This window comes from Bacillus sp. LQ16, from assembly GCF_057784645.1.
In genome coordinates this window covers 4,797,169-4,851,318 of record NZ_CM173491.1, presented here as the reverse complement: position 1 = coordinate 4,851,318, position 54,150 = coordinate 4,797,169, and the positions used below count along the sequence as shown (strand labels likewise).

Annotated in this window: 68 protein-coding genes, 2 pseudogenes and 1 riboswitch (2 of these 71 cut by a window edge); of the genes and pseudogenes, 45 read left to right on the top strand and 25 right to left on the bottom strand. The window is 36.2% G+C overall.

What is annotated here, in order from left to right; genetic code table 11:
• The 17 genes from AC3EMB_RS24690 to yunB all read left to right on the top strand — a co-directional run.
• A protein-coding gene (locus tag AC3EMB_RS24690; protein WP_000218968.1) for an arsenate reductase family protein crosses the window boundary here: on the top strand, nt 1-351 show its 3' portion. The gene continues 15 nt to the left of window position 1, outside the view; 351 of the gene's 366 nt are visible here — the last part of the coding sequence; its start codon lies off the left edge, out of view; its stop codon occupies nt 349-351.
• Nucleotides 352-392: 41 nt separating this feature from the next.
• On the top strand, nt 393-776 hold the full coding sequence (gene gcvH, locus AC3EMB_RS24685; protein WP_000026896.1) for a glycine cleavage system protein GcvH: 384 nt from the start codon (nt 393-395) through the stop codon (nt 774-776).
• A 490-nt stretch (nt 777-1,266) separates the two neighbouring features.
• Entirely contained in the window at nt 1,267-1,611 is a 345-nt protein-coding gene (locus tag AC3EMB_RS24680) for a toprim domain-containing protein (protein WP_000640870.1), read from the top strand.
• Nucleotides 1,612-1,614: 3 nt separating this feature from the next.
• Nucleotides 1,615-1,923, top strand: a complete 309-nt coding sequence (locus AC3EMB_RS24675) for a thioredoxin family protein (RefSeq protein WP_002025020.1) — start codon at nt 1,615-1,617, stop codon at nt 1,921-1,923.
• Nucleotides 1,924-2,075: 152 nt separating this feature from the next.
• Nucleotides 2,076-2,420, top strand: a complete 345-nt coding sequence (locus AC3EMB_RS24670) for a hypothetical protein (RefSeq protein ID WP_001242140.1) — start codon at nt 2,076-2,078, stop codon at nt 2,418-2,420.
• Nucleotides 2,421-2,545: 125 nt separating this feature from the next.
• Nucleotides 2,546-2,653, top strand: a riboswitch (SAM riboswitch).
• 178 nt (nt 2,654-2,831) lie between these two features.
• A complete protein-coding gene (locus tag AC3EMB_RS24665; RefSeq protein WP_000601791.1) occupies nt 2,832-3,857 on the top strand; it encodes a methionine ABC transporter ATP-binding protein in 1,026 nt (341 codons plus the stop codon).
• Nucleotides 3,850-4,515: a methionine ABC transporter permease gene (locus tag AC3EMB_RS24660; protein ID WP_000359401.1), complete on the top strand. Its 666-nt coding sequence runs from the start codon at nt 3,850-3,852 to the stop codon at nt 4,513-4,515. Before AC3EMB_RS24665 ends, AC3EMB_RS24660 begins: the two co-directional genes overlap by 8 nt.
• 23 nt (nt 4,516-4,538) lie before the next feature.
• Nucleotides 4,539-5,351, top strand: coding sequence for a methionine ABC transporter substrate-binding lipoprotein MetQ (metQ, locus tag AC3EMB_RS24655; RefSeq protein ID WP_053563423.1), 813 nt, complete (start codon nt 4,539-4,541; stop codon nt 5,349-5,351).
• 73 nt (nt 5,352-5,424) lie between these two features.
• On the top strand, nt 5,425-6,231 hold the full coding sequence (metQ, locus tag AC3EMB_RS24650; RefSeq protein ID WP_000722397.1) for a methionine ABC transporter substrate-binding lipoprotein MetQ: 807 nt from the start codon (nt 5,425-5,427) through the stop codon (nt 6,229-6,231).
• Between the two features lie 238 nt (nt 6,232-6,469).
• Nucleotides 6,470-7,255, top strand: a complete 786-nt coding sequence (gene sufC, locus AC3EMB_RS24645) for a Fe-S cluster assembly ATPase SufC (protein WP_000929163.1) — start codon at nt 6,470-6,472, stop codon at nt 7,253-7,255.
• Between the two features lie 15 nt (nt 7,256-7,270).
• Nucleotides 7,271-8,563, top strand: a complete 1,293-nt coding sequence (gene sufD / locus AC3EMB_RS24640) for a Fe-S cluster assembly protein SufD (protein WP_053563424.1) — start codon at nt 7,271-7,273, stop codon at nt 8,561-8,563.
• A complete protein-coding gene (gene sufS, locus AC3EMB_RS24635) occupies nt 8,563-9,783 on the top strand; it encodes a cysteine desulfurase SufS (protein WP_001020767.1) in 1,221 nt (406 codons plus the stop codon). Before sufD ends, sufS begins: the two co-directional genes overlap by 1 nt.
• Nucleotides 9,773-10,204, top strand: a complete 432-nt coding sequence (sufU, locus tag AC3EMB_RS24630; RefSeq protein ID WP_000009523.1) for a Fe-S cluster assembly sulfur transfer protein SufU — start codon at nt 9,773-9,775, stop codon at nt 10,202-10,204. The genes sufS and sufU overlap by 11 nt, the downstream gene beginning before the upstream one ends.
• Nucleotides 10,205-10,252: 48 nt before the next feature.
• Nucleotides 10,253-11,650 carry a Fe-S cluster assembly protein SufB gene (gene sufB, locus AC3EMB_RS24625; protein WP_001118824.1) on the top strand — a complete coding sequence of 466 codons (1,398 nt, stop codon included), beginning with the start codon at nt 10,253-10,255 and terminating at the stop codon, nt 11,648-11,650.
• Between the two features lie 525 nt (nt 11,651-12,175).
• A complete protein-coding gene (locus AC3EMB_RS24620) occupies nt 12,176-13,591 on the top strand; it encodes a bifunctional metallophosphatase/5'-nucleotidase (protein ID WP_206705040.1) in 1,416 nt (471 codons plus the stop codon).
• A 65-nt stretch (nt 13,592-13,656) separates the two neighbouring features.
• The gene (locus AC3EMB_RS24615; RefSeq protein ID WP_000248467.1) at nt 13,657-13,959 is read left to right on the top strand and encodes a YunC family protein; all 303 of its coding nucleotides are present in this window, start codon (nt 13,657-13,659) and stop codon (nt 13,957-13,959) included.
• A 54-nt stretch (nt 13,960-14,013) separates the two neighbouring features.
• Nucleotides 14,014-14,745: a sporulation protein YunB gene (gene yunB, locus AC3EMB_RS24610; RefSeq protein ID WP_089171937.1), complete on the top strand. Its 732-nt coding sequence runs from the start codon at nt 14,014-14,016 to the stop codon at nt 14,743-14,745.
• Nucleotides 14,746-14,818: 73 nt separating this feature from the next.
• Here yunB and AC3EMB_RS24605 read toward each other — a convergent pair whose 3' ends face one another.
• A complete protein-coding gene (locus AC3EMB_RS24605) occupies nt 14,819-15,802 on the bottom strand; it encodes a M23 family metallopeptidase (RefSeq protein ID WP_000944681.1) in 984 nt (327 codons plus the stop codon).
• A gap of 189 nt (nt 15,803-15,991) precedes the next feature.
• On the opposite strand from AC3EMB_RS24605, the gene lipA reads away from it, so the two are divergent.
• Entirely contained in the window at nt 15,992-16,888 is an 897-nt protein-coding gene (gene lipA, locus AC3EMB_RS24600; protein WP_000166367.1) for a lipoyl synthase, read from the top strand.
• 20 nt (nt 16,889-16,908) lie between these two features.
• Here the strand turns inward: lipA and AC3EMB_RS24595 are convergent, their stop codons facing one another.
• Together AC3EMB_RS24595 and AC3EMB_RS24590 are read right to left on the bottom strand one after the other, a co-directional pair.
• On the bottom strand, nt 16,909-17,388 hold the full coding sequence (locus tag AC3EMB_RS24595) for a YbaK/EbsC family protein (RefSeq protein WP_000272751.1): 480 nt from the start codon (nt 17,386-17,388) through the stop codon (nt 16,909-16,911).
• 74 nt (nt 17,389-17,462) lie between these two features.
• Nucleotides 17,463-18,017: a histidine phosphatase family protein gene (locus AC3EMB_RS24590; RefSeq protein WP_088022016.1), complete on the bottom strand. Its 555-nt coding sequence runs from the start codon at nt 18,015-18,017 to the stop codon at nt 17,463-17,465.
• A gap of 133 nt (nt 18,018-18,150) precedes the next feature.
• On the opposite strand from AC3EMB_RS24590, the gene AC3EMB_RS24585 reads away from it, so the two are divergent.
• On the top strand, nt 18,151-18,582 hold the full coding sequence (locus AC3EMB_RS24585) for a hypothetical protein (RefSeq protein ID WP_078401284.1): 432 nt from the start codon (nt 18,151-18,153) through the stop codon (nt 18,580-18,582).
• Nucleotides 18,583-18,607: 25 nt separating this feature from the next.
• Here AC3EMB_RS24585 and AC3EMB_RS24580 read toward each other — a convergent pair whose 3' ends face one another.
• Entirely contained in the window at nt 18,608-19,423 is an 816-nt protein-coding gene (locus tag AC3EMB_RS24580; RefSeq protein WP_016079840.1) for a YhfC family intramembrane metalloprotease, read from the bottom strand.
• Between the two features lie 100 nt (nt 19,424-19,523).
• On the opposite strand from AC3EMB_RS24580, the gene AC3EMB_RS24575 reads away from it, so the two are divergent.
• Complete coding sequence (locus AC3EMB_RS24575; protein ID WP_000178775.1) at nt 19,524-20,258, top strand: MerR family transcriptional regulator; 735 nt, start codon at nt 19,524-19,526, stop codon at nt 20,256-20,258.
• A gap of 34 nt (nt 20,259-20,292) precedes the next feature.
• Here the strand turns inward: AC3EMB_RS24575 and AC3EMB_RS24570 are convergent, their stop codons facing one another.
• Nucleotides 20,293-20,871, bottom strand: coding sequence for a YhcN/YlaJ family sporulation lipoprotein (locus AC3EMB_RS24570; RefSeq protein WP_016079842.1), 579 nt, complete (start codon nt 20,869-20,871; stop codon nt 20,293-20,295).
• Between the two features lie 115 nt (nt 20,872-20,986).
• On the opposite strand from AC3EMB_RS24570, the gene AC3EMB_RS24565 reads away from it, so the two are divergent.
• A complete protein-coding gene (locus AC3EMB_RS24565) occupies nt 20,987-21,298 on the top strand; it encodes a YutD family protein (RefSeq protein WP_000970508.1) in 312 nt (103 codons plus the stop codon).
• Nucleotides 21,299-21,343: 45 nt separating this feature from the next.
• Here the strand turns inward: AC3EMB_RS24565 and AC3EMB_RS24560 are convergent, their stop codons facing one another.
• The 3 genes from AC3EMB_RS24560 to glpX form a co-directional block, all read right to left on the bottom strand.
• Nucleotides 21,344-21,841 (bottom strand): hypothetical protein, encoded by a 498-nt coding sequence (locus AC3EMB_RS24560; RefSeq protein WP_001174588.1) that lies wholly within the window; start codon nt 21,839-21,841, stop codon nt 21,344-21,346.
• 373 nt (nt 21,842-22,214) lie between these two features.
• Nucleotides 22,215-22,481, bottom strand: a complete 267-nt coding sequence (locus AC3EMB_RS24555) for a DUF3055 domain-containing protein (RefSeq protein WP_000392611.1) — start codon at nt 22,479-22,481, stop codon at nt 22,215-22,217.
• Between the two features lie 16 nt (nt 22,482-22,497).
• Nucleotides 22,498-23,469, bottom strand: coding sequence for a class II fructose-bisphosphatase (glpX, locus tag AC3EMB_RS24550; RefSeq protein WP_000439090.1), 972 nt, complete (start codon nt 23,467-23,469; stop codon nt 22,498-22,500).
• A 147-nt stretch (nt 23,470-23,616) separates the two neighbouring features.
• On the opposite strand from glpX, the gene AC3EMB_RS24545 reads away from it, so the two are divergent.
• The 3 genes from AC3EMB_RS24545 to AC3EMB_RS24535 all read left to right on the top strand — a co-directional run bounded on the left by AC3EMB_RS24545 (nt 23,617) and on the right by AC3EMB_RS24535 (nt 25,642).
• Entirely contained in the window at nt 23,617-24,057 is a 441-nt protein-coding gene (locus tag AC3EMB_RS24545) for a DUF86 domain-containing protein (protein ID WP_423116929.1), read from the top strand.
• An 80-nt stretch (nt 24,058-24,137) separates the two neighbouring features.
• Nucleotides 24,138-24,770 carry a helix-turn-helix transcriptional regulator gene (locus AC3EMB_RS24540; protein WP_000503349.1) on the top strand — a complete coding sequence of 211 codons (633 nt, stop codon included), beginning with the start codon at nt 24,138-24,140 and terminating at the stop codon, nt 24,768-24,770.
• Between the two features lie 107 nt (nt 24,771-24,877).
• Nucleotides 24,878-25,642 (top strand): TIGR01457 family HAD-type hydrolase, encoded by a 765-nt coding sequence (locus AC3EMB_RS24535; protein WP_000276470.1) that lies wholly within the window; start codon nt 24,878-24,880, stop codon nt 25,640-25,642.
• A 188-nt stretch (nt 25,643-25,830) separates the two neighbouring features.
• Here AC3EMB_RS24535 and AC3EMB_RS24530 read toward each other — a convergent pair whose 3' ends face one another.
• The 5 genes from AC3EMB_RS24530 to AC3EMB_RS24510 form a co-directional block, all read right to left on the bottom strand.
• Nucleotides 25,831-26,412, bottom strand: coding sequence for an NAD(P)H-dependent oxidoreductase (locus AC3EMB_RS24530; RefSeq protein ID WP_340720279.1), 582 nt, complete (start codon nt 26,410-26,412; stop codon nt 25,831-25,833).
• Nucleotides 26,413-26,967: 555 nt separating this feature from the next.
• Nucleotides 26,968-27,783 (bottom strand): HAD family hydrolase, encoded by an 816-nt coding sequence (locus tag AC3EMB_RS24525; protein WP_000575380.1) that lies wholly within the window; start codon nt 27,781-27,783, stop codon nt 26,968-26,970.
• Nucleotides 27,780-28,892: a cysteine protease StiP family protein gene (locus AC3EMB_RS24520; RefSeq protein ID WP_098125866.1), complete on the bottom strand. Its 1,113-nt coding sequence runs from the start codon at nt 28,890-28,892 to the stop codon at nt 27,780-27,782. Before AC3EMB_RS24520 ends, AC3EMB_RS24525 begins: the two co-directional genes overlap by 4 nt.
• Before the next feature lie 5 nt (nt 28,893-28,897).
• Complete coding sequence (locus AC3EMB_RS24515; protein WP_340720278.1) at nt 28,898-30,244, bottom strand: phosphoribosyltransferase family protein; 1,347 nt, start codon at nt 30,242-30,244, stop codon at nt 28,898-28,900.
• Nucleotides 30,189-31,292 carry an HpcH/HpaI aldolase/citrate lyase family protein gene (locus AC3EMB_RS24510; protein ID WP_078401278.1) on the bottom strand — a complete coding sequence of 368 codons (1,104 nt, stop codon included), beginning with the start codon at nt 31,290-31,292 and terminating at the stop codon, nt 30,189-30,191. The genes AC3EMB_RS24515 and AC3EMB_RS24510 overlap by 56 nt, the downstream gene beginning before the upstream one ends.
• Before the next feature lie 162 nt (nt 31,293-31,454).
• On the opposite strand from AC3EMB_RS24510, the gene AC3EMB_RS24505 reads away from it, so the two are divergent.
• Nucleotides 31,455-31,934, top strand: a complete 480-nt coding sequence (locus AC3EMB_RS24505; protein WP_088025373.1) for a GNAT family N-acetyltransferase — start codon at nt 31,455-31,457, stop codon at nt 31,932-31,934.
• A 23-nt stretch (nt 31,935-31,957) separates the two neighbouring features.
• Here AC3EMB_RS24505 and AC3EMB_RS24500 read toward each other — a convergent pair whose 3' ends face one another.
• A complete protein-coding gene (locus AC3EMB_RS24500; RefSeq protein ID WP_000665102.1) occupies nt 31,958-32,449 on the bottom strand; it encodes a phosphatidylglycerophosphatase A family protein in 492 nt (163 codons plus the stop codon).
• Between the two features lie 120 nt (nt 32,450-32,569).
• Between AC3EMB_RS24500 and yutH the strand changes: the two genes are divergently transcribed.
• Nucleotides 32,570-33,571 (top strand): spore coat putative kinase YutH, encoded by a 1,002-nt coding sequence (gene yutH, locus AC3EMB_RS24495; protein WP_488517321.1) that lies wholly within the window; start codon nt 32,570-32,572, stop codon nt 33,569-33,571.
• Nucleotides 33,572-33,632: 61 nt separating this feature from the next.
• Here the strand turns inward: yutH and AC3EMB_RS24490 are convergent, their stop codons facing one another.
• Both AC3EMB_RS24490 and AC3EMB_RS24485 read right to left on the bottom strand, forming a co-directional pair.
• A complete protein-coding gene (locus tag AC3EMB_RS24490; protein WP_001125507.1) occupies nt 33,633-33,848 on the bottom strand; it encodes a hypothetical protein in 216 nt (71 codons plus the stop codon).
• A 319-nt stretch (nt 33,849-34,167) separates the two neighbouring features.
• Nucleotides 34,168-34,404: a NifU family protein gene (locus AC3EMB_RS24485; protein WP_000431159.1), complete on the bottom strand. Its 237-nt coding sequence runs from the start codon at nt 34,402-34,404 to the stop codon at nt 34,168-34,170.
• A gap of 195 nt (nt 34,405-34,599) precedes the next feature.
• Between AC3EMB_RS24485 and AC3EMB_RS24480 the strand changes: the two genes are divergently transcribed.
• The 4 genes from AC3EMB_RS24480 to AC3EMB_RS24465 all read left to right on the top strand — a co-directional run bounded on the left by AC3EMB_RS24480 (nt 34,600) and on the right by AC3EMB_RS24465 (nt 37,313).
• Complete coding sequence (locus AC3EMB_RS24480; RefSeq protein ID WP_000248588.1) at nt 34,600-34,908, top strand: YuzD family protein; 309 nt, start codon at nt 34,600-34,602, stop codon at nt 34,906-34,908.
• Nucleotides 34,909-34,960: 52 nt separating this feature from the next.
• Nucleotides 34,961-35,755, top strand: coding sequence for a nucleotidyltransferase domain-containing protein (locus AC3EMB_RS24475; protein ID WP_488517320.1), 795 nt, complete (start codon nt 34,961-34,963; stop codon nt 35,753-35,755).
• Between the two features lie 98 nt (nt 35,756-35,853).
• Complete coding sequence (locus tag AC3EMB_RS24470; protein WP_065229511.1) at nt 35,854-36,531, top strand: CPBP family intramembrane glutamic endopeptidase; 678 nt, start codon at nt 35,854-35,856, stop codon at nt 36,529-36,531.
• A 113-nt stretch (nt 36,532-36,644) separates the two neighbouring features.
• Nucleotides 36,645-37,313, top strand: coding sequence for a hypothetical protein (locus tag AC3EMB_RS24465; RefSeq protein ID WP_053563437.1), 669 nt, complete (start codon nt 36,645-36,647; stop codon nt 37,311-37,313).
• A gap of 75 nt (nt 37,314-37,388) precedes the next feature.
• Here the strand turns inward: AC3EMB_RS24465 and AC3EMB_RS24460 are convergent, their stop codons facing one another.
• Together AC3EMB_RS24460 and AC3EMB_RS24455 are read right to left on the bottom strand one after the other, a co-directional pair.
• On the bottom strand, nt 37,389-38,027 hold the full coding sequence (locus tag AC3EMB_RS24460; RefSeq protein WP_141241130.1) for a DUF4304 domain-containing protein: 639 nt from the start codon (nt 38,025-38,027) through the stop codon (nt 37,389-37,391).
• Nucleotides 38,014-38,484 (bottom strand): SMI1/KNR4 family protein, encoded by a 471-nt coding sequence (locus tag AC3EMB_RS24455; protein ID WP_053563438.1) that lies wholly within the window; start codon nt 38,482-38,484, stop codon nt 38,014-38,016. Before AC3EMB_RS24455 ends, AC3EMB_RS24460 begins: the two co-directional genes overlap by 14 nt.
• An 89-nt stretch (nt 38,485-38,573) precedes the next feature.
• On the opposite strand from AC3EMB_RS24455, the gene AC3EMB_RS24450 reads away from it, so the two are divergent.
• From AC3EMB_RS24450 to phnA, 6 genes are all read left to right on the top strand, one after another.
• Nucleotides 38,574-38,828 carry a DUF7660 family protein gene (locus tag AC3EMB_RS24450; RefSeq protein ID WP_095690049.1) on the top strand — a complete coding sequence of 85 codons (255 nt, stop codon included), beginning with the start codon at nt 38,574-38,576 and terminating at the stop codon, nt 38,826-38,828.
• 36 nt (nt 38,829-38,864) lie between these two features.
• Nucleotides 38,865-39,248, top strand: a complete 384-nt coding sequence (locus tag AC3EMB_RS24445) for a hypothetical protein (protein WP_488517319.1) — start codon at nt 38,865-38,867, stop codon at nt 39,246-39,248.
• Nucleotides 39,249-39,278: 30 nt separating this feature from the next.
• Nucleotides 39,279-40,937 (top strand): outer membrane protein assembly factor BamB family protein, encoded by a 1,659-nt coding sequence (locus AC3EMB_RS24440; RefSeq protein WP_095690050.1) that lies wholly within the window; start codon nt 39,279-39,281, stop codon nt 40,935-40,937.
• 299 nt (nt 40,938-41,236) lie between these two features.
• Entirely contained in the window at nt 41,237-42,034 is a 798-nt protein-coding gene (locus tag AC3EMB_RS24435; protein WP_072940842.1) for a DUF2628 domain-containing protein, read from the top strand.
• A 69-nt stretch (nt 42,035-42,103) separates the two neighbouring features.
• Entirely contained in the window at nt 42,104-42,385 is a 282-nt protein-coding gene (locus tag AC3EMB_RS24430; protein ID WP_065229545.1) for a hypothetical protein, read from the top strand.
• 159 nt (nt 42,386-42,544) lie between these two features.
• Entirely contained in the window at nt 42,545-42,886 is a 342-nt protein-coding gene (gene phnA, locus AC3EMB_RS24425) for an alkylphosphonate utilization operon protein PhnA (RefSeq protein ID WP_000212737.1), read from the top strand.
• 200 nt (nt 42,887-43,086) lie between these two features.
• Here phnA and AC3EMB_RS24420 read toward each other — a convergent pair whose 3' ends face one another.
• The 4 genes from AC3EMB_RS24420 to AC3EMB_RS24405 all read right to left on the bottom strand — a co-directional run bounded on the left by AC3EMB_RS24420 (nt 43,087) and on the right by AC3EMB_RS24405 (nt 46,060).
• Entirely contained in the window at nt 43,087-43,884 is a 798-nt protein-coding gene (locus AC3EMB_RS24420) for an ABC transporter permease (RefSeq protein WP_000679257.1), read from the bottom strand.
• Nucleotides 43,868-44,527, bottom strand: coding sequence for an ABC transporter ATP-binding protein (locus AC3EMB_RS24415; protein ID WP_000470263.1), 660 nt, complete (start codon nt 44,525-44,527; stop codon nt 43,868-43,870). The genes AC3EMB_RS24420 and AC3EMB_RS24415 overlap by 17 nt, the downstream gene beginning before the upstream one ends.
• Nucleotides 44,528-44,582: 55 nt before the next feature.
• Complete coding sequence (locus AC3EMB_RS24410; RefSeq protein ID WP_001054089.1) at nt 44,583-44,756, bottom strand: aspartyl-phosphate phosphatase Spo0E family protein; 174 nt, start codon at nt 44,754-44,756, stop codon at nt 44,583-44,585.
• A 233-nt stretch (nt 44,757-44,989) separates the two neighbouring features.
• Nucleotides 44,990-46,060 carry an NAD(P)/FAD-dependent oxidoreductase gene (locus AC3EMB_RS24405; RefSeq protein ID WP_000682065.1) on the bottom strand — a complete coding sequence of 357 codons (1,071 nt, stop codon included), beginning with the start codon at nt 46,058-46,060 and terminating at the stop codon, nt 44,990-44,992.
• Nucleotides 46,061-46,412: 352 nt separating this feature from the next.
• Between AC3EMB_RS24405 and AC3EMB_RS24400 the strand changes: the two genes are divergently transcribed.
• The 3 genes from AC3EMB_RS24400 (at nt 46,413) to AC3EMB_RS24390 (ending at nt 48,160) form a co-directional block, all read left to right on the top strand.
• Nucleotides 46,413-46,652: a YuzB family protein gene (locus tag AC3EMB_RS24400; protein WP_000595026.1), complete on the top strand. Its 240-nt coding sequence runs from the start codon at nt 46,413-46,415 to the stop codon at nt 46,650-46,652.
• A 246-nt stretch (nt 46,653-46,898) separates the two neighbouring features.
• Nucleotides 46,899-47,765 carry a diaminopimelate epimerase gene (gene dapF / locus AC3EMB_RS24395; RefSeq protein ID WP_000077392.1) on the top strand — a complete coding sequence of 289 codons (867 nt, stop codon included), beginning with the start codon at nt 46,899-46,901 and terminating at the stop codon, nt 47,763-47,765.
• Between the two features lie 41 nt (nt 47,766-47,806).
• Entirely contained in the window at nt 47,807-48,160 is a 354-nt protein-coding gene (locus tag AC3EMB_RS24390; RefSeq protein WP_000573830.1) for a HesB/IscA family protein, read from the top strand.
• A gap of 105 nt (nt 48,161-48,265) precedes the next feature.
• Here AC3EMB_RS24390 and AC3EMB_RS24385 read toward each other — a convergent pair whose 3' ends face one another.
• Complete coding sequence (locus AC3EMB_RS24385) at nt 48,266-48,829, bottom strand: GNAT family N-acetyltransferase (RefSeq protein ID WP_069356402.1); 564 nt, start codon at nt 48,827-48,829, stop codon at nt 48,266-48,268.
• Between the two features lie 405 nt (nt 48,830-49,234).
• Between AC3EMB_RS24385 and AC3EMB_RS24380 the strand changes: the two are divergent.
• The 5 genes and pseudogenes from AC3EMB_RS24380 to AC3EMB_RS24360 all read left to right on the top strand — a co-directional run.
• A pseudogene (locus AC3EMB_RS24380) lies at nt 49,235-49,327 on the top strand (iron-sulfur cluster assembly accessory protein); the annotation flags it as partial.
• Nucleotides 49,328-49,715: 388 nt separating this feature from the next.
• Entirely contained in the window at nt 49,716-50,504 is a 789-nt protein-coding gene (locus AC3EMB_RS24375; protein ID WP_161114353.1) for a hypothetical protein, read from the top strand.
• A gap of 99 nt (nt 50,505-50,603) precedes the next feature.
• A pseudogene (locus tag AC3EMB_RS24370) lies at nt 50,604-50,797 on the top strand (hypothetical protein).
• Between the two features lie 113 nt (nt 50,798-50,910).
• Nucleotides 50,911-51,096, top strand: coding sequence for an O-methyltransferase (locus tag AC3EMB_RS24365; RefSeq protein ID WP_098125859.1), 186 nt, complete (start codon nt 50,911-50,913; stop codon nt 51,094-51,096).
• A gap of 106 nt (nt 51,097-51,202) precedes the next feature.
• Nucleotides 51,203-51,556 (top strand): YxeA family protein, encoded by a 354-nt coding sequence (locus tag AC3EMB_RS24360; RefSeq protein WP_088025397.1) that lies wholly within the window; start codon nt 51,203-51,205, stop codon nt 51,554-51,556.
• A gap of 29 nt (nt 51,557-51,585) precedes the next feature.
• Here the strand turns inward: AC3EMB_RS24360 and AC3EMB_RS24355 are convergent, their stop codons facing one another.
• Nucleotides 51,586-52,047 (bottom strand): 2-thiouracil desulfurase family protein, encoded by a 462-nt coding sequence (locus tag AC3EMB_RS24355; protein WP_488517318.1) that lies wholly within the window; start codon nt 52,045-52,047, stop codon nt 51,586-51,588.
• 80 nt (nt 52,048-52,127) lie between these two features.
• On the opposite strand from AC3EMB_RS24355, the gene AC3EMB_RS24350 reads away from it, so the two are divergent.
• The gene (locus tag AC3EMB_RS24350) at nt 52,128-53,009 is read left to right on the top strand and encodes a helix-turn-helix domain-containing protein (protein ID WP_488517317.1); all 882 of its coding nucleotides are present in this window, start codon (nt 52,128-52,130) and stop codon (nt 53,007-53,009) included.
• A gap of 17 nt (nt 53,010-53,026) precedes the next feature.
• Here AC3EMB_RS24350 and AC3EMB_RS24345 read toward each other — a convergent pair whose 3' ends face one another.
• A protein-coding gene (locus tag AC3EMB_RS24345; protein ID WP_000391931.1) for an MFS transporter crosses the window boundary here: on the bottom strand, nt 53,027-54,150 show its 3' portion. The gene runs 124 nt beyond the window's last position; 1,124 of the gene's 1,248 nt are visible here — the last part of the coding sequence; its start codon lies off the right edge, out of view; it ends in the stop codon at nt 53,027-53,029.

Below are 54,150 nucleotides of genomic sequence, written 5' to 3'. Positions count from 1 at the left end.
TATTCATATCCAAAGTGTGGCACATGTCAAAAGGCAAAGAAATGGTTTGAGGCAAACGATGTAGCATATGAGATGATTCATATTGTTGAAAATCCACCATCAAAAGAAGATTTACGTAATTTACATGAAAAAAGTGAATTACCATTAAAAAAATTCTTTAATACAAGTGGAATGCGTTACCGTGAACTTGGTCTGAAAGATAAGTTGAAAGATGCAAGCGAAGACGAAATGTATGAGCTTTTAGCATCTGATGGCATGTTGATCAAACGTCCAATTGTAACAGATGGAACGAATGTAACACTTGGTTTTAACGAAGAGCAGTTTGAAAGTGTGTGGAAAAAGTACCAATAAGGTATTTTTACATAATTAATACATTCACTGGAGGTACAGTCATGAGCATTCCAAATAATTTACGTTACTCTGAAGAACACGAATGGGTAAAAACTGAAGGTAATGAAGTTGTTATCGGTATCACTCACTTTGCACAAGGTGAGCTAGGTGATATCGTATTCGTTGAACTTCCTGAAGTAGGTGCAACAATCGAAGCTGACGAGCCATTCGGAAGCGTAGAATCTGTTAAAACAGTTTCTGAGTTATACGCACCTGTAAGCGGTAAAGTTGTAGCAGTAAACGAAGAATTAAGTGACCAACCAGAACTTGTTAACGAATCTCCATACGAGGGTGCATGGATGGTTAAAGTTGAACTTTCTGATGCAAGCCAAGTTGAGAAGTTATTAACTGCAGAAAAATATGCAGAAATGACAAACCAAGACTAATTATAGTCGACTAAAGGACAGCCTTTGTGCTGTCCTTTTTTATTTTGTGTAAAATAATGAATGTAGAATCATATACTAATTATCGTGTAGGAGAACGTTTTTTGAAAAAACTTTTTCGTTTAATCTTTATGCAGGTCTAGCCGTTTTTGTTTTTCGTTGTCTAGCTCCAGCGACTAGATTGTTCGGTGGCTTCGCTTCTTCCTACAAGGCAAAAAGCGCCTCTACGTCAGAAGCTCCATCCCCCTCACAATCTAAATGAGCCGCTTGCGCTTTTCATTGTCTAGCTCCAACTCCTAGCCCTTCATGTCTAAGAACCTTCCGCACGAGAAGACAAAAAGCGTCTTCTGTACGGAAGAACCTTAGCCAACAGGGCTAAACAGTCGGTTTCGCTTTTCTTTTGCAAAAATAAACAGGAAACAACATGAAAATAACGAATATACTATATACTAAGTTCAAGGTTGTATAGTATATGGTGATCGGGTGATGACATATGATTTATGTGGAAAAAGTCATTATTGTAGAAGGTACATCAGATAGAAGAAAGATTGAATCTATTATTCGTGAACCAGTGGAAATTGTTTGTACAAATGGTACAATTGGTTTGTCGAAAATGGATGAGCTCGTTGATCAGTTTTTTGATAAGGAAGTGTATGTGCTAGTGGATGCTGATGATGCTGGAGAAAAGTTAAGGAAACAATTTCGAAAAGAATTTCCGCAAGCCGAGCATATCTATATTGATCGCTCGTACCGAGAAGTGGCAACTGCGCCATCTACACACTTAGCAAATGTATTATGGGGAGCCGACATTGACGTTTATACAGAATATTTACGGTAAGGAATGATAGAAGTGATCGATTGGACAGGAGCCGAAGCTACAGCCCTAATAGAGAATGAAGAAAAAACAGTGTTATATGTATATACTCCAATGTGTGGAACATGCCAATTAGCAAAAAAGATGTTAACAGTCGTTGAGATGACAATTGAAGGCCTCAAAATTGGGATGTTAGATTTAAATTATGCTCCGCATTTAGCGAAAGAGTATGGGATTGAAAGTGTACCTTGTTTACTTGTTTTTGAAAATGGGACACTGATGAAGAAGATATATGCATTTCATTCGGTTGAATATTTATATACGGAATTAAAGTAGGCGGCAAAATTTTTGCCGCCTCGACATATTTCTTGGGAAATATGTCGAGATGCAGGATGGATACAGTATTTGTCGAGCGAAAATAACAGGATTGCTCTTTAGTGAGAGGGAATGGTATGTAATAGAAAGTGATATGAAGGATGTGATTTAGGGTGAGATTATATTCTTTGCTTCAATCATTTGTAAATTACGCTAATGGTCAATATCATTTAGAGCCACTTTTAAGACAAGAAGAAAAAACTGTTAATTTCCGCTTTAGAGATGAAAGTTGTTCGTTACAAATTTCAAGAGATTATATAGAGCTGGTACATGAGGAAAGAGGAACGGAACAAATCATTTGCTTAGACGAAAAGGATATAGAACAATTGGTGAATGGAAATGTACGATTGCAAATGTTAATGAATGATGGACGTGTACAATATTCAGGAACGTACCGAACGATGTTATTAGTGGAATCGATGTTTCATATATGTAAACCGATGTCAGTAGGTGCTTAAAATTCTGAAGTTTCATTTTTTACGAAAATTTCTGTTGACATGGTGAGTGTATATTGATACAATTCAAGTCATAAAATATAGACAATTTCATAAATTTCAAATCAGACGAAAATTGAATCTGATTTCTCTTATCAAGAGAGGTGGAGGGACTGTGCCCTGTGAAGCCCGGCAACCGTCAACTTATGTTGAAATGGTGCCAATTCCTGCAAAGCGAATGCTTTGAGAGATGAGAGAGAGGGATAATGTTGTTATATACGCATATAAACCTTTCTGCTTCTCTAAAGCAGAAAGGTTTTTTTATTGTTTGAATGTGGAGGACATTCAAATAATAAAAGTAATGATAACAGTGGACTACACGCATTAAAAATAAAAAATTGCGGAGTCGACCTAAACAAAAAAGGGGTGAACATCATGATTCTATTAGAGAATGTAAGGAAAATATATAAGGCGAAAAGCGGTGATGTCACTGCTGTAGATAACGCCAATTTAAAAATAGAAAAAGGCGAAATATTTGGTGTTATCGGATATAGCGGCGCTGGGAAAAGTTCTTTAATCAGATTGTTTAATCAGTTAGAGAAACCGACTTCTGGCCAAATTACAATTGCGAATCGTGTTATATCAGCAATTACAGGAAGTGAACTTCGTAAGGCAAGGCAAGAAATCGGAATGATTTTTCAGCACTTCAACTTACTTTGGTCACGAACTGTACGTGAAAATATAGAGTTTCCACTTGAAATTGCAGGTGTTGATAAAACGAAGAGAAGAAAACGTGTTGATGAATTAATTCATCTTGTTGGATTAGAAGGAAGAGGAGACGCGTACCCATCTCAGCTGAGCGGGGGACAAAAACAACGCGTTGGGATTGCAAGAGCATTAGCTAACAACCCACAAGTACTTTTATGTGATGAGGCAACGTCAGCTCTTGATCCAGAAACGACAGATCAAATTTTGGATTTACTATTAGACATTAATAAGCGCCTTGGTTTAACAATTGTACTCATTACACATGAGATGCACGTAATTCGAAAGATTTGTAATCGAGTGGCGGTAATGGAGAGAGGAAAGATTGTAGAAACGGGTCCAGTACTTGATGTATTCCGTAATCCGAAGCAAGATATTACGAAACGATTTGTACAGCAGTTAACAGATTCTGAAGATACAAATGAAACGATTGAAAGTTTAATTGAAAAATATCCAGATGGAAAAGTGATTCGTTTGCAGTTTATCGGTGAGGCTGTAGAAAGACCAGTGCTTCAACGATTGATGCAACGCAGTGATATAGAAGTTAGCATTTTGCAAGGAAATATCGCACAAACGAATAACGGTTCTTACGGTAGTTTAGTTGTTCATTTAAATGGTGAGGAAACAGCGATCCAGCAAGCAATAGAAGGAATTCATCAAGATCAAGTAGAGCTGGAGGTGATTGCACATGGATAAGTTACTCGCAAATGTTGATTGGAATCAAATGTTAGAAGCAACTGGTGAAACGTTATATATGACGGCAATCGCAGCTCTTGCGACATTTGTTTTAGGACTAATTTTAGGATTGTTACTCTTCATGACAGCGAAAGATAATTTATGGGAAAACAAATCAATTAATACGGTGATTGGAGCATTCGTAAACATATTCCGTTCTATACCGTTCATCATTTTAATTATTTTATTAATCCCATTCACAAAGATTCTTCTTGGAACAATTCTTGGAGCAAGTGCAGCGCTGCCAGCTTTAATTATTGGAGCGGCACCATTCTACGCGAGAATGGTTGAAATCGCACTTCGCGAAATTGATAAAGGTGTAATTGAAGCTTCAAAAGCAATGGGAGCAAAAACAAGCACAATTATTTTAAAAGTATTGATTCCAGAATCGTTACCAGCATTAGTATCTGGTATTACAGTTACGACAATTGCTTTAGTAGGCTATACAGCAATGGCGGGAGTTGTTGGTGCTGGTGGTCTTGGAACACTTGCTTACTTAGAAGGATTCCAGAGAGGGAATAACGATGTAACAATCGTTGCGACAATTTGTGTATTACTAGTTGTATTTTTAATTCAGTGGATTGGTGATAGTTTAACGACTCGAATAGATAAACGATAATAAAAAACGGGAGGATGTTTCAAATGAAAAAATTATTACTTACGGCACTTATTTCAACTTCAATTTTTGGTTTAGCTGCTTGTGGCGGGAAAGATAAAGATGAAAAGAAACTTGTTGTTGGTGCTTCTAACGTACCGCACGCTGAAATTTTAGAAAAGGCAAAACCGTTACTTGAGAAAAAAGGAATTGAGTTAGAAATTAAAAAATTCCAAGACTACGTATTACCAAATAAATCGTTAGCGGATAAGGATTTAGATGCAAACTACTTCCAACACATTCCGTATTTAGAAAAAGAAATTAAAGATAAAAAATATGACTTTGAAGTAGCAGGAAAAATTCATTTAGAGCCAATTGGTGTATATTCTCAAAAATATAAGAGCTTAAAAGAACTTCCGGACGGTGCAACAATCATTATGAGTAATTCAGTTGCTGATCATGGACGTGGTTTAGCGATTTTACAAAAAGAAGGCATTTTAAAGATTAAAGACGGAATAGATCCAGTTAAAGCAACTCCAAAAGATATTGCAGATAATCCGAAAAATCTAAAATTCAAAACGGATATCGAGCCTGGTTTATTGCCACAAGTGTATAACAATAAAGAAGGCGATGCTGTTTTAATTAACTCTAACTATGCAATTGATGCAAAGTTAAATCCGGAAAAAGATGCCATTGCAATTGAAGGAAATGATTCACCGTACGCAAACATAGTAGCTGTTCGTAAAGGCGATAAAGATAAGAAAGAGATTAAAGCTCTTGTAGAAGTATTACATTCTAAAGAAATTGAAGACTTCATTAATAAAGAATATAAAGGGGCAGTTGTTCCTGTAAAAGAATAATTGCTGAAAAGGGCTGGTCTGATGCCAGCTCTTTTTCATAACTACATAACTATTGGGGAGAAGGGGACATCATATGAAAAAGATTCTATTGTCAGTTGTTACAGCGCTGTCTGTATTTACATTAGCTGCTTGCGGAGGGAAAGATGAGAATAAGCTTGTTGTTGGAGCTTCTAACGTGCCACACGCTGTTATTTTAGAAAAGGCACAGCCGATATTAGAGAAAAAGGGTATTAAATTAGAAATTAAAAAATTCCAAGATTATGTGTTGCCGAATAAAGCGTTAGCGGATAAGGAAATTGATGCGAACTACTTCCAACACATTCCTTACTTAGATAAAGAAATCCAAGAAAAAGGATATAAAATTGTAAACGCAGGAAAAATCCATTTAGAGCCAATGGGCATTTATTCTAAGAAATATAAAAGCTTAAAAGACTTACCAGATGGCGGGACAGTGATTATGAGTAATAACGTAGCGGAGCGTGGCCGTATGTTAGCATTGTTACAAAAAGGCGGCGTGATTAAGCTTAAAGATGGTGTAGATGTGGTTAAGGCGACAGTAAAAGATGTAGTCGAAAATCCGAAAAACTTAAAATTTAAAACAGATGTTGAACCCGGACTTTCACCGAAGTTGTATGAAAATAATGAGGGAGATGCTTTATTCATTAATTCGAACTATGCAATTGATGCAAAATTAAATCCAACGAAGGATGCAATTGCGATTGAAGGAGCAGACTCTCCGTATGCAAACATCATTGCAGTTCGTAAAGGTGATGAGAAGAAAAAAGAAATTAAAGAGCTAGTAGAAGTGTTACATTCAAAAGAAATTCAAGATTTTATTAATAAAGAATATAAAGGTGCTGTACTTCCGGTAAGTGAATAAATATAAGGAAAGGACTGGGAAATTACCAGTCCTTTTTTCTTTATATAAATAAGAAGAAAGGTGTATCATAGAAAGATGTAAAGGAAATACTTATATACATTTGTGAAAAAACGGTTACTTTTTTTCGTCGTTTGCGATATCATTTTATTTGATATAAAATTAGAATGAGAATAAAATGAGAATATGAACGTTTTAGGAATTTTTAAAATGTATATATAGGATTAATGGAGGTATTGAGATGGCTGGTTCTACATTAACGGTTAAAGACTTACACGTATCAATTGACGGCAAAGAAATTTTAAAGGGTGTAAACCTTGAAGTAAAAGGTGGAGAAATCCACGCAATTATGGGACCTAACGGAACAGGTAAATCAACTTTATCTTCTGCAATTATGGGTCACCCAAAGTATGAAGTAACAGAAGGTAGCATCATCATTGACGGTGAAGATGTATTAGAAATGGAAGTAGACGAGCGCGCACAAGCGGGTCTATTCCTAGCAATGCAATATCCAAGTGAAATTAGCGGAGTAACAAACGCTGACTTCTTACGTTCTGCAATTAATGCACGTCGTGAAGAAGGCGATGAAATTTCTCTTATGAAATTTATCCGTACATTAGATAAAAACATGGAATTCCTAGAAATGGATCCAGAAATGGCACAACGTTACTTAAACGAAGGTTTCTCTGGTGGAGAGAAAAAGCGTAACGAAATTCTTCAATTAATGATGATTGAGCCAAAAATCGCAATCTTAGATGAAATCGACTCAGGTCTTGATATCGATGCATTAAAAGTTGTATCTAAAGGTATTAACCAAATGCGCGGCGAAGAGTTCGGTTGCCTAATGATTACGCATTACCAACGCTTATTAAACTACATCACTCCAGACTTCGTTCACGTTATGATGAACGGTCGTATCGTTAAATCTGGTGGCCCTGAGCTTGCACAACGTCTAGAAGCTGAAGGTTACGACTGGATTAAAAAAGAATTAGGTATTGAAGACGAAACAACAGAGCAAGAAGCGTAAGAGAGGAGCATAAACATGACAATCGGTACATTACCTTTCGATCAAGAAACAATCCGTCAACGCGCAAGCGAAGTAAACGAAGCTGCTTGGTTGACTGAGTTCCGCTTACAAGCTCTTGCAAAAGCAACAGAACTTCCAATGCCAACGCCTGATAAAACGAAAATTGAAAAATGGGACTTTATCGGAAAAGGCGACGCTGCTAAGCAAGAGCCTGTAAGTTCTTTAACAGAGCTTCCAGAAGCAGTGAAAAACTTAATCGATGAAAATAACAGCGTATTAGTGCAACGTACTGGTACAACTGCGTTCGTTTCTTTAGCAGACGAAGCAAAAGACAAAGGTGTTATTTTCACAGATATCGTAACAGCTGCAACAGAGCATGCTGAACTACTACAAAAGTATTTAATGAAAGACGGCGTGAAAGTAGACGAGCATCGTCTAACTGCACTTCATGCTGCATTAATCAACGGCGGTGCATTCGTATATGTTCCGAAAAACGTTGTTCTTGAAACTCCACTTCAAGCTGTATTCTTAGTAGACGGCGAAGAAGCTAACGTATATAACCATGTATTATTCGTAGCTGATGCGAACAGTACTGCAACTTATGTAGAAAACTATGTTGCAAATGAAAATGCTAAAGGTATTGCAAATATCGTAGCAGAAGTAATTGTGGAACAAGGCGCACAAGTGAAATTCGGTGCGGTTGATCTATTAGCAAAAGACGTAACAACTTACGTTAACCGCCGCGGTGTTGTTGGACGCGACGGCCGCATTGATTGGGCTCTAGGCCTTATGAATGATGGAAACACAATTTCAGAGAACGTTACGAACTTAATGGGCGACGGTTCATATGCTGATACGAAAACAGTAACAATTGGCCGTGGTAACCAAACACAAAACTTTACAACTAAAGTTGTTCACTTCGGTAAACACTCTGAAGGTTGGATTTTAAAACACGGTGTACAAAAAGATAGTGCAACATCTATCTTTAATGGAATTGGTAAGATTGAACACGGTGCATCTAAATCAAATGCACAACAATCTTCTCGCGTTCTTATGCTAGACGAAAAAGCTCGCGGTGATGCGAACCCAATTCTTTTAATTGATGAAGATGATGTTATGGCAGGTCACGCAGCTTCAGTAGGCCGCGTAGATCCGTACCAATTATACTACTTGATGAGCCGTGGTATTCCAAAACGCGAAGCAGAACGTTTAGTCATCCATGGATTCTTAGCACCTGTAGTTAATGAGCTTCCAATTGAAGGAGTAAAAGCACAGCTTGTTGAGGTAATTGAAAGGAAAGTTCGCTAATGAATATTCATGAAATACGCAAACAGTTTCCAATTCTTGATCAAAAAGTGAACGGCAAACAACTTGTTTATTTCGATAGTGCAGCAACTTCTCAAAAACCAATTCAAGTCATTGAAACGTTAGAACGTTACTATAAAGAATATAATTCTAACGTGCATCGCGGTGTTCATACGCTCGGTACGAAAGCTACCGACGCGTATGAAGGTGCACGTGAGAAAGTTCGCAAGTTTATTAACGCGAAATCAATGGAAGAGATTATTTTCACGCGCGGAACGACAACTGCATTAAATACAGTAGCAGCTAGCTATGGTCTTGAAAATGTAAAAGAGGGCGATGAAATCGTTATTTCTTACATGGAGCACCATAGTAACATCATTCCGTGGCAACAAGTTGCGAAGAAAACTGGTGCAACTTTGAAATACCTTCCGCTTCAACCAGACGGTACAATTTCTTTAGAAGATGTTCGTCAAACTGTTACACCGAATACAAAAATCGTTTCTATTATGCAAGTATCAAACGTACTTGGAACGATTAACCCTGTAAAAGAAATCGGAGCAATCGCACACGAAAACGGAGCAATTATGGTCGTTGATGGTGCACAAAGTACACCTCACATGAAAGTGGATGTACAAGATTTAAACTGTGATTTCTACGCATTATCTGCTCATAAGATGTGCGGACCTACAGGTATCGGCGTATTATATGGTAAGAAAGAATTGCTAAACAATATGGAGCCAATTGAATTTGGTGGTGAAATGATTGATTTCGTAGATTTACAAGAATCTACTTGGAAAGAGCTTCCGTGGAAGTTTGAAGCAGGTACACCGATTATCGGTAATGCAATCGGACTTGGTGCGGCAATTGATTTCCTAGAAGAAATCGGTCTTGATAATATTGAAAAGCATGAGCATGAATTAGCGCAATACGCTTTAGAAAGACTATCAGAAGTAGATGGCGTTACAATTTATGGTCCAAAGCATCGCGCTGGTCTTGTTACATTTAATATTGAAGACGTACATCCTCACGATGTAGCGACTGTATTAGATGTAGAAGGCATTGCAGTTCGCGCAGGACATCACTGTGCACAACCGCTTATGAAGTGGCTAAAAGCTTCTTCAACAGCACGTGCGAGCTTCTATTTATATAATACAAAAGAAGAAATTGATACATTTGTTGAATCGCTAATCAAGACAAAGGAGTATTTCACAAATGTCATTTAATAATTTAGATACGTTATATCGTCAAGTTATTATGGATCATTACAAAAATCCTCGTAACCATGGCGTGTTAGAAGATAGTGTTACCGTTAACTTGAACAATCCAACTTGCGGCGATCGTATTCAACTTACGATGAAAGTAGAAGAAGGTATTGTGCAAGAGGCGAAGTTTGAAGGCGAAGGATGTTCAATCTCAATGTCTTCAGCTTCAATGATGACACAAGCAGTAAAAGGTAAGAAAATTGAAGAAGCACTTCAGCTTTCGAAAATTTTCTCTGACATGATGCTAGGAAAAGAGTACGATGACAGCATCGATTTAGGAGATATTGAAGCATTACAAGGCGTATGCAAGTTCCCTGCACGTATTAAATGTGCAACATTAGCGTGGAAAGCGTTAGAAAAGGGCTTAAACGAAGATAAGTAATGTTAAAGGTTCCTAAAAATGAGGTTATCTAAGGAGGGACACACCAACATGGCGAAGCAACTGCCAGATATCGGCGATTACAAATATGGTTTCAAAGACAAAGACGTTTCGATTTTCCGTGCTGGACGCGGTTTAACAAAAGAGATCGTTGAAGAGATTTCACGTATGAAAGAAGAACCACAGTGGATGTTAGACTTCCGTTTAAAATCACTGGATAAGTTCTATGAAATGCCAATGCCACAATGGGGCGGCGACTTAAACGACTTAGATTTCGATGAAATTACGTACTACGTAAAACCATCTGAGAAATCTGAGAAGTCTTGGGATGAAGTACCTGATGAAATTAAAGCAACATTTGATAAATTAGGTATTCCAGAAGCTGAGCAAAAATATTTAGCTGGTGTATCTGCACAGTACGAATCTGAAGTTGTATACCACAACATGAAAGAAGACCTAGAAGCTCTAGGAATCGTCTTCAAAGATACAGATAGCGCATTAAAAGAGAACGAAGATATTTTCCGTGAGCATTTCGGAAAAGTAATTCCACCAACAGACAACAAATTCTCTGCATTAAACTCTGCAGTTTGGTCTGGTGGATCATTCATCTACGTTCCAAAAGGTATTAAAGTTGATACACCACTTCAAGCGTATTTCCGTATTAACTCTGAAAATATGGGACAATTCGAGCGTACGCTTATCATCGTAGACGAAGGCGCACACGTACACTACGTAGAAGGTTGTACAGCACCTGTTTACACTACTAACTCACTTCACAGTGCGGTAGTAGAAATCATCATTAAAAAAGATGCGTATTGCCGTTATACAACAATCCAAAACTGGGCGAACAACGTATACAACCTAGTTACAAAACGTGCGGTTTGTGAAGAAAACGCAACGATGGAATGGATTGACGGTAACATCGGTTCTAAATTAACGATGAAATACCCAGCAGTTATCTTAAAAGGCGAAGGCGCTCGTGGTTTAACATTATCAATCGCGATTGCTGGTAAAGGCCAACACCAAGATGCTGGTGCGAAAATGATTCACTTAGCACCAAACACGTCTTCAACAATCGTTTCTAAATCGATTGCGAAGCATGGTGGTAAAGTAACTTACCGTGGTATCGTACACTTCGGACCAAAAGCGAAAAACTCTCGCTCTAACATCGAGTGTGACACGTTAATCATGGATAACCAATCTACATCTGATACAATTCCTTACAACGAAATCAAAAACGATTACGTTTCACTTGAGCACGAAGCGAAAGTATCGAAAGTATCAGAAGAACAATTATTCTACCTAATGAGCCGCGGTATTTCTGAGCAAGAAGCTACAGAAATGATCGTAATGGGCTTCATCGAGCCATTCACTCGCGAACTTCCAATGGAATACGCAGTTGAAATGAACCGCCTAATCAAGTTTGAGATGGAAGGTTCTATTGGTTAATAGATAAAGTAGAAGCGCCCTGCTGTGCAGGGCGCTTTTTTGTTTTGCGGATTTGTCGTGGCTTGGGAGAGGATACCCGAGTGGGTGTTCAGCTAAATATATCAACGATTTTTCAAATATATCGATCATAAACGGGAATATATCAACGATTATTTCAATATATCAACGTTTCGACAAGGAATATCGATTTGTCGACAAGATAAGACAAAAGAAAATCCTCACATACCCCAAACATTTTATAAGAACAGAGAACGACTAGGTTTAAGACAAAGATACTGACAAATCCACTTGAACAACCACCCACTGAATTCTCTATTAAACTTTTTGACAAATCCACCCCTCCCTCCACTATCTGGAATTCTTTCCTGCATTAGCAAAAGTTTCTCATATGAAAAGGACAATCTTTTGCTTTTTCTCACAATGCGAGTACAATGTAAAATAGCAAGAAAAGACGAAAAGTATTTACAGGATTATTGTGTGCGCATAGCGTAAATGGCAGTAAGGAACTGAGAGGAGGTTTTTTCTCTGAATACAAATAAAGAAACAATCATCCACCTTTATCATACAAACGATATACATAGTCATTTTGAAAATTGGCCGCAAATTTCTCGGTTTGTTCTAGGGGAGAAAAAGCGAAGACAGGAAGCGGGAGAGACTGTTTTGACGGTTGATATCGGTGATCATGTGGATCGTTTTCATAGTATTTCGGAAGCGACAAATGGCCTTGGGAATACGAAGCTTTTAAATGAGGCGTTATATGATTATGTAACGATCGGAAATAATGAAGGCATTACGTTAGCGAAGGAGCATTTGAATCGTCTATATGATGATGCTGGATTTGAGGTGCTTGTCGCAAATTTATTTGAAAAAGAAGGGGTACGTCCAGCGTGGGCGAAACCTTATAAATTACATACGACGACAGATGGGATTATCATTGCTTTTATCGGATTAACGGTAGCTTATCCAGAGTTTTATCATATGCTTGATTGGCATATTGAAGATCCGCTTATCCATTTAGAGTCTATTTTAGAAGAAGTGAAAGATGAGGCACATATTACCGTTGTCCTATCTCACCTTGGAAAAAGTATGGATGAGTATATGGCAGAGCATTATGATATAGATGTTATTTTAGGTGCACATACGCATCATTTATTTGAGCGTGGTGTTCTACTGAACAATACTTTACTTTGCTGTTGTGAAAAGTGGGGACGTTACGTTGGCCACGTTCAGCTTACTGTGGATAAAGAGACGAAGAAGCTGTTGAAAAAAGACGGTAGAGCGATTAAGACGGAACGGTTAGGTGCTTATAGCGAGCCGTTATCCACAATTGAAATACTGCAGGAAGAAAGTAATCATATAATGGCAGAGCCTGTCGTTCATTTAAAAGAGTCATTACCGGTTGATTGGTTTCAGGAGACGCCGTTTTCTCATATGTTAGCAAGTGCGCTGAAAACATGGTGCGATGCAGAGATTGGCATGGTGAACGCCGGTGTACTTCTTGAAGGGCTAGAAGAGGGTGTTGTAACGCGCGGAGATATTCACAGAATTTGTCCACATCCAATTAATCCGTGTGCTTTGAAAGTTCCAGGAAAGATATTAAGAGAAGTTATTTTGAAAGCACGTAAACCGAACATGGAGAATCTTGAGGTGAAAGGATTCGGATTTCGGGGGAAAGTGATGGGGAAAATGATTTACGCTGGTGTAGAAGTCATTCCAGATACGATTCCTGGCAATAAAATTTTATTAGAAGATGTATTGATTAACGGCGAATCGCTGGAGTTAGACCGTATATATACGGTAGGAACAATCGATATGTTTACGTTTGGATACTTATACCCAGAGCTATCCACACTTTCTGGCAAACAATATTATATGCCAGAACTACTTAGAGATGTGTTAACGGATATGTTAATAACTCATACAACTTCCGTTAAACTATAGGCTAGTTAACTTGTAACACTCATTTTTCTCTTGTCATACAGATAAGAAAGAGAGGAGTGTGAACTATGGTTAATGTGGAGCCAATTATAATTGATAATTATACGTTTATTGCGGTTAGCGTGAAACTTCCAAAGACGAATTTGCTAGCTGTAATGAGCGATAAAGGATATATTATGTGTGGTGCATTAGATGTAGGTCTTTTAAATGAGAAATTAGGTGATCGAGGAATTATTGCTGGCCGTGCGGTTGGTGTAAGAACGATTGAACAACTTCTTGAAGCGCCACTAGAATCGGTAACGACTGGAGCTGAAGCGTTAGGCATTCCAGTAGGAACGATTGGAAAAGAAGCATTATTAAAAATGAGATAAGCATATATCGTCCCTCCTTCTTGCATAGAAATGATATAAGAAGGAGGTTTTTTTATGAGTATATTTCGCTCGAAAAACTCGCGGTTTCGAAGGGGACCTATTGCCTTTCGGTATATACTGCTTATGTCGTTTATTCTTTTTGTTATATTACTTACGCAAGGGTTGTGGATTGTGAATAATAGTATTCAGCCGACCTTAATTAAATATGGGGAAGTAGAGACACATAAAATGGCGACAGCAATTATGACGAAGGCGGTAAAGGATAGAATTAATGAAGGGTTCGATGTCGATTCATTAATGAAAGTACAGAATGATAAAAACGGAAAAGTATCCACAATTAATTTAAATACGAAGCAAGTAAATGAAATCGTAACGTCAACGACCACGTACATAGAAAAATATTTGCAACAAGTAGAACAAGGAAAGTTGAAGGAGCTAGGTATTTCTGAAAAAAACGGGGCGACTATGGCAGTTCCTTTTGGACGTGTAACTGATAATGCACTTCTTGGTAATATAGGACCAGATATTCCGATTCAGTTCACGCCAATTGGGCATGTGAATACAGATATTAAACAAAAAATTGAGCCGCATGGAATTAATACTACAGCGATTCAAATTGTTATGGAAATGGAAGTAACATTGCAAGTAATTATTCCATTTCATACGAAAGAGATAACTGTGAAACAAAATGTTCCGATTGCGACGCGTATCGTTCAAGGGGAAGTGCCTACGTATTATGGAAGCGGAAGTGTTGCTGTACCTGATAAAAAGAAAACAGATAGTTAGTTGCATATAAAGTGAAACTCGGCTGAGCCGGGCTGTTACTGGATAAAAAATAACCGTAGCAATGCAGCTACGGTTATCTTTTTGTATTTGCTCGTTCTTTGCGTTCCCAAAGGCTTAAATGCATGTATGGATCGAAGGCCCATTCTGTATAGCCATTGTCTTTATATATGCCAAAATGTAAGTGGGGTGGGAATTTTCCGGCTGTACCAGGAGGTCCATAACCAGTGCTACCAACAAATCCAATTACTTTTCCTGGCTCAACAATTTGTCCAAGCTGTATTTCTTTTGAGAACCCGCCTAAATGAGCGTAATAATGGTAATTGTTATGAAGGTCACGAATACCAATGCGCCATCCACCAAGGCGGTTCCAGCCTTTTGTTTCAATAATGCCATAGCAAGTCGATCTTACTGGCACGCCATATCCGGCGAAAATATCGGTTCCTTCATGAATTCGTCTTCCGCCAAAACTTCTTCCAGCGCCGAAAGTACTACGGTAGCTATGGTCACTACGAATCGGAAGAGGAAAAGCATTTCCTTCTAAATTAATACGTCCATAATGTTTATAAATTTGGGCGTACTCGCTAATTAAATCAACTGTTTTTGCACGTCTATAATATTCCCAAAGCATAATTTTAATACGGTCTTCTGACGTTCCTTGTTTCCTTAAAATAGTCGCTGCGGTATGCAGAAGATCACGGTCGCTATTTGCATTTGCAAATCCATCTTTGTCACCATCTAAACCTATTCCGCCAAATAGAGAAATTGTATGGGGGAGAGTATCGTTACTATTAACAGGTCCAGCCCATATTTCTGGTTTGAAATAAAGGGAAATGATGGCATCTGGTTTTTTTGGAATATCTTTTCTTACGCTCCGTATATTTCTTTCATATTGATCCATTGCAGCTAAGTAATACCATGGAATGCCTGAAGACTGCTCGGTTTCTTTATATAGTGCCATGCGCTTTTCGTATATGCTTTGCTGATTATCTTCACCGTAAGCGATGTTTTGGTGGAGAAGAAAACAAATAGAAAGCAAAAGAGAAATTTTTCGAAGCATGAAATAGACTCCTTTCACAACATCACTCTTTTTAGTGTGGGATATACGGAGTATTTCATTATAGGGAACGATTGGAAAAAATCTTAGAATCTTCATTTGAGCAAATCGCTTTCATACGTTAGAATAGATATGTTACATTGAAAGAAGCGAACACGGTAAACTATTTCATATTGTGCGGAGTTGATAACCATGACAAAACAAACAGAATATAAGCGCAAGCCCGAATGGTTGAAAATTAAGTTAAACACGAATGAAAACTATACAGGCTTAAAGAAAATGATGCGTTCTAAGAATCTTCATACCGTTTGTGAAGAGGCAAAATGTCCGAATATTCATGAATGCTGGGCTGTAAGAAAAACAGCAACATTTATGATTTTAGGTGCGGTTTGTACACGTGCTTGTCGTTTTTGTGCGGTTAAAACAGGCTTACCAACTGAGCTTGATTTACAAGAACCAGAACGCGTAGCAGATTCAGTAGTACAAATGGGCTTAAAGCACGTTGTTATAACAGCGGTTGCACGTGATGATTTAAAGGACGGCGGAGCAGCTGTTTTTGCTGAAACAGTACGAGCAGTACGTCGTAAAAACCCATTCACGTCTATCGAAGTATTACCATCTGATATGGCTGGGGTAGAAGAAAACTTAAAAATGTTAATGGATGCAAAACCAGATATTTTAAACCATAACATTGAAACAGTACGTCGATTATCTAACCGAGTTCGCGCTAGAGCAAAGTATGACCGTTCATTAGAGTTTTTACGTCGAGCAAAAGAAATGCAGCCTGATATTCCAACTAAATCGAGCATTATGGTCGGCTTAGGTGAAACAAGAGAAGATTTAATTGAAGCAATGGATGACTTACGTGCAAACAATGTGGATATTTTAACTCTTGGACAATATCTACAACCATCTAAGAAGCATTTACCAGTTATTAAATATTATCCACCAGCAGAATTTGCAGAGCTTAAAGAAATTGCACTTAGCAAAGGATTTAGCCACTGTGAAGCTGGCCCACTTGTGCGTTCTTCTTACCATGCGGACGAGCAAGTACGTTCTGCAAAAGAAAAAACAGCAGAAGCTAAATAATGAAAAAAGAGAGCTAACGATCAGCTCTCTTTTTGTTTGTACTCTAAAACGGTATTTGTACATGTTAATAAAATCTTTTTTAATTCTTCTGTGGATAATTCAATTGTAAATTCAGGTACACCAGGTGTAATTAAAATTTTATCGTACGTATAAACGGAACTGTCCACAATAATTGTTACTTCTTGTGAATAACCAAAAGGAGCTACACATCCTGGAGTACAGCCAGTTTCCATTCTTAGTTCATCAGGAGAACAGAGCGATAAGCGTTCTCCCGTTATTTCTTTCATCTCTCCGCGATTAAGCCGATTTCCTTCTAACGTAAAAAACACATAAAAATTTCCAGATGTTGATTTTAAAAATAAGCTTTTACTTGGAGTACCTTGTAAGCCAAGTCTTTCACGTACAATCCGATCTGTCTCATAATCGAGTACCGGTTCGTGTTCGAACTTTTCATAAGAAACATTTGTTTTATGTAGTAGAGCAAGTACGTCTTCGTACATATGAAATAATACCCCTTTCTATTGTTAGAACAGTCTCTTCTCGTGGCGTCAACTGAATGTTTTGGAAAGGGATATTACTTGGACGATGCTTCCCATAAGCGTGTTATGATACATTGTTCGTCGATTGTAATTTCGTAAATATCAGGATTCGTTAAATTTCTCCATTCATTAAAACCAATCGTATGATCAAAATGCTTTAAAATGAGTGTAAGTAAATTGCCATGTGTAACAAGTAGTGTTGTCGTATGGTTTAATTGTAAAACGTCTTGAATAAGCGATATGGCACGGTCTGTTGCTTGTTTTGTGGACTCTCCGCCTAAGAAGGCAATATCTATGTTCGTAAAAGTGGATTCTAGTTTTTGCATCCAATCATCCATTGGAACGTTGCTCAATATGCGTTCAGTTAATCGTTCATCTTCTTGGATAGATAAGTTAGCTTGGAGCGCATAGGGCCGAATGGAATCGATAGCTCGGACAAATGGGCTTGAAATAATATGATCGATTTGTAGAGTATTTTCTAAGAGGAATGTAGCAAGGGTATTTGCTTGGTCTTTTCCATCGGTCGTTAATTCAGCATCACATTCTTGCCCAGTTGCTGAACAATGTCGTATTAAAATAATTTTCTTCATAATTCATCCCCATCTTTCAAGTTGACGCTATATACTTCGACAAATGTGGAAATAATTCCTTTTTATTGGAAACAGCATATGGATTTAAATATGTGGAAAAGTAATGTGGATAATAAAAAATTGAGGTGCAATGATGAAAAAAATGATATGTATCGTATTCATTATTTGTTTTCTTGCGCAATTGTCCACAACATATGCAGAATCCAACCGAAAACTAAATTATCCAAGCAATCAAAATAAGTCATTTGTGAGTGAGGATGCTTTTTATAAACAGTTAGATAAGAAGATCTATAAAGAATACAAAAATGCAGCATATAGTGTTCGGAAAAAAATCTTATTTAAAGAAGTGCCTGATGAAGAATTTTCTTTCCTACAAAAAACAGCTGTCGGTTGTCGAAGTAGAGTGGTGCTTCAAGATTTTTTTGTTCACCCTGATCGCCAAGTTTATTTTTTCGCTTCTTTTACTCAAAATGAAGTAGAAGCGTTTCATAAGTACATCGTTATAGATGCAGAAACAAAGAGGGAGCTGCAAGAGGGCAAAAGTTATCATCCATATAAAAAATAAACCACCAATTTTGGTGGTTTATTTTTTACTCCGGTACACTCATTAATTTCTCTTTCATTTTGCGAATAAGAACGACAGCGCCAATTGTACACAGAAGTGTAATTCCTTCGGCAACGAAGATGTTGATTGTTTTTGTTTGGTAAAGTGCCGCGAAAAAGTCTACAAATGCGTGGAATAGTATAGCGTATACTAGGAAGATGTATTTCTTCTGTTTTACTGCGTATAAAACAAGCATTGTAAAGGCGATTTGAAGCACGAGTGCCATAATTCTTTCTAAGCTACCAAGGAAGTATAAGTAGGCAGGTTGCTGAATTAGCATGTCCTGTAAAATGCTGAGCTCGGGTTTTTGTTCAATCAGTCGAGCGAAGCTACCATCGTTAATAGAATTAGCAAAAATTAATGCTTGTAATGCAGAAAAACCGCCAATTAAAATAGATTCAATTCCGCCGTGACCAATTCCATAAGCGAAGCCATCTTTATATTCTAGATATTTTTTTAGTAAGAAGAAGAAGGCAACGAAGCGTCCTAATTCTTCAAAAATACCAGCAGTCAATCCGCCATAAATTGCGAAGACAAACGGATTTTCTAAAAATGGAGCGATTGTTGGATTACCGCGCATAAATAGGTGGAATGGTGTTTCAAGAATTTGGGTGAATCCGATAAAGATAAGAACACCAACGCCGACCACTTTCCAATTAATATTATATTTTTTACGGAAATAAACGAGTACGATAATTGGGACCAGAATCGAGACAATGAGTTGAAAAATGATGCTGGCAATTACAGTATTTGAAACCATACTTTCACCGCTTTCTAATATATGTACATATCTATTATGCATGAAATAGGGGAGAGATGAAACTTTTAGAAAGAAAATGAATTTACTTATTGACTCTAACGTTGCGTCATACTTTATCGTATGTACTAAGGGGGAGATACAAATGACAATGAGAGTAAAAGAAGTAGCTGATTTAGTTGGAATTAGTGTGCGCACACTGCATCATTACGATGAAATTGGGTTGTTAACCCCAGATGAGACGACAGAGTCTGGATATCGTCTGTATTCCAATGAAAATTTAGAGACATTGCAGCAAATTTTGTTTTTTAAAGAGCTTGGCTTCCCTTTGAAGAAAATTAAAGAGATTATCATGAGTCCATCATTTGATCGCGAAGAGGCACTACAGCTTCATAAGAAGATGCTTCTTGAAAAGCGTGCCAGATTAGATAAGGTGATTGCGACGATTGATAAAACAATTCAGCATACAAAAGGAGAGATTGAAATGACGAATAAAGAGAAATTTGAAGGATTCGATTTCAGCCATAACCCATATGAAGAAGAAGCACGTGAAAAATGGGGAGATGCAGCTGTAGATAAAGCGAATGAATATGCAAAAGGTATGTCAAAAGAGAACCAAGAGGAGTTTAATGCTATTTATAGAAATTTAGCAACGCTTAGACACGATGCACCAGATTCTAAAGAGGCGCAGGCAGCTATTAAAGTATGGTACGATTACTTGCAAAACTTCGGTGAATATTCGTTAGATGCTTTTAAAGGACTCGGTCAAATGTACGTCGCTGATGAGCGCTTCACGAAAAATATCGATAAGTTTGGTGAGGGGTTAGCGCAGTTTATGTGTGATGCGATGGAGGTTTATGCGGATCGTAATAAAAAATAAAAAGTAAAACAGGTGGAGATTTTCTCCACCTGTTTTACTTTTTAATCATATCATTCAAAGTCTGATCTCCCGTATTGTTCAAATGAGGATTTTTACTCATTTCTCGTTTTAACATATCGAGGCTTTGTGTATATTCTGTATCATTTAATGCGCCAGATTGAAGCCCTTGAATTTGAGAAATCAACTTTTGGTCTGTTGATACATATGCTTTATAATAGCGAGGGACGATGGACAAAGCAGTTTTATATACTTGATCTGCTACAAGTTTCGGATCCGTTGTGTTTGCACGGTATACAACGAACACTTCATCATCAGTAACGAGTGTAGCAGCGTTTGTAACGTCAGGAAGTTTGACTGTCATGCTTGTAATCATTTCAGCGACCTTCTCGCGATTAATGGCCCCTACTTGTTTGTTAGATACTTCATGTTTTTGTTTAGATGAATAACCGACTCTTGTGAGCCTTGTATTTGTATTTTCTGTATGATACATGTCGTTTTTATTGGAAACAAGAACACGGCTTCCTTCTTCGCGCTCCATTTCGGCTTTATTATTTGTTTGGCAGCCTGCAAATAAGGAAAGAGTGAGAAGGGAAAGTAAAATTTGTTTTTTCACGATGTATCACCTCCTTCTCCATAGCATGTACTAATTTGCAATTTTTTGTATTTGAAATTGTTGGTTGTTATGCTTTGTGATACGATAAAAAGAAGAATGCTTAGAGAGGAAGTTAATGATGGAGCAAAAGCAAGAGCAAGAGATTCATGCTACGGTGAGCATTAATAATGTTCAGTACGAAGTAATTAAAAACTTTCGTGACGGTTTTAGTGAAGAAGCATTTAAAGAGCGCTATGCAGAAATTTTAAATAAATATGATTATATCGTTGGAGACTGGGGATATGAGCAACTTAGACTGCGAGGATTCTTTGATGATAGTAACCAACGTGCGACATATGATACGAAAATTAGTACGTTAACGGAGTATTTATACGAGTACTGTAACTTCGGTTGTGCACACTTCGTATTACGAAAAGTGAAGAAATAAAAAAATCCTCTTACAATTGTAAGAGGATTTTTTACATATTCTCGCTTATAAACAAATCGAGATATGATCGCCTTCAGAAAGTATTGCATTTGGTTTCATTTGTTGTCCATTTAATTGAATATCCCCATTTTTAATTTTATCCACAATGCGTGTACGGCTCCAGTCGGAAATATATGTGGATAAGGCTTTATCAATGCGGTGGGAACCGAAAACGATATCTAATACAATCGTGATTTCAGCTACGCCACTTTCTTTATGTTGCGTAATAGAAATCGTAGTACTTGTTTCTGTTTGATCTTGCTGAGTCATATCGATCGTTTCAACGTGATCAGTAAATGATTTATAAATACGCAGTTTTTGATTCCACGTATGATCTTTCGAACATTTATAAATGGCAAAGCGGTATATGTTTTTTCCATTGGCGTTATGCCTACGAATATTCGTATCAGTAAATAGGGTAGTACGTCCGCAATTTTTACAATATTTTTCGATTGTGTGTTGCTGATTTTCATATAAACTCCAAGAAAGTTGTACTTTCTGCATTTTCCTTCACCTCTTATAGTAGTGGCAAAGAAACGTAATACAGCTATTTGGATGTCTTGTAGTATGAAGACATGAGAAAAAGACAAAAATAAAAGGAGGTTCCCCAAAGAGGAACCTCCGTAAACATCATACTACAGATGCAATACGTTCCTTTGTAATGGGAATGGGCAGACTACTCCCTTGAAAAAGCGTGGTGCTTTTTTGAGAGTAATGCTATCCAATTGCTGGTCCATTACAAAGTAAATGTTGGCATACGTAGATAACGTCCTTTCTATCCAAATAGATTTATTCTTCATTATAACATATAATACTGAAAATTCGGAATAATAAAGGCGAAAAAACACCAGCTAAAATAGCTGGTGCATACGATAAATTATATAAGTTCAAATAAAAATGAGCGTAATTCTTCTGCAATTTCTTCAGTCATAGAAAATGCGTGCTCTAAGTAGCCTGGTTCGTTTAAATCGTCAGCACCGATAATTGCAAATTTATTACTTTGCATATCAAGTACAATTGTTTTACCGTAATGACGATCGGAGTATAAAAGCGCTAAATCGTGACGCTCATTTTCTCCCATAAAGCTAACGAAACGAGTTTTTGTAGCGACAGTGTCGTCGTACAGAAAGAAACGTTCTTCCATACACATGGCTCCTTTATTAAATATCTAAGTTTAAGTGTGGTTTATGATCTAAATGGTGATGTGTTTTAATGAATCGTACTGTTCTTGTTTTGTAACGCATTACGATAGAGTATGTTTCAGCTAAATCTCCGCCAAGGAATTTAACACCGTCTAATAACTCACCAGCAGATACACCAGTTGCTGAGAAGATTGCATCATCCCCAGATACTAAGTCATCTAACATAAGAAGTTGACGAGGGTCTTCTAATCCCATTTCACGACAACGAGCTTCTTCTTCTTCGTTCATTGGAACTAAGCGAGCTTGCATTTCACCTTCAAGGCACTTTAATGCTGCTGCAGAAATAACACCTTCTGGAGCTCCGCCAATACCTACGAATAAGTCGATACCCGTTCCAGGTAGTGCTGTTGCGATTGACGCACCAACATCACCGTCACCAAATAATTTTACGCGTGCACCTTTTGCACGAACACGGTCAATAATATCTTGATGACGCTCACGTTCTTGAACGATAACCGTTAGGTCACGAATCTTTTTATTGTTAGCTTCTGCTACAATTTCAATTGTTTTTTCAATTGGATCATCTAAGCTAATTTTACCAGCTGCTTTTGGACCAACCGCGATTTTTTCCATGTACATATCAGGAGCATGAAGAAGGTTCCCTTTGTCTGCGATTGCAATAACTGCCATTGCATTTGCAAGACCTTTTGCAACGATGTTTGTACCTTCTAATGGATCAACGGCGATGTCTACTTCCGGACCGTTACCTGTTCCTAGTTCTTCACCAATATACAACATCGGTGCTTCATCAAGTTCTCCCTCACCAATTACAACTGTACCTGCCATGTTTACTGAATCGAACATATCACGCATTGCTGTAGTTGCTGCATCATCTGCTTCATTTTTCTTTCCGCGGCCCATCCACTGTGCGGATGCTAAGGCTGCTGCTTCTGTTACACGGACAATTTCTAGTGCGAGTTCACGTTCCAAGATTCCATTCCTCCAATTTCAAAAATCATACAAATATAACTATAACAAATAACGGAGAAAAGGTGAATTCGAAAAATTGTCGATTTTTTCAGAAGAAAGCGTTACAATTAAAATGTAAATGCTTTAATTTCCAGGTAGGTGACATTCATGTATTTTGTAGACAGAAAGAAAATAGAACAAATGCTAGTATGTTTAGAACGAGCAACAAGTACATTTCAAGAGAAAAAGATATATGAAACCGAGTTTGAATTTTACGCATTAGAGCGCATAGCCCATCTGACTATTGATACTGTATTAGATGTAGGAAATGCGATGATTGATGGATTTATTATGCGCGATCCAGGAAGCTATGAAGATATTATTGATATTTTAATGGACGAGCGAGTGATAAGTGAAGAAGATGGACAAGGGATGAAAGAAATTATCCTTCTTCGAAAGATGCTTACGCAAGATTATATTCAAATGAATCATGACGAATTATATAAGACGATTCAAAAACATATTGCAGTGGTAGAAAAATACCCAGCAAATATTCGCAGTTATTTAGAAAAGGAATTAGGACCTGTATCTGCATTTGTACCAGAATAATTATGCTTATAAGATCCCCAGAGAATGCCTTTTGGGGATCTTATATTGTATGTGAGAAAGAAAAGGGAGAAGGGTGAAGTATGGGGGAAGCACGTACTACGAAAGACGAGATTGTACAATTGTTGAAAGTAAAGGGAGAGCACACAGTAGCTGAACTAGCTGATGTTTTAGAGATTACAGAAATGGCAATCAGAAGACATTTAAGTAATCTTGAGAAAGACGGACTCATTTATTCTAAGATGGTAAGGCAACATGTCGGAAGACCAACTTATTTGTATGGATTAAGTGAAAAGGGAGAAGATACATTCCCGAAAGAATATAAGCAATTTGCGATTGATATGTTAGAAGATTTAGCTCGAATGGGCGATGAAAAAATACTTCGTTACGTTTTAAAAGAGAGAACGAAGCGAATGGAAGAACAGTTGCAAAAGAGAGTAAGTAATCAAAAGAATTTAGCATATAAAGTGCAAGAGATAGCAGCTATGCAAGAGAAAAATGGTTATATGGTTCAAATAAAGAGAGATGGAGAGAACTCTTTCGTAATTGAAAAACAAAACTGTCCATTAAAAGAAATTGCAGAGAGATTCCCGCAAGTATGTGAAGATGAAAAAGAGATGTATAATCGTTTATTTACGAACGCAGAAGTGAAAACGCTAGCAAACATGTGCGAGGGCGATTGTAGTTGTTCTTACCAAATAAAAGAGAAAAAATGAACGTTATGGGGCGCTTTAAGGTAAAGCGTTTTTTTCTTTGGAAAAAGCGGGTAATATAAGAGTGGTATGATAGGTGAGAACGTTAGCATAGAAGGAGAGACATAATGATGTATAAAGGTTACTTAATTGACTTAGACGGTACGATGTATCGCGGAGAAGAACAAATTGAAGAAGCGAGCGACTTCGTAAAAGCTTTAGGAGAGCGCGGCATTCCTTATTTATTCGTTACGAATAACTCAACGCGTAAACCAGAACAAGTGGCAGAAAAACTTGTTCGTTTCGATATTCCAGCGAAAGCAGAGCAAGTATTCACAACGAGTATGGCGACTGCGAACTTCATTTATGAACGTAAACAAGATGCAACTGTATATATGATTGGTGAAGAAGGCTTACACGATGCACTTGTGGAAAAAGGATTTGAACTTGTGGATGAAAATCCTGATTTCGTTGTTGTTGGTTTAGATCGTGACATCACATATGAAAAGTTAGCAAAAGCGTGTCTTGCTGTGCGTAACGGCGCAACGTTTATTTCCACAAATGGGGACATTGCCATCCCAACTGAGCGCGGGTTATTACCAGGTAACGGTTCATTAACATCGGTTGTAGCAGTATCGACAGGTGTGGATCCAATCTTTATCGGAAAACCAGAATCAATCATTATGGAACAAGCTTTAAAAGTTCTTGGTATAGGAAAAGATGAAGCATTAATGGTTGGGGATAACTATGATACAGACATTTTAGCAGGAGTAAATGCTGGTATGCATACGCTTCTTGTCCACACTGGAGTCACAACTGTGGAGAAGTTAACAGAATACGAAGTTCAACCGACGCAAGTTGTGCATAACTTGACGGAGTGGATTGAGAAGATGTAATGAAAAAAGCTGTTCCAAACTTTGGAACAGCTTTTTTTATTTCGTTGTGACTAGTGTCGATTTTTGTCGGTAAGTCGATATATTTGAAAAATCGCCGATATAATCTGAGTTACGCCGATATATTTAGAAAATCGCTGATATAATCTGAGTTGCGCTGATATATTAAAAAAATCGCTGATATAATTTTATTAGAATGCACGATTCACAACGTCTTTTACTTCTTCAAGATATTGTTTACGCACATCATTATCCACAGAAGGGACACTTGTATAGAATGTATGCTCAAGTGTTTCAATACCTGTGAATTCAAAAATACCAACATCCGCTGTTTTCTTCATTGCGTCAAACATGCCGCCTGCTGTGTATGCTTCTTTCGTATTTCCCATTGTAGATAATAACAATCCTTTTTTACCGCGTAATAACTTTTCAATACCGTTTTCACCGTAAGCATAAGCGAATCCGTGGCTAAATACACGGTCAACGTATCCTTTTAAAATAGCAGGAAGTCCCGCCCACCACACTGGATAAATAAATGTAATGCTATCCGCCCAAGAGATATGCTCTTGCTCTTCTTTAATATCTTCTGGTGTATTTCCTTGAGAAAATGAGATGAAATCGGAAGCGCCTAATACTGGATTGAAGTTTAATTCGTATAGATCGCGAACGCGTAATTCATGACCTTTTTCTTCTAATTCACGTTTTACCGTTTCTAAAATCGCATGGTTGAAGCTTTCTGTATTTGGGTGTGCATAAACGATTACATGTTTCATTGTTCTTCCTCCTATTTGTGGATATGTGAATAGCTATTTATATATCTGTAACTATTATGGTTACTACTTTTATAGAAGTCAAGTAATACATATGTATGTATAAAAAGACGCTCGAAAATCGCCTTTTTATACCCCGCTCATACAAAGTACAAAGAAGACGAATAAAATGATAACAATACCAATGCCAAAGTTAAATACGAGAGTACTATCCATATATGTAGCCTCCTTGTTTGAAAGTAAAAAGCACTCTAGTTAAGAGTGCTTTTTTATTTTGAATCTACTTTATAACTTTTAGAAAGTGATTCATGCGTGTAATGATTTACATTATTTTATGTATTTATACTTTGAAATGAGTAAGTCCTTGTTGGATATAGAAAAAAAGACACTCGTTCGAGTGTCTTTTAAGATGACAAAATGTGCCAATTGCTTGAGGTTGATAAGACGCTAATTTCCGTGTTAACGCCTTTTCTTTAATCAAGAAGTGTAGCAACAGCGATTCAAATAAATTGTACCATCTGTTTAATCGCGGTGCGTATGCAATTGTGCATATTATGATCATGAGGTAGGTAATGAACTGTGAATAATTTGAAGTGATTTATTTACGATTTCTTCTGCGGCATATATGCCGATTGCGTCTGTTTTTAAAATATGGGGTTGTAAGTTATCATGCATTGCCCCTAACTCACCATGAAGTGGTGCGAAGGCATGGTTCGCCTTTTCAAGCATGCATAAATCAAGTAAAGAATCCCCAGCTGTAATAATCGTATCTATTTGCAAAATTTCTTTTATATATTGCACGGCGTCCCATTTATTAATTGGTTTTGGTACAAAGTATAGCTTTCTACCTTGAAGTGAATGATTCCAGCCTTGTTTGTCTAACCAGGAAGTGAAGGATGATAATTCATCATAAGGAATGTTCTCCCGTTTAATAATGCAATAATGGAATAGATCATCAGCTGTTTTTTGTGATATAACCCAATCTTTATGAGCTATTTGTCCAAATTCCTTTAGTATGTCGTTTCTCTCTATACATTCAACCGATAGTCTTTCTTTTACTGTCCTGTTCCAAGTACCATCTTGTTTCCCGTTATGAAGGATATTGCCGCCGTTACTTGTAATGGCGTATTCGGGAATGATTTCGTTTTGGAATAAAGCAATACGCTGAAACTGCTCAATAGTTCTTGTTGTAACTGGGATGAAATGTGAGTGCAGTTGTAATTTTTTTAGTAGTGAAATGGTTTTATGTGATATGAAAGAAATTTCTTTTCCATCTAAAGTTTCAATGAGTTGAATTGATTCATCTTCTATAGGGGCACGAAACGATTTCCGGGAATAAATAAGCGTTTGATCAAGATCACTGGCGAAAATCATATTGTTTCCCTCCTAAGAGGCTTAATGAGCCCACAACATGAATAAGCCATATTCTCATAGATTTCAATAGGGACATTCTTTTCTTTAGCGAGAAGTAAAATATGCTTTAAATCGGGATTGTTTTGCTGGCGTATTAAAATTTTCCACGGTATTCTCCGGAGTAATACGCGAGTTGTTTCACCGACTCCTGGCTTAATTAAGTTAATATCGTCAATTTTAAAGTGATTTTGGATAGACTGTATATCTTTTAATCCTTGCCAAGATGGATCAGTGTAAGTTGAAGTAATATAACGTAATTGATTATCTATATGAGAATGAACAGAAGGGAATAAATCTGTTACCTCATCAACGAAGAAATTTGATAAATCTTCTTGCTCTAGCTCTTTATAATATTTAACACCATGAAAATCTTTTGGACCGATATAGGTGTCATTTAGTACAGTGCGGCTAATTAGTCCAGAGACTGTTGCATTTAAGCAAGCGCTAGGAATAAGAAAATCTTCACGTGTACCGTAAATTGAAGTACAGTAACCGGGATCAGCAAGCACAGCCATACAATGAGAAATGTGTGTATTATTTCGTTCGTTAAATGTGTGTACTGCATATTCTAATTCTTTTTTTATTGCACCTTTTCCAGTCCACCCATCAATGAATTGAATTGTTTCTTTAGGGTGATGTTCCAAAATATAATGGAGTGCATTTTCATCAATACCGCGTCCGCGAACAATAGAAATACAATAGTGAGGTACATCAAGGTTGTATTGATAGCGTATGTAGCGTTTGATAAGAATGCCAATAGGTGTACCAGCACGAGCTAATGAAATGAGGACAAGGTTAGTTCCTTTAGTTTGTATAATCTGTTCGGCGACAACTCCAACAGCAATGGCTAGTTTGTGTTTGTATTGTTGCAGGGAAGAAAAGAATAAATCCATATACGCTTTAGATGGTTTATATTCCATTGGTAACATTTCGGAATAATGTGTGCCAGCTTGAATTGCTTGTTCTCTAGTTTCCGTGGAACTTTCTTTCATTAAATCACTAATATCTTTTAATAGAAAAATAGCATCATTTGGATTGTAACTACTAATATGAGAATTTACTTTTACCATAATTATCAACCTTCCTTTTCTATGCTATTTGAAAATGAGACGATATGAATAAAGGGAATAACTGTTTGTAACTGCTGTAGAAGAGGAAACAGGGCTTCTTCTCCTAAATCACGCTCAATAAAAACAAATACTTCATCGTAATCATGAGGTGAAATATTATAAAAGTAATTTGTAATAGTAGAATCTTCAGGACTTGGATATGAGAAATGATTATGAATGGCATAGTTCACATCATTTGAAACAGGATGGATAGGGCTTCTTGTTGTAGATTGATATAAAATATTTTCACCCATTTCAGCAGCAATTTTCATTGGGATATACATAAATTCACCCGTTCCGAGACAGAGTGTTCGTTTTCCAATTCTTTCTCTTTTTAAAGTTTTTCCCGCTTCTTTAGCGAAAGAAAGAATGGGCTTTTGTTCATATGCTGAAATGCCAAATCGCCCAGTATATTTTATATAATTTGATGTATAGGGTGATTTTGGGCAGGTAAGGGTATGCTTTTTGAAATCAGGTTTTGTTTCTTTAATTTGAATATCTGTTTTTGCAATATTTAATGGTTGGCCAGTTGTATGAATACTGCCTTCTAATAAAGAAATAACATGAATCTTAATTTGAAGTTCTTCTTCTAATTGTTTAAATTGTTTTCTATTAGTATGAGAACGCCAGTCTAATAAAGAAGCAATTATATATTCTTCTCTTGGGAATTTATTTTGAATAGATCTAATAATATTTAATGCTGTTTTTCCTGTTGTCATCTCATCATCTACGAGAACAATTGGATTGTTGTTTTGAAAAAAACTTTCATCTACATAACAACGGTGCGATGTTGCATGAGAATGTTCTTCCTCAAATGTAATGACAGATTCTAGGTGGGGTATCGATTCCCTAGTTGTATGCACATACTTTGCATTTTGAAAGCATTGAAACATAGAATGACCAAGTGCTGTCGCTGTTTCAGCGAATCCGATGAACAAAACTTCTTCTTGCAGAGGATATTGATAACGAAATACTTCCTCTGGGATTTCATGAATTTCTAATGAAATGAGATTTAAAATTTCTTTTTGAAATGGATGAGAAGTATTATGTAGCATTTCCATATATCTTGCAGCGAGAGCAAATCCACTTGATAGAGAGACTGCAGGTTTAATAGGAAGATGCTTTCCAAGGATTGTACTCACAAATAAAAAACTACGTTTCTTATTTATTCTCGCAGCCATTTGAAACAGATTGTCTAGCGCTAAATTATATGGATTATCACGTACTTCTACATGAACTTGTATATTATTTAAAACGTTATACGTGTTGCTTTGCGTTTGTAATAAGGAGATCGGTGAATTGTTTGTTTTCATGTAGCACCCCGTAAATATTAGATTTTAAAATGGTTTTGCGAGCCCAGCCATAATGAGGTTTTACTTCATTCATTTTGTTAGAAAAGCTGCTTTTTAGCACTCCATTATACGTATCTGCATTTTGTAAAATGGATCTCGCATCTAAATAATCTTCCATTGTGACAATATGCATTGCCTGTACAACTTTAATATGAGATGGGTGAATAACTGTCTTACCGATTAATCCATTTGCATGGTCGAGTGATACCTCTTGGATGAGCCCTTCTTCATAATCATTAGAAAAATATTCCCATACACATCCTGAAATAATATATTCATTTGTTGCCCTTGAGAAAACGTTAATAATGTCCGAAATACAATCACGAACAACAGTAATATGATAGATAGGTGTGTATTTATTACGCCGAATACTAAATATACTTGAAAAGTCAGTAGCACCAATACGTACATTTAAGATGTGATCACGATAGGAGTCTAGTAAATCCTTTATTTGTAATAATGATTCTATCCGTGTTTCTTTATACATAATTTCTGGTGATTCTAAAATCGGCATTCCATAAAGTGATAATGAGTATAACTCGTTTATATATGCAAGCTGATTGATATAAGCCTTTCCATTAATCGGTGTGAATTTTGGAAAGACAAAACCACATAAACAATGAACAGCACTACCTAATTCAGTAACAATTGTCTTCATTTGACTTGGCTGTCGAACTCTAATAAAAAGAAGTGGGATGTCTGCTTGATTTAGTATGTTGGCACTGACTAAGTTGGCGATTTGCTGTATTTGAACGACGATGTTTTGCTCTGCAAGTTTTACTTCTTCATCGCTGATAGCGTCCTCTAGACAAAGAATAATTGAGGTAGCATCCACATGTTTCTTTCTAATTATATCTTCCGCAATCGTTTCTTTCGTGCCAGGAGTATATAGTGTGGCGCCTAGTGCGTAAGCTAGTTGTTCTTTCCCTATATTTTTTGAAAAACTAAGAGGTTCTTTATAGAAAAAATTTTGCCGTTCTTCTAAGGAGAGGTAAGAAAAGTAATTCAAATTGTCACCACCTTATTTGTAATGATTCTGTTTAATCGTAACATAATAAGAAAAATCTTCCATAAAAATGAAGCGAGAAATTAAAAAAATATATTGAGAAAGATGAATTATAAGATGAATATCGAATATTGTTAATAGAAATATAATAGGGGGAAAGAGAAAGTGGATATACATAAGTTAACAGAGGAAGAAGCAAATGAGATAAATACGTGGACGTACGAGGAACCATATAGTTTATATAGTTTTTCAGGCGAGAAAGAAGTAATAGAAGAGCTATTAGATGGAACGTATTATGGCTGTTGTGTCGATCAAGGAGAGTTCATCGGCTATTTTTGTTTTGGAGAAAATGCACAAGTACCAGGTGGAAGAGATGCTAATTTATATGGTGGAGAAGATGTGATTGATATCGGACTTGGTATGAAGCCGGCGTTAACTGGGAAAGGAATGGGGAAAGAATTTTTCCAAGCTGGAATAGCGTTTGCCACGAAAGAGTTTAACGCAAAAATGTTTCGATTAAGTGTAGCAACATTTAATACAAGAGCGATTACGCTATATAAAAATATCGGATTTAAGCAAGGGCCTATTTTTTTGAGTCGCGGAAGAGAATTTATGCTTATGGAATACGAAAGACCGTCAGCATGAAACTGACGGTCTAGAAAACATTATTATTCCGAGTGATCAGCTCGGTGCGCTAAACGGCTTGAGGCAGCGGCAGCAATTCCGCCAACGATATCGTCAAGGAACGTGTGCACTTTTCCAGTTGATTTATCATTTAAGTATTCTAAAATACCAGGTTTTAATTTATCGATATATCCAAAGTTCGTGAAACCGATAGATCCGTATACATTCACGATAGAAAGTGCGATAACTTCATCAATTCCGTATAAGCCTTCATCACGTTTTACAATATCTTGTAACGGCTCACTTAGCATTCCCTTTTCAGCAAGGACATCAAGCTCGATACCAGTAATCAGTGCGTTTTGTACTTCACGTTTTGATAGTACACGTTCTACATTGTAACGGCATTCTGACATCTCTAAATTTGGATGATATTTTTTTTGAAGAAAATGAACAAGTTCAGCAATATCGTCAATTGTTACACCGCGTTCTTGTAATAGTTGTAATGCTCTTTCTTGTAGTTGATTTGATTCTTTCATGTTTATCACCTTTTTTTCTTTTTAGTATTTGTATACGTTTCGTTGCTTTATCATGTGCATAGGAATGAAAGGCGAGCACAAGCTCATATATATAAAGAAAAACCATAGGTGGCGACTGCGATGATTCAGCATATTTATGAGCATTATCACATGCATGTTAAAGAATTAATCCCCCTTGGCCCCTATAAAAGCTTTTGGATTCGCAACAAAATTTATGTACTTGTTCCAATTGGAGAAATGGAGGAAGAAGTACTTGTAGAGATGAAAAAGCTCAGTGATTATATGAACCAGCAAGGGGATATAACTGTAGCGACTTTCGTTCCGACTATACACGGCTACTATGTAAGTGAGATAGAAGAACAAAATTACTGCTTATTAAAAGGTATGCGCACGTTAGAACGACATGCTATGTCATTAGGAAATGAGCTTTCTATATTCCATAAACGAGGTGCATTCTTTCCAGAAGAAATTGAGCAATTAAGCCGTATTGGTGAATGGAAAGCGTTATGGGAAAAAAGGCTCGATCAATTAGAAAAGTTTTGGCAATCACAAGTGATGAACCACCCTTCAGATGTATTCGATCAATTGTTTATTGAATCCTTCCCGTATTACTTAGGAGTTGCAGAAAATGCAATTCAATATGTTGTTGATACAGAAATGGATGATACGCCGCAACTAACGGATGCAGCAACAATTTGCCAAGAACGATTCACACCTTTATTATGGCATCAAACGAAGCGTCTCAAACTCCCTTTTGATTGGGTGTATGATCACCCAACTCGAGATATAGCAGAATGGATTCGCTATATGATGATTGAAAAAAAGAAAGACTGGGATCAAACAATCGTTCAATTTGTTACAGATTATGAACGAAATTACTCGCTGTCCTCATTTGGTTGGCGCTTATTATTTGCAAGGCTCCTGTTCCCGCTTCACTATTTTGAAACGGTCGAACGATATTACCAAACTGGAAACGAAGAACAAAAAAGCATATATAGAGATCGCTTAGAAGCCATTTTACACGATGTGAACCGCTCAGAGCAATTTATAAAGCATTTTTATGGCTCACTTCGTTTACCAGTAGATAAGCTCGGGATTAGAAAATTAGATTGGCTATCTTAAAAATATAAAAAAGAGACCGAGTGAGGTCTCTTTTTTATATACCACAATTTTATGTAATACATTATGCCCCTACCTGCTGATCTGTACATATATTTAAAACGAATTGATGCCTTTCGAGCTTTTCATTTACTTTACCTAATAATTCTTGCTGGATTTCTTTAAATAAAAATTGATAGCTTGTATTCCATGTTGGTATAACGGATGAAAGGCCTAATAAATACTCTTTTTTCTTTTCTAGTTCTTGAATTGTTACAAAAGTGTTCCCCATTTTTGGCATTTGTCGTCCCCCTATGTTTTTTTACTGTATATGTGTGAACGATTCACTATATAATATTAATTATCGCATTTTTTGAGAGGGATTTCCAATTTTGTTTTATGATGTTAACGGATAAATGTGATTTGAATAAAAAAAGGAGACCAAATTTGGTCTCCTTTTAGAAGGCGATTCTGAGCGAGCCGCTTCCGCTTTTAGATTAATATCTAGCTCCAGCGGCTAGAACAGTCGGCCATTTCGCGCCTTCCTGTGAGGCAAAAAGCGCCTCTTCGTCAGGAGCTCCAATGACCTCCTGTTCTGAACGAGCCGCTTCCGCTTTTAATTAAAATACTTGTTCTACTTCGATAACGCCTGGTACTTCTTCAAGTAACGCGCGCTCGATACCAGCTTTTAGTGTGATTGTAGAACTTGGGCAGCTTCCGCATGCACCCATAAGGCGTAGTTTTACGATACCTTCTTCAATGTCTACTAATTCAACGTCTCCGCCATCGCGAAGTAAGAATGGACGTAATTTATCTAATACTTCTAATACTTGTTCTTGCATATGTGGGTTTTCCATTTTTATCGACTCCTTTCATCAGTTTTATTATAATCAAGATAGAGGGGAAAATCTATTTTTTCTCTTCTTGTTTTATTGTCGAAATATTGTATCGTGTTTTTTCAGTATAGGGGTATGGAATAAGTTTGTAAAATGATGTGCTTATGTAATAAGACATCTGAATATACTGTTGGGACAAGAAGTGGGGGAGAAGAAATGGTTAATGTTCAAGTGTATGGGACGAAAGTAATTTGTGCGAGCTGCGTCGGAATGCCATCTTCAACAGAAACGTTTGAATGGTTACAAGCGGCAATTGGTCGTAAATATGAAGGACAAGAAAATAAATTTAATTTCGAGTATATTGATTTCCAAGAAGAACAAGAAGATGCAGATAAAAAAGCATTCGCAGAGCGCGTAGTGGAAGAAGATTTATTTTATCCGGTCGTTCTTGTAAATGGAGAAATTGTTGGAGAAGGAAATCCTCGTTTGAAGGATGTTTATGAAGAAATCGAGAAATATTTATAAAACAAGAAGTCTTTGCGAATTTGCAAAGGCTTTTTTTATTGGAGGGATAGATATGAAAAATGGAGTGAAGCATGCGTTACCAACGGAAGTACAACAGTTAATGGAGCGGTACACAGTAGAATTAAAAGAAATTTTTTTAGATGAAAAAATAGTAGGGGTATATATTTACGGCTCCATCGCACTTGGTGCATTTTATGCAGAAACGAGCGATGTTGATTTTGTTACAGTGATAAATGATTCCGTGAATGAAGCTGAAAAACAGCAGCTTGTGGAACTACATAAGAAACTTAGTGATAATACGCTAGGTAAAAGAATGGACGGTATGTATATTCCGCTTGCTGACTTAGGGAAATACAATGATGAAATGAACGAGTACGTGTATTGTGCAGATGGTAAAGCTAATGTTGGTCATTGGGACATTAATGCGGTCACATGGTGGACGTTGAAAAATCAAGGCATTACAGTTACAGGAAAAGAAGCAGAAGATCTTCCGCTGCAAATACAATGGAATGATGTAGTAAATACGATGAAATACAACGTAGAACAGTACTGGAGTGAAAAGGTGAAGAAGCCATATTTATTTTTTATAGAAGAGTGGGTAGAATCTGCTGTCGTTACGATGGGACGCATTTTATATACACTAGATTATAAAACAATCGTTTCAAAAGATAGAGGATTGCAATACTTGTCAGAACGTTCAGCGGAAGAATGGGAGCTCTTATTAAAAGAAGTAGCGAGAATACGGCACAATCCAAAAGAAAAGCGAATGCTCTCAAGGTGGAGAAGAGCAGATATGACGAAGAGGTACTTACTGCATTTAATTGAGACGTGTAGAGAGAAATGGTAGGGACGAAAATGGACAATACAGTGGGGGGTATTGTCTTTTTTTATGTTGAATTTGGTATATAATGGTTTAAAAGGTTTGATTATACTGGAGGGGATAGGATGAATATAGAATTAGCTACATATGAAGAAAAGAATGAACAAATGAGTATGCGCCAAGTAATTAGCATTCTATTAATTATTTTTGGGGTCATGCATGGAATTGGTTTTTTGAACCTTTTATATGATTCTTCCTTATATCCATGGTATGTAGATCATCTTATTCCACCTTTCACGTTTTGTATGATTATCGTAATGTATGCACCGGCAAGAAATTGCTGCTTACATTTAATAAAATCATTACAATTCAATAATTTTAAACACTATGTAACGATAGTAATGACAGCGATTGTAATGCTTATATATCTTGCAATATTAAATTTAGTTTTACCACATGGGATTGGTGTGGACGAGTCTAGTATAGTAATAAAGCCTACTAAAAGTGAAATCATTTTATATGTAGTTGTGCTCACCATTTTTGCACCGATTTGGGAAGAACTTTTATTTCGGGGGATGTTTTTTACGAAATTATCCCAGCGCTTTTCTGCACTTACTAGTGCCGTTATAAGTGCTTTCATATTTACTTTTGGCCATCCCCTTACAGTAGGTAGTATTTTATATATTTTTGGTATGGGTATATGTTTAGCATACACATATAAGAAAACGAAGAATTTACTCGTTCCAATTGGGATTCATTTATTAAATAATTCGTTTTATTTATTAGTAAATTTTCAACTATAAAAAGACGCCTTTTAAAAAGGAAGTCTTTTTTATTTTGTAGTAGATAGAAAAGTATTTACAAGTATTGTGTAGAGGAAAGATAATAGAAAAAAATATGCGCATGGGGGAAGATGATGAGTAAATATAAATTACATATAGATAAAGAACAACTATGGAAAGGCTGCGTTTTAAATTCGATTGCCCATGCAATTAATGTAGCGCATTGTCCAGATTTCTCACATGAAAGTTCATGGGATGGATTTAACTATAGTATGCAAGATAGCCAAGGCGGACAAGGGACAATTACGTTTCATCCGAATTACACGATTGTATGTCTTCAAGATGTGAATAGCGAGAGAATTGATGAGTGGATTGATGCGAAAAATTATTTTGAAGGGGCACCTTCGGAAGTAATAGATATTGCGAAAGAAGAAGCACTTCAATACGTATTAGAAGAAGTAGAAGGCGAAACAGTTCCTTTTATTACAACTGCATTTTGGATTGAGGATAGTGGTGCGTATTCAATTGATTCATTTGAAGAGATGGAAGAGCACGGCGGATTCTTATTAGAAATTCCATTACTTGATACAGAATCAGCAATAGAAAGACTGGAAGAAGAGTATGAACTGACAGAGGAACAAATAGAGCTTTTACAACTCGTGTATAAGAAAAAAATCCAAAGTCCAAATGAGGAAATTAAGTTGTCTAAAGAAGAAATAGCAATGATTGGAACGGAAGATAGCGAAGGATTGGAAGTTAGTAAGGACTCATTTGAAGAAATGAATATTACTTGGGAGTTGTAGGGGGAGGATAAAATATTTCTGATTTAAAAAGTCACAAAAGGAATATAAAGCACTAGTAGAAAGCACAATGTGAAATTACAGTGCACTTTTTACTAGTTTTTTCATATACATATCAACCTCATGAAAGAATAGGGGCTCTTTTTCCTCGGTATTCAGATGCACGGCGCAATGTAAATATTGCTGTAAGTAGCGAGTAGCTTGTTCGTACTGTTTTAATTTGTAGAAAGAAAAACAAGTAAGAAGTAGAAACGCTTTTTCTTCTAATGTTGGAACGACAGCTAGTACGGGAGTAATGGAATGCATATTTGTTTCCACTAAATTTTCATAAGATGCCCACGTTTGAAACCAGTCGAAAACAGTAGAAAGGTAACCCGGAATAGCGATAGTTTCATGTGAAACATTATGCAATAGCTGGTTCTGTTTGATATGTATAGGCTCTATTCTCGTTTGTAGAATGCAATCGAATATTGAAATGTTTTCTTTTATTTGTAATTGGTTCGTAATAAGCTGCGGGAGACCGATAGGGTGGACTCCTATATTTATATAAAAGTCATCTCCAAACTGGCTTTTTTGTATGTTAATGAGCTTATAAAATCCGTTTTCAGCTTTGAAAAATGTATGTCTTTTTTTCTTAAAGCCGAGTGGTTTTAAAGTGGCGTGTAAATTTGTAATAAAATCTTGCTCCTTTTTAGAGCCAGGCTTACTCTTCGTCATATTCATACGTAGTTAAGTTTTGTAAGAAACTTTCAAAGTTAGGTGCTAATTCAATAATTTCCTCAAACTCATTATCGATAAATATAACTGGAGGATTTTCAGCTACATTTCGATAGTCTAATGCAATCCATGTATGTCCATCACCAGATAAAAGTACGATATTCTCAGGCATTTCCCATTCTCGAATTAAATAGCAGCTCTCTAAAATACTAGATTCATTTTCATCAAAAGAAATACCATATAAACCAGATACATTAACGTGATCGTCTGCCCAAGAATTGGGCTTTGAAGTAGGGTGAACATCGAGACGAAGAGTTCCCCCATTTTGTTCTTTTAGAAGGGTTATATATGATTCTGGAAGCTTTACGTTCAGTACTTCTTCTGCTTTTTTGATTAGTTCATCGTTAATGGGTGCTAGTTTTAAATAGTCATCGTCTGCCCAAATTGTACTCTTCATATTCGGTCACCTCAAATAATAGTTTTAAGAATCTTATGTCATATATTATAGTTAGTTTAGATAACACGCAATAGAGGGAGGGACGGAGTATGGATGTGTATGAATACCTCGATCACGTAAATTCTAAAGAAGATTTATTAAAATTTCTTGTATACCTCCAAAAGGATTTTAAAGTGAATAAAGATGAATGGGAGAATGTAGAGGTAGAGACTTATTTAGAGGCATTAAATAGTTGGTTAGGTTCTTGTGAATCGGTTTATATAAATCAAGGAGAGAAGTTTCCAGAAAAAATTTCATGGAAGTTTATTGCTCAAATGTTACTTGCGGCAGCTCATTATGAATAAAATTAGATTTTTAAAAGATAGAATGGAGAGGATATCATGATTAACCATAATAAAATTAAACAACTTTTAACACATATAGATCGTGCTGAGGATAATGAAATTGAGCTAGAGTATGAATCTGAACCTATGACGATAGAATTGTTTAATAGTGAAGAAATAGAAGAAGGGCAACTTGGTTATAGTTTTGATGAAGAAGGACAAAGCTTAGTCGGGAATGAAGAAGGAGATTGGAAAGAAGGATGGATTGTAATAGGGATAGATTCATATCTTGGAGACCCGATTTTTGTAGATAGTAATGATGAGAACTGTCCAGTTTATACAGCTATGCACGGTGAGGGAGAATGGGAGCTGGAATGTATAGCGGAACGTATAGAAGATATTATTGAGAAAGTGAAGGGGAATGTGAGGGAAATAAAATAGTATTTCAATGTGATTAAGAGGGAGGAAATAATGAAAAAGTTTCAAATCGAACTAAATAAACTGCCGACAGAAAATGCTGGAGAAATAGTACTTAGTATAGATGAGAGAATTGTGTTTGAAGAAAAAACAGACATAATAGGACCGATTTGTCAGTTGTTTGATGCTTGTATCGAGGTTTTTAAATATGATGACGCTACAATTTTCTTAAATGAATATGAAAAAAAGATGGAATTTAAGAAGAAAGATGGGGAGTTTCTCATTATTAATCAGAGAGGCAAGAAGTTAGCTAGTGTTGATAGCGAGCAATTTTTACGAGTACTCTTTTCGTTTCTTAAAAAGGAGATAGGGCAGATTTACATGAGTGGAGTTGATTCTTTTCGAATCAAAGATGCTTACCATAGAATGTTAGAAATTGATCCATTTGTTCCTAAACTTGTAAATGGAAATGACGAAATTATGTATCGAACTTATCATTCTACAAGTGACAAGTATGAATTAAAATGGAAGTATTTAAAAGGGAGAGAGGTTGAACCGATATTTACTCCGGTACTATCTCATGATAAGAAGAGTATCTTTTATGTAGAGGAAAATAACCATAGAATTCGTAAACTCGATAGTGAAACGAAAGAAGAGATTTGGCAGTGCCGTATTCCAATAGTAGAAGATTGTAATTGCGTTACTGTGAATGGTGTCGTAATTATTTGGCATGCAAATAGATTTGGAGAAAGTATTGCGAAATTGTATGCTATTTCATCAAGTTGTGGACAGCTTCTGTGGGATTTAGAAATAGAAGGGCATATTATACAAGATGTAAAAACTACGGGAGAAGAGTTACCACGTTTACTAGTTATTACACAAGAAGGCTACAATGTTTTATTAGAGCTTGAAAGTGGAGTAAAAGTATGGGAAAAGAATGTTCGAGTCGGAGGAGAAAAATTGCAGTGCCATCTTGGCCCAGATTACTATGTATTAGCAGGGAATCCTTTTGATGAAGATGGGGAAGTTGATGCATATAGTAATGTTGCAATTTACATTCAATTATTAGATGCTTCTACACGATGGAAACAAATGATGGAAGATTGTAATCCAAATGAACCAGTTACTTTAACTAATGAACATTTTATATGTGTAGCAATAGATTCATTACAAAAGTGGGAATATGGAAAAGAAGGCTGTAACTTAATTTTTGAAAAAGCTTTTGATGAGGTATGGTACTCTTGCATTGAATCAAAGGAAGCGAAAATACTATTAACAAGAACTGAGTATGGATATGAAGGGGTAAGTAGACAAATACAATGTTATGACCATAAGAGCGGTCAAAAGTTATATGAAGTAAATATGTCTTTTGGAATTGAATTGCCTCCATTTCTTATCGGAGAGATGATGGTATTGTCCTTAGGAGAAGGCAGAATTTGTGGTATTAATATTCAAACAGGTAAAGTGCTTTGGAATAATACTACTCTACATGATATTACAGAGGTTCTGTTATATAAAGATGGAGAAATTTACATTGCAACTTCAAATTTAGAATTGATAATACTTGATGCTGAATGTGGCGAAGTAAAAAATATAATTAAACTTCCTAAAAATGTTGTTGTAATAGATTTTATTGTATCAATTGAGGAAGTTAATAATGGACTATTCATTAGTTGTGTAAGTGGAAATATGTTTGAAATAGTAGAAGGCTAATTTGTGAGTTTTCTTAAGTCGAGATGTTTGTTTTAAAGTAGTAGTATATATTCACTAAAAAAGATGTATAAAAATGATTTTGATGCATCCTTTTTAGTGAATATATAAAATAATTAACTTAGTGTATTAAAGATATGATACATGATTATTTTAATATAATTAAAAGTAAAATGAAATAAGAAACGGATAATTGTCGGAATATATTCGATTTCCGTTCATTTTTATGAAATATGTGTACTTTTTGTTAGATTCCTTCATTTTGTCCATATACAATAAATGTATATAGAAATAAGAAAAGGATGATGTACGTGAAGGACACTGTTTTACAAGAAACGATTTCTCCACAAGAATTACATAAAGTTGTTCAAAAGAATACAGCTTATTATGATTTTAAGTGGGGTAAAGTAGAAAACCCTGCGCAAGGGAATACATGGAATTGGGTAGCCTTTTTCTTCCCAACCTTTTGGTTAGCTTATCGCAAAATGTATAAGTTATTTATTATATTTGCGTTATTGGCTATACCTAGTATAGTTATAACCCCTTTTATAGATATTCCAGAGGGGATTTATGTAACATTTAGTTTAGCTCTTCAATTAGGAATGATGATATTTACTGGATGGCAAGGAAACCGTTTATATTATAAGCAGGCTGTTCGTGTTTTTCGTAAGGGAGAAGATGCGTCTGATCATGAGAAGGCGTATTTCTTACAATCTAAGGGTGGCGCTAGTGTAGCTGGTATGATTGGTTTACAAGTTATAGTCGGGATTGTGTTTGGCGGAGCTATGCTCGGACTTTCTCTTTTACCAACTGAGCCGAATATTAAAAACGTTGTTCGTTCAACTGGTGAAGGGGTTACTTTAGAGATTATGACTGATAATCCAACCTGGAAGTTTGTGAAGAAAGAAAAAGATTATGATGTAGTAGAGTTTACTGGTTATGATTATACAGAGAAGAAAAACGTGAAAATTAAATTTGCTGTTTATTTCGATGAAGATTATTTCGAGTGGCAAGAGGTATATGAAAATAATAAGAAGTTAAGTGAAGAAGAAGTAGAAGAATATCAAATTTATATTGAAGAAAATAATTGGGGTTTCTAGAGGGAACTCGTTCATTTTGAAAAGAAGAATCTTGTGAAGGTTCTTCTTTTATTTATTAGGGGGAGAGAAATAATTTCAGCATTAATAGAAGCTCTAATAGGATCTATTAGTTTAAGTACGGGTTTACACACGAAAAAGATTGATGCTAACATACTTTACTTGCAGCAGTATGAATGGTTTCGAATGATATATGAAGACGAAAAGTATCGAAAGTTATTTATTACGAACTACAAAGTTCGCTCATATTTACAAAGTAAGTTAAGAGTTCGATTGCTCGTAAAAAATAAAAATGCACAACGAAGATTTTTAAAATTAGTAGAAGAACAAATAGAAAAAAGGCATACGAATTGAAATTTTGTAAAATACAATAAAAAATGAGAATTTGAGGTAGGCTTGTCAATAACGTGAGACTATGGCACTATAAAGAAATGCTATACAAATTTTATTTATCGAGATGTAAACATCAATTTTGATTTTTACGTATAAATAATGAACGGAGGAAATGAATTTATGGCTACTTTACCAAATTGTCCAAAATGTAATTCAGAATATACGTATGAGGATGGCGTTCTTTTCGTATGTCCAGAATGTGCTCATGAGTGGGGCCAAGAAGCAGAAGCTGAAAATAATGATGGTGCAAAAGTTGTAAAAGATGCGAACGGAAACGTTCTTCAAGATGGCGATGCAGTTACTGTTATTAAAGACTTAAAAGTAAAAGGAACTTCTTCAGTTGTGAAGATCGGTACGAAAGTAAAAAGTATCCGTCTAGTTGATGGCGATCACGATATCGATTGCAAAATCGACGGTTTCGGAGCTATGAAGTTAAAATCACAGTTCGTTAAGAAGGCGTAGTACAAATAAAAAGAGGAGGCGAATAGCCTCCTCTTTTTATTATGTCACTTTTGTCGGTAAATCGATATTTCGTACAAAATCGTTGATATATTCTGAGTTATGATAGATATATTTGAAAAATCGTTGATATATTGCAAGTTATGATAGATATATTGAAAAAATCGTTAATATAATTTCATTCATCGTGAACTACGCACGATTTACCGTGCACCATATTCAATTTCTTTCAACTGACATCGCTTATTAAAGAACGTTTTATATCCAAGCTGTAAAAAGATAATGACAGCAAAGGCAGTACTTCCTGAAATACCGAGTATGATAGCGATTTGATATTGAATGGCTGTGAATGGTGATACACCGGATAATATTTGACCAGTCATCATGCCTGGTAAGCTTATAATCCCCATTCCGACCATAGAATTAATTGTTGGTAAAATAGCAGAATCAAAAGCGTCTCGAATGAGCGGAGCAGCAGCTTCTTTCGGTGTTGCTCCGAGCATAAGTGCACCTTCAATTTGACCTCTTTGCGACTTCATATTGTTTAAGAACGTATTTGCGCCGAGAGAAACACCAGTCATGGCATTCCCAACTAACATTCCTGTAATAGGGACGATATATTGCGGAGCATACCAAGGGTCATGACCGATAATAACGAAGATAAATAGTAGAAGTGGCCCAATTGATCCGGCGACCATGGAAAGGGCGGCTACTCGTTTTAATTCTTTAGACATCGGGATGTTAACTCGTTTATAAATATTAAAAATTGCAAAGGTAGTAATAGAAGTAATGAGAGCAATTGTATAAAATGGATTACTGTTTTCAAATACGTATGTAAGGACATATGCAACAAGTACGAGCTGAATGGTCATACGGAATGTTGCGAGCGCGATTTGTTTTTCGCGAGGTATTCCTTTTAATTTTACAAGTCCAATTAAAATAAGAATAAAAATATAGGCAGCTGCAAGTTGCCAAATTTGGAGTTCAATAACGCCCTTCAACAGAGAGCACTTCCTTTCTAGTTGCACCGTTTGCTTTACTAATCTCAATAATGTCGTCTGCAATTTCTTCTGGAAGTTGTTGTGAGTGTGTGATGAAGATAATTGTTTTTTTCTTTTTTCGTGCTAGTTCAGTAAATTGTTTCATAACGCGGCGTTCTGTATCACTGTCTAATGCTGAAGTTGGTTCATCTAATAAATAGACAGGCGGATCCATAAGTACGATACGTGCAAAGGCAAGTCTTTGTTTTTCACCGCCGGATAATGAGGAGGCGCTATCTTCTAATTGCTTGTCTAAGCTAACGGTTTGTAGTGCGCTTCGCAGGGCATCATCATTTGGAAATGGTTTTTCAGAAAGACGAAGTCCCATTAATAGATTTTCTTTAACGGTTCCATCAAAAAGAGGTGGAGTTTGCCCAAGCATAACTACGTCACGACGTAATTGAATAGGCGGATAATCAGAAATTAACTTTCCGTTATATTCAATTGTGCCGGATGTTGGAGATTGTAAATCGTTTAACATGCGAAGCAATGTGCTTTTTCCGCTTCCGCTTTCACCGATAATGCAAGTGATCTTTTCTTTTTGAATCTGTAAATAAGGAATGTGTAGTATATCTTTATATATAACGTCTTTTAATATAAACATAAATCGCTCCTTTCTGATTCTAGTTATATCGTATCAAAAAAAGAGGGGGAAATGGTTATAACGAACAACGTTTTTTCTTCGTTTTGAGTTTTATTAGTAAGTTAAGTAAACGATCTAATTCTTGGCTGAAAGAAATCACTTTATCATGAGTGAATCCGTATCGTTCAACGAGATAGATTAACTCTTTCTTTTTCGCTTCTATTCGATTGTTTAGTTTCGATAAGTTCATAAGTGGAATGTAATGCCTCCTACAAAAGTATTTATAACATAAAAAATAAGACCGAATGAATTCGGTCTTCAAGGAAATAATAAAACAACTTACAAATAGCATACACTGTTTATCAATAGTTTTTAATATAAAAATGAAAAATAAATCATTATACATATTGAGAAAGATGTGTCTGATAATTTTTAAAAACTGATGCAAAGAAGCTGCCTACATAGTAGACAGCCTGTAAAGTATTAACCTTTATGATATTTGTACATCCAAAGAAGGCCGGATTTTAATAATCTTGGTACACGTCCCATTAACGGTTGATTTGCGAGTAAACCGAATCCATGCTTCTTACCAAGAGATCCTAGAACACCTTTTAATTTAATAACAGGTAGTTCATCAGGGAGTGGTTCATTATTCCAACGTTTTAATAATATTTGGACAATTTGTTCTCCTTGACCTTCAGCAAGTTGGGCAGATGGTGCATGTGGAAGTGCTGCGCAATCTCCTACAACGTAAACGTGTTCGTTGTTTGGAATATTGTGATATTTTGTTAAGACAACCCGTCCGCTACCATCTTGTTCAACTGGAAGGTTTCGAACAACTTCATTTGCTTGAATACCAGCTGTCCAGACAATTGCATCACATTCAAGTGGTTCATCGTGATTATACACAATATTTGGTTCCACTTTTGTAATGTTAGAGTTTCTTATAATATTAACTTTATGTTTTACGAACCATTCTTCTACGTATCTACTTAATTTCTCTGGATACGGGAATAAAATTCTATCTTTTCGATCAAATAAATAGATTTTTAAATCAGAACGGCTTTCGCGAAGTTCACTTGCAACTTCCACACCACTTAAGCCAGCACCAACGACAGCTACTGTTGCATTTGGTTCTAGACTATTTAATTGTTCATATGTTTTACGTGTTTGTTCAATTGATTGTAGACTATGTGTATATTCCTTCGCCCCAGGAACGTTATGATATTTATCTTCACAGCCAAGTCCGATAATTAAATCATCATATTGGATTGCTTCGCCGCCATCGAGATGAACCGCTTTTTCTTCGAGATCAATATTTGTTATTGTGCCGTATTGAATATTGAGGCGTGGGTGTTCAGGAAACGGTATACGAATATGCGTTTCTGAAATAGTACCCGCAACTAATGCATAATATTCAGTTTTGAAGCAATGATATGGTACTTTGTCGATTAATGTCACTTGTACATCATCTGGAAGTTGGTTGCTTGGAAGTAGCCTTTGTAGAATTCTCATTCCACCGTAGCCGCCACCTAGTATTACGAGGTGTTTCATGATGGATTACCCCTTTTCTGTTGAAATATCCCCTAATCATAAAATTTTATATTAATAAAATATTTTGACTTTACTCAATCAAATTATATCGAATTTGTGAACAAATAACAATGCATGAATGAATACTCTGTTGTACAATAAGAAGAAAAGTAAAGTAAACTGTTTTGCCTTTTTAGTTACTATTTCATTGCAAGTAGCATGTTATATAAAATAAAATCATCTACTTTGAAGTGAAATAGTGAAGTAACTAAATAGTTTAGGATGTATAACGAAAACAACAAGAGACAGCTTAGTTTTCTTCTTATAGATGAAGTCAGAAGGTAATTTGTTTTGTAGTACAGGGGGGAGAATTTTGATTAAACCATTAATTGAATTTTGTGTAGGTAACCTTGCAAGTGGTTCACAAGCAGCTCTAGAAAAATTAGAAAAAGATCCGAATTTAGATGTAATGGAGTATGGTTGCCTAGGGTATTGTGGTATTTGTTTTGAAGGACCGTTTGCACTTGTAAATGGTGAAGTTGTACAAGGTGCAACAGTAGAAGAGCTTGTTAATAATGTATATGAGTATTTGGATGAAAATCCAATGTTTTAAGGTGTTGCGAATGAGCAACGCCTTTTTCATTTTATTTTAGATAAAACGTTATTTTGGAGGGTAGTTTAATACTATAGATAAATAAAAAAAGGCCCTTTTTAGAAGGGCTTTTTTCTTACACAATGTGTGTAAGAGTGGCTCATCGCCAAACGTTGTCAAATATGAGAAACGGGGGACATTCATATTGTGTTCTAAAAGCATGCATTCTATACTTAAAATAACAAATTATTTTTGGAGTGAATACAAATGAGCCAATTTTCTTTTACAAAAATGCATGGTCTTGGCAATAGTTATATATATGTAAATATGTTTGAAGAGCAAATTCCTGAAGAAGATTTAGCTCTTGTGGCGGAAAAGGTTTCAAATATTAATACTGGTATTGGAGCAGACGGAATGATTTTAATTTGTCCGTCTGATGTAGCTCCGGTGAAAATGCGTATGTTTAATAATGATGGATCAGAAGGAAAGAGCTGTGGTAATGGTTTGCGCTGCGTAGCGAAATATGCGTATGAGCATAAACTAGTAGAGGAAACAGTTTTCACAATTGAAACGTTAGCTGGCATTGTAACGGCTGAAGTAACAGTAGAAGATGGTTTCGTGACATTAGCGAAAATCGATATGGGAGCACCGCGTCTAACACGTGCAGAAATACCGATGCTCGGTGAAGGTGAAACACCATTTATTCGTGAAAACTTCTTATATAATAATCATCGTTATGCATTTACGGCTGTTTCAATGGGGAACCCGCACGCGGTTATTTTTGTTGAGGATGTAGAGAAGGCACCTCTTACAACACTTGGTCCAGTTCTTGAGACACATGAAATGTTCCCAGAGCGAGTGAATGTTGAATTTATCGAGATTTTAAACGATGAAGAAATGAATTTCCGCGTTTGGGAACGTGGTTCAGGTGTAACGCAAGCTTGCGGAACAGGGGCATGCGCTGCCGTTGTAGCTGCTATTTTGAATGGGAAGATGGAACGTGGTAAAGAAATTACAGTCCATTTAGCTGGCGGCGATTTAATGATTGCGTGGACAGAAGAAGGAAACGTGTTAATGAAAGGACCTGCGGAAGTAATTTGCCGCGGAGTGTATGAGTACAAGATAGAAGCGTAAAGATGTATAATAGAATGAGAACAGAAAGGATGGTGTATTTCATGATTGAAGTAACAGAACAAGCAGCTTTTCAAATTAAAGATATGTTAAAAGATGCTGAAGATGGAGAGAAGTACGTGCGCCTTGCTGTACATGGCGGCGGATGTACTGGCCTTTCTTACGGCTTAGGATTTGAAGTAGAACCAAAAGAAGACGACACAGTTCTTGAGTTTTTCGGTGTTGAATTTGTTATCGATACAGAAAGTGCTCCAATTGTTAAAGGAGTAAAAATTGATTATAAACAATCTATGCTTGGTGGCGGATTCACAATCGACAATCCAAACGCAATCGCATCATGCGGATGCGGATCATCTTTCCGTACAGCGACGAATGCCGGTAAGCCAGAAGAGTGCTAAGTTTTTAGCCGAAATAGAAAAAGACCTTTTTAGCGATGGAATAAAATCGTTAAGGAGGTCTTTTCTTTTGCCGTAAAAGCCCGATTACCAAGGCTAATCAATATTTCACTTTATCTTTGCATAGATGCAAGTATCAGTTAGTTGTTTGCCGTCAGCTGAAAAATCTTCATTACGTAATATCCCTTCAAGTTCAAAGCCTAGTTTTTCAGGGAGTGCACGACTTTTCGTGTTATTACATTCACATCGTATTTCAATCCTTCTAAATTTGAATAACTGAAATCCAAGGTTTGCTAACGCACTTACTGTTTCTGTCATATATCCACTGCCACTAAATTGCGTGTTAATCCAGTATCCAATTTCACATTTAGAAACCTTCCAATCAATTCGATGAAGGCTAGCTGTTCCAACAAAATCATTCGTCTCTTTATGATAGATAAGATAGCGAAAGCTTTCTCTTTTCAAAAAATCTATATGTGCATTTCTCAGAAGAATTTCCGTTTCTTCAACAGTAGGAATGGACTGAAATAAAGACAACCATTGCTTTAATTCATTAATGGAATCTTTAATAGCTTGTTGTACTATATCCCCTTCACCAGCTTGAAGTGGTGCTCGAAGAATGAGTCTGTCTGTTTCTATTTGTAACGGAACATCTAATAAAATAGGGTTCATATCATTTCTCCTCTCGAAAACTTTAAATTAGGACAGAATGAAACTTATATCATAAAAAACTTTCACCCAAAAGAAATAATTCTGGGGGACGAGAGTTGCAATTTATAATAAATGAATTGAAAAATACTTTATCTCACTAATAGAAAATCACGTCACAGCATCACTATTAGTTATTATAGAACTGTGCGAAGTACAGGAATATAGTAAGGCTTATCTCCCATAAAGGAACCTCTCAAAAACGCGTAAACAATAAATATATATTCAATTCATTATTTAGAAATCCTTTTTCACATATTGAAAACTAAACTATCATTCGGTACAGCAGCATTAGGCTGTTAAACTAATGCATATGTTAATTGAATAAGAAATTATTATTTTTTAACCTGCTTTAAATTGAACGCATAATTCACGATTGATTATCTAAACGCAATCGCATCATGCAGATTTGGATCACTTTTCCGTACAGCGACGAATGCTGGTAAGCCAGAAGAAAGCTAAGTTTTTAGCGATAGAATAAAATCGTTAGAAAGGTCTTTTCTTTTGGCGTTAAAACAGAAAATGCATGCAAAGTGATTTTTAAATTAAATTTAATGTTATTATATATGGAATATATGATGGAAATTGTTAATTCGAGTTTCATATTGTTCGTTTCGGAAAATATTATGCAACAGAAATGTAAATGAATAGAAGAAATATACTATTTATTAGTTATATTTAATGTTAATATTTGTAACGAAGATGATTGGTGAGGGCTGATTAAAGTTTCACTTTATATAAAAAAGGTGCATGAGAGAGAAGGCTATAGCAAATTGTATAGAACTGAATAGTTCCGTATTAATTAAAATACGTTGATTACTAGATATTAAAAAATACCGGGGGGATTAGAGTGAAGTCATTTAAGAGAGTACTTATAGTAGGGATGGCGTTGACTACAGTATCGATTTTGGGAGCTTGTTCTAGCGATACAGACGTATTAACAAAAGTAGGAGCAAAGCAACCAGCGAAGGCGGAAGGTGACGTACTAAAAGATCAGAAGAAAACACCTATGACTACGAGTAAACGTGAAAGTATTAAAAATGAGGACGCTTCATCATCACAGAAGCGTTATATTTCTCATGATGAATCTCAAAAAATTGAGGAAGGTATGACGTATACGGATATTCTTAATACGATTGACTACGGTGGTGAGAACATAAAATATTATAATAACAATGAAAAACGCGTATTTTATACTGAAAAAGATACGGATGGTACATATGAAATTATGGTTGAATTAAATACATATGGTTACGTTGTGAATATTGAACGTACTGCTATAAAGGATACAGATACAGATAAAGATAAAGATAAAGATAAAGGTAAGGAGAATCGGGTATCTACGAAACGTATTGAAGAGCCTGTAAAGGAATATGAAGAAAAAAACGATCGTGTACCGTGGTATAAAGATGTAAATAACAATTCGGCAGCAGTAAGTTACAATCAATATTTGAAAATAAAAAAAGGTATGCCCGCGAATCAGGTAAAAGCTGCAATTGGACAGCCACATGTGATTGAGAAATATAAATCTTATTCAGTATATGACTATACTGGTTATGGTGGAGAAGGATCATTACGTGTAATCTTTGAACCGAATGGAACTGTTACGGATGTAGTGGAAGACGGTTTACCACGATAATAAATTAGTTACGGGAAGAGTTGTAGTAAAGTTGTCTTTGATTTTATAAAGTTTTTGGGAGCATCTCCGAATATAGGTGAAAAAATAATTCTCTTAGCCATGTTAACTATAGTATTAGTATTTACCGAAGTTTCTTCCAAATTCAATAGCGTTATTGTGGATGTTGTTGTCGTATTATTTTTGTTGATATATACCGCAGTAGGGCAGCAATTGTAACTGGACGTAAAAGGACGCGGAGGAGTAGCAGCTTCCTTTTGAAAGAAGGAGGAGAATATGATGGAGGATATTTTTGAATTCATAGGGAGATACGTAATTAAACCTATTATTAATTTAGTAAGATATCTTGTAATAGAGATTATAATTGAGGGCATAATAGAAGGCGTAATAAACGGTATAAGGAAATTACGTGATAAGTGGCGAAATTGGCGTGAAAGACGTTATTGGCGGTAGTGTAGCTGATGAGCGTGCGAAACAAAAACGTTATACAGAAGTTATGAAGAAGTTTAATGAAATGATAGCAAACGACCCGCATTTACAATCTGTACTGGTTCCAATTGGTGATAGAATGACGATTTCTAAAGTGAAGAAATAATTATTATCTTACAAAAGTGTAATGTTCATGTCATGTTTTTGAATTTCTTCTTTAAGCTCTCGGCTTTAAGATAAGAATATAAGAAAAAACATATGAGGTGAAGGAAATGAAAAGATACATTGCACTGTTTAGTATTTTAGTTGTATTTGCAAGCTTGTTAGTTGGTTGTGATTTAAACCGTATGGGTAAAGATGAGTACTACGTTCAAATTACAGTAGATGGAAAAGAGTATAATGGTAAGTCTAGTAATGGTGAACCATATAAAGATTATCAATATAAACTAACTGGATTTGATAAAGAAGGTAAAGAAAAAGAATTAGAATTTACAGCTGTGAAAAATCTTCGTAAAGAAGCATTCCTACGCGTATATCACTCAGATAAAAAAGGTGTATCAGCTTGGGAAGAAGTAAAGAAAGACGAGCTTCCTGCGAAAGTGAAAGAAAAATTAAATGTGAAATAAGACAGATAAAAAGGAATTGACGAACAGGGTCAATTCCTTTTTTTGTTTTCAAATTCTTCTTCTGAAATGACTTTAAATCCGTGTCTTTTAAATAAAGCAGTAGTTACCCCGTAACCAGTTTGCTTATTGCCGTTAAATTCTCCAGTGTAAATCGTAGAACTGCCACAAGATGGACTACGTTCCTTTAAAATAATATATTCTGGGTGTAAATTTTTAATTTGTTCTAATGCTTTATAAGCACCATTTACGAAAGCTTCTGTGACATCTTCACCATCTTTTGTCATCACTTTCGCTTTTCCGTCCAAAACGTCGTCGCCATTCCCGCAAATAATTTCAGCAGAAGGACGAGGTGTTGGCAGTCCTCCTAATACTTCAGGACAAATGAGGACTGTATCTTCTTTTTGTAGTAGCTCCTCTATTTTTGAAACGAGATTGTCATTTCCGTCATATCGACAAGCTATACCACCTAAACAAGCGCTAATTACGATCATATTTTCATCTCCATTAAAAAAATATTAAATTCCACGCCAAATTCTCTTCCTGCCTCTTACTTATAAATGAGGTGATATAAATGGGAAGCTTATATAATTTAATGAAACCATACAGTGAATTTCGAAGTAAAGAAGAGTTTAATACATATCAAAAAAAAGTTTTGAAGTGCTATCGATTTCAATTGAATAAAACGGATGCTACCATTATTCATTTTTTAGGAAAGTATGCGGTGAATGAGAAACAAAAAACAGTAGGAGTCGCCTGTCCGTTAATGGAGACGATTGCGAAGAATGTTGGAAAGAGTATTCGTACAGTACGCCGTTCAATTGCAAAGTTAGAGGAACTAGGAATTATAAAGCGTGTTGCAACAAAAGAAAGGCATAAGCGCGGTGGGTATAGTGCGAACTTATATATTTTTCTTATATCTGCAATTGACCGCATGGATGACCGTATGAAAATGTCCGCATGTGAAAGTGAGGATTATACAGCTGGCTGTAGCGGAAAGGAGCAAAAAAGCGAAAGGGAAACAACTCTTTCTAAAAACATTCCACAAATAAAAGAGAAAAGAAAAATAACGTACGAGCTTGATGAGACGTATTGCCGTCATGATATACCGAAGCCTTTTATATACGCACTGGTACCGATGACGAGTAATCCGAAGAAAATTAATATATTTTGGAGTAAGGTCGAGCTTGCGTATAAAAAGAGCGGGTTACTAGAGCAAGGTGTTTTACTAGAGCAGATATTAGCTGATGAAGAAGTGTATGGAAATTTCATTTGGCGAGTGAAGAGTGTTGTGAGAGCTTATAAATATGGGGAAATCCGTAAAAATGTGAAGGCACTTTTATATAGTACAGTGCGAGATTTATTTTTAGAGGTTGGATTAGAATGGGGAGCAGCTGTGAGAAGAAGTAAGGGGATAGCGTTATTTGATCCATTTAAAAAGGAGCCATGCGTATAATACATGACTCCAAGTAGCTAGTCGAACTTTCTTACAACTGGAACACGAATCGCTACAAATAGTACGAAGACGATAACAGCAATTGCACCGCTTTTCATAACGGTTACGATTGGAATTCCCATTGCAAGTGCGATTGATGTGAATGCATAAGAGAGCGGGATAAAGCCCATTGATGATAGCATAAGTAAGCTCATTACGCGTCCCATCATTTCCTCTTTTACTGTCGATTGAATCATCGCCATAAGCGGAACGATAGCCATTGCAATTGTAATACCATAAAACATGCCGGCTAATAATGCTTGCCAAAGTACGGTGCTAAAGTTGATGGATAAGAAGAATACACCAGACAGTAGCATCATGATAATGCAAAATAGTCCGCGTCTACGATTAATATTTTTTAAACCGACAATGACAGCGCCTATTGCCATTCCGCCGCCTACAGATGCTTCTAAGTAACTGAAATGGAGCGAGTCACCGTGCAGAACATTTTTAACGAAAAGCGGGAAACCGACTTGCATCGGACCAATTAAAAATAAATTTAAAAAGGCGCTACAAAGAAGGAAAGTTGAAAGGAATGGCGATTCCTTTACATATAAGATTCCTTCTTTAATGGAAGTGAACATACCTTTATCTGTATCTTTTAGTTCTGGCATCGTAAATTGTATTTTTTGAACGAGTATGGCTGCGACAATCAGTAATAAAATTGTAATAGAAAATATTGTCTCGTAGTTTGTAAATTTGATCAGAATTCCGCCAAGTACAGGGCCTAAGATGACCGATGCTTGGTTCGTCATTTGTGTAAGTGAATTCGCTTGTGTTAACCGGCTTTTTTCTACCAATTCCGGTAAGATAGATCCATCTGCTGACCAGAAGAAAGCATCAGCAAGTCCAAAGAATAAAGCGAATAAAGCAAATGTATATAGTGTTACATCACCAACGATAAACCATGTGAGAATGGTTGCGACAAGAATCGCTCGAATAATATTGGAGTAAAACATAATGTTTTTTTTCGGGAATTTATCAGCTACAGCGCCGCCGATAATCATAAAAATAAGCCTTGGAACACTAAGAGCTACGAAAACAACACCGAGTGAAGCTTCAAGGTTTAATGTTTTTGCTATGTACCACGTTTGTGAAAAAG

What these genes read in the sequence shown, in the direction of transcription:
- AC3EMB_RS24525 (WP_000575380.1), bottom strand. Translation starts at nt 27,783, where the DNA reads ATGATTTTCGCCAGTGATCTTGATCAAACGCTTATTTATTCCCGGAAA.
- AC3EMB_RS24665 (WP_000601791.1), top strand. Translation starts at nt 2,832, where the DNA reads ATGATTCTATTAGAGAATGTAAGGAAAATATATAAGGCGAAAAGCGGT.
- AC3EMB_RS24450 (WP_095690049.1), top strand. Translation starts at nt 38,574, where the DNA reads ATGGATGTGTATGAATACCTCGATCACGTAAATTCTAAAGAAGATTTA.
- AC3EMB_RS24590 (WP_088022016.1), bottom strand. Translation starts at nt 18,017, where the DNA reads ATGAAGAAAATTATTTTAATACGACATTGTTCAGCAACTGGGCAAGAA.
- sufU (WP_000009523.1), top strand. Translation starts at nt 9,773, where the DNA reads ATGTCATTTAATAATTTAGATACGTTATATCGTCAAGTTATTATGGAT.
- AC3EMB_RS24560 (WP_001174588.1), bottom strand. Translation starts at nt 21,841, where the DNA reads ATGCAGAAAGTACAACTTTCTTGGAGTTTATATGAAAATCAGCAACAC.
- AC3EMB_RS24500 (WP_000665102.1), bottom strand. Translation starts at nt 32,449, where the DNA reads ATGAAAGAATCAAATCAACTACAAGAAAGAGCATTACAACTATTACAA.
- sufD (WP_053563424.1), top strand. Translation starts at nt 7,271, where the DNA reads ATGACAATCGGTACATTACCTTTCGATCAAGAAACAATCCGTCAACGC.
- AC3EMB_RS24545 (WP_423116929.1), top strand. Translation starts at nt 23,617, where the DNA reads ATGTATTTTGTAGACAGAAAGAAAATAGAACAAATGCTAGTATGTTTA.
- AC3EMB_RS24360 (WP_088025397.1), top strand. Translation starts at nt 51,203, where the DNA reads ATGAAAAGATACATTGCACTGTTTAGTATTTTAGTTGTATTTGCAAGC.
- AC3EMB_RS24605 (WP_000944681.1), bottom strand. Translation starts at nt 15,802, where the DNA reads ATGCTTCGAAAAATTTCTCTTTTGCTTTCTATTTGTTTTCTTCTCCAC.
- lipA (WP_000166367.1), top strand. Translation starts at nt 15,992, where the DNA reads ATGACAAAACAAACAGAATATAAGCGCAAGCCCGAATGGTTGAAAATT.
- AC3EMB_RS24465 (WP_053563437.1), top strand. Translation starts at nt 36,645, where the DNA reads ATGAGTAAATATAAATTACATATAGATAAAGAACAACTATGGAAAGGC.
- AC3EMB_RS24410 (WP_001054089.1), bottom strand. Translation starts at nt 44,756, where the DNA reads ATGAACTTATCGAAACTAAACAATCGAATAGAAGCGAAAAAGAAAGAG.
- AC3EMB_RS24355 (WP_488517318.1), bottom strand. Translation starts at nt 52,047, where the DNA reads ATGATCGTAATTAGCGCTTGTTTAGGTGGTATAGCTTGTCGATATGAC.
- sufC (WP_000929163.1), top strand. Translation starts at nt 6,470, where the DNA reads ATGGCTGGTTCTACATTAACGGTTAAAGACTTACACGTATCAATTGAC.
- AC3EMB_RS24455 (WP_053563438.1), bottom strand. Translation starts at nt 38,484, where the DNA reads ATGAAGAGTACAATTTGGGCAGACGATGACTATTTAAAACTAGCACCC.
- yutH (WP_488517321.1), top strand. Translation starts at nt 32,570, where the DNA reads ATGATTCAGCATATTTATGAGCATTATCACATGCATGTTAAAGAATTA.
- AC3EMB_RS24445 (WP_488517319.1), top strand. Translation starts at nt 38,865, where the DNA reads ATGATTAACCATAATAAAATTAAACAACTTTTAACACATATAGATCGT.
- AC3EMB_RS24540 (WP_000503349.1), top strand. Translation starts at nt 24,138, where the DNA reads ATGGGGGAAGCACGTACTACGAAAGACGAGATTGTACAATTGTTGAAA.
- AC3EMB_RS24565 (WP_000970508.1), top strand. Translation starts at nt 20,987, where the DNA reads ATGATGGAGCAAAAGCAAGAGCAAGAGATTCATGCTACGGTGAGCATT.
- AC3EMB_RS24385 (WP_069356402.1), bottom strand. Translation starts at nt 48,829, where the DNA reads ATGAACCCTATTTTATTAGATGTTCCGTTACAAATAGAAACAGACAGA.
- dapF (WP_000077392.1), top strand. Translation starts at nt 46,899, where the DNA reads ATGAGCCAATTTTCTTTTACAAAAATGCATGGTCTTGGCAATAGTTAT.
- AC3EMB_RS24680 (WP_000640870.1), top strand. Translation starts at nt 1,267, where the DNA reads ATGATTTATGTGGAAAAAGTCATTATTGTAGAAGGTACATCAGATAGA.
- AC3EMB_RS24475 (WP_488517320.1), top strand. Translation starts at nt 34,961, where the DNA reads ATGAAAAATGGAGTGAAGCATGCGTTACCAACGGAAGTACAACAGTTA.
- AC3EMB_RS24390 (WP_000573830.1), top strand. Translation starts at nt 47,807, where the DNA reads ATGATTGAAGTAACAGAACAAGCAGCTTTTCAAATTAAAGATATGTTA.
- AC3EMB_RS24470 (WP_065229511.1), top strand. Translation starts at nt 35,854, where the DNA reads ATGAATATAGAATTAGCTACATATGAAGAAAAGAATGAACAAATGAGT.
- AC3EMB_RS24440 (WP_095690050.1), top strand. Translation starts at nt 39,279, where the DNA reads ATGAAAAAGTTTCAAATCGAACTAAATAAACTGCCGACAGAAAATGCT.
- AC3EMB_RS24555 (WP_000392611.1), bottom strand. Translation starts at nt 22,481, where the DNA reads ATGGAAGAACGTTTCTTTCTGTACGACGACACTGTCGCTACAAAAACT.
- AC3EMB_RS24405 (WP_000682065.1), bottom strand. Translation starts at nt 46,060, where the DNA reads ATGAAACACCTCGTAATACTAGGTGGCGGCTACGGTGGAATGAGAATT.
- AC3EMB_RS24595 (WP_000272751.1), bottom strand. Translation starts at nt 17,388, where the DNA reads ATGTACGAAGACGTACTTGCTCTACTACATAAAACAAATGTTTCTTAT.
- AC3EMB_RS24575 (WP_000178775.1), top strand. Translation starts at nt 19,524, where the DNA reads ATGACAATGAGAGTAAAAGAAGTAGCTGATTTAGTTGGAATTAGTGTG.
- AC3EMB_RS24435 (WP_072940842.1), top strand. Translation starts at nt 41,237, where the DNA reads ATGATGTACGTGAAGGACACTGTTTTACAAGAAACGATTTCTCCACAA.
- metQ (WP_000722397.1), top strand. Translation starts at nt 5,425, where the DNA reads ATGAAAAAGATTCTATTGTCAGTTGTTACAGCGCTGTCTGTATTTACA.
- AC3EMB_RS24515 (WP_340720278.1), bottom strand. Translation starts at nt 30,244, where the DNA reads ATGAAAACAAACAATTCACCGATCTCCTTATTACAAACGCAAAGCAAC.
- AC3EMB_RS24460 (WP_141241130.1), bottom strand. Translation starts at nt 38,027, where the DNA reads ATGACGAAGAGTAAGCCTGGCTCTAAAAAGGAGCAAGATTTTATTACA.
- phnA (WP_000212737.1), top strand. Translation starts at nt 42,545, where the DNA reads ATGGCTACTTTACCAAATTGTCCAAAATGTAATTCAGAATATACGTAT.
- AC3EMB_RS24535 (WP_000276470.1), top strand. Translation starts at nt 24,878, where the DNA reads ATGTATAAAGGTTACTTAATTGACTTAGACGGTACGATGTATCGCGGA.
- AC3EMB_RS24485 (WP_000431159.1), bottom strand. Translation starts at nt 34,404, where the DNA reads ATGGAAAACCCACATATGCAAGAACAAGTATTAGAAGTATTAGATAAA.
- sufB (WP_001118824.1), top strand. Translation starts at nt 10,253, where the DNA reads ATGGCGAAGCAACTGCCAGATATCGGCGATTACAAATATGGTTTCAAA.
- AC3EMB_RS24585 (WP_078401284.1), top strand. Translation starts at nt 18,151, where the DNA reads ATGAAAAAAATGATATGTATCGTATTCATTATTTGTTTTCTTGCGCAA.
- AC3EMB_RS24615 (WP_000248467.1), top strand. Translation starts at nt 13,657, where the DNA reads ATGGTTAATGTGGAGCCAATTATAATTGATAATTATACGTTTATTGCG.
- AC3EMB_RS24660 (WP_000359401.1), top strand. Translation starts at nt 3,850, where the DNA reads ATGGATAAGTTACTCGCAAATGTTGATTGGAATCAAATGTTAGAAGCA.
- AC3EMB_RS24675 (WP_002025020.1), top strand. Translation starts at nt 1,615, where the DNA reads ATGATAGAAGTGATCGATTGGACAGGAGCCGAAGCTACAGCCCTAATA.
- AC3EMB_RS24490 (WP_001125507.1), bottom strand. Translation starts at nt 33,848, where the DNA reads ATGCCAAAAATGGGGAACACTTTTGTAACAATTCAAGAACTAGAAAAG.
- metQ (WP_053563423.1), top strand. Translation starts at nt 4,539, where the DNA reads ATGAAAAAATTATTACTTACGGCACTTATTTCAACTTCAATTTTTGGT.
- gcvH (WP_000026896.1), top strand. Translation starts at nt 393, where the DNA reads ATGAGCATTCCAAATAATTTACGTTACTCTGAAGAACACGAATGGGTA.
- AC3EMB_RS24530 (WP_340720279.1), bottom strand. Translation starts at nt 26,412, where the DNA reads ATGAAACATGTAATCGTTTATGCACACCCAAATACAGAAAGCTTCAAC.
- AC3EMB_RS24415 (WP_000470263.1), bottom strand. Translation starts at nt 44,527, where the DNA reads ATGTTTATATTAAAAGACGTTATATATAAAGATATACTACACATTCCT.
- AC3EMB_RS24350 (WP_488517317.1), top strand. Translation starts at nt 52,128, where the DNA reads ATGGGAAGCTTATATAATTTAATGAAACCATACAGTGAATTTCGAAGT.
- AC3EMB_RS24480 (WP_000248588.1), top strand. Translation starts at nt 34,600, where the DNA reads ATGGTTAATGTTCAAGTGTATGGGACGAAAGTAATTTGTGCGAGCTGC.
- sufS (WP_001020767.1), top strand. Translation starts at nt 8,563, where the DNA reads ATGAATATTCATGAAATACGCAAACAGTTTCCAATTCTTGATCAAAAA.
- AC3EMB_RS24520 (WP_098125866.1), bottom strand. Translation starts at nt 28,892, where the DNA reads ATGGTAAAAGTAAATTCTCATATTAGTAGTTACAATCCAAATGATGCT.
- yunB (WP_089171937.1), top strand. Translation starts at nt 14,014, where the DNA reads ATGAGTATATTTCGCTCGAAAAACTCGCGGTTTCGAAGGGGACCTATT.
- AC3EMB_RS24580 (WP_016079840.1), bottom strand. Translation starts at nt 19,423, where the DNA reads ATGCATAATAGATATGTACATATATTAGAAAGCGGTGAAAGTATGGTT.